The sequence below is a fragment of the Geodermatophilus amargosae genome, assembly GCF_041028265.1.
Taxonomy (GTDB): Bacteria; Actinomycetota; Actinomycetes; order Mycobacteriales; family Geodermatophilaceae; genus Geodermatophilus; species Geodermatophilus amargosae_A.
The window spans coordinates 1-57,273 of the sequence record NZ_JABGCW010000020.1 but is presented as its reverse complement, the minus strand read 5'-3'; the positions used below and the strand labels follow the sequence as shown (position 1 = coordinate 57,273).

52 protein-coding genes (1 of these 52 only partly in view) are annotated in these 57,273 nt (G+C 76.3%); 28 read left to right on the top strand and 24 right to left on the bottom strand.

Annotation, left to right across the window (positions count from 1 at the left end; translation table 11 throughout):
• Nucleotides 1-1,164, bottom strand: partial view of a DUF6777 domain-containing protein gene (locus HLV61_RS21140; protein ID WP_369259046.1) — the beginning only. Its footprint begins 1,518 nt before the window's first position; only the first 1,164 of its 2,682 coding nucleotides appear in the window; it begins with the start codon at nt 1,162-1,164; its stop codon lies off the left edge, out of view.
• A gap of 36 nt (nt 1,165-1,200) precedes the next feature.
• Here HLV61_RS21140 and HLV61_RS21135 point away from each other — a divergent pair, with 36 nt between their 5' ends.
• The gene (locus HLV61_RS21135; protein ID WP_369259044.1) at nt 1,201-2,007 is read left to right on the top strand and encodes an SDR family oxidoreductase; all 807 of its coding nucleotides are present in this window, start codon (nt 1,201-1,203) and stop codon (nt 2,005-2,007) included.
• On the opposite strand, the gene HLV61_RS21130 is transcribed toward HLV61_RS21135, so the two are convergent.
• From HLV61_RS21130 to HLV61_RS21120, 3 genes are all read right to left on the bottom strand, one after another.
• On the bottom strand, nt 2,004-3,398 hold the full coding sequence (locus tag HLV61_RS21130) for an NAD(P)/FAD-dependent oxidoreductase (protein ID WP_369259042.1): 1,395 nt from the start codon (nt 3,396-3,398) through the stop codon (nt 2,004-2,006). The two genes, HLV61_RS21135 and HLV61_RS21130, sit on opposite strands and share 4 nt — an antisense overlap.
• 149 nt (nt 3,399-3,547) lie before the next feature.
• On the bottom strand, nt 3,548-4,495 hold the full coding sequence (locus HLV61_RS21125; RefSeq protein WP_369259040.1) for a GGDEF domain-containing protein: 948 nt from the start codon (nt 4,493-4,495) through the stop codon (nt 3,548-3,550).
• A gap of 83 nt (nt 4,496-4,578) precedes the next feature.
• Nucleotides 4,579-5,520, bottom strand: coding sequence for a S1C family serine protease (locus tag HLV61_RS21120; protein ID WP_369259038.1), 942 nt, complete (start codon nt 5,518-5,520; stop codon nt 4,579-4,581).
• A gap of 220 nt (nt 5,521-5,740) precedes the next feature.
• Here HLV61_RS21120 and HLV61_RS21115 point away from each other — a divergent pair, with 220 nt between their 5' ends.
• Together HLV61_RS21115 and HLV61_RS21110 are read left to right on the top strand one after the other, a co-directional pair.
• On the top strand, nt 5,741-6,877 hold the full coding sequence (locus HLV61_RS21115) for a carboxylate-amine ligase (protein ID WP_369259036.1): 1,137 nt from the start codon (nt 5,741-5,743) through the stop codon (nt 6,875-6,877).
• The gene (locus HLV61_RS21110; RefSeq protein WP_369259034.1) at nt 6,874-7,581 is read left to right on the top strand and encodes an alpha/beta hydrolase; all 708 of its coding nucleotides are present in this window, start codon (nt 6,874-6,876) and stop codon (nt 7,579-7,581) included. Before HLV61_RS21115 ends, HLV61_RS21110 begins: the two co-directional genes overlap by 4 nt.
• A 21-nt stretch (nt 7,582-7,602) precedes the next feature.
• On the opposite strand, the gene HLV61_RS21105 is transcribed toward HLV61_RS21110, so the two are convergent.
• Nucleotides 7,603-9,048, bottom strand: coding sequence for an NAD(P)/FAD-dependent oxidoreductase (locus HLV61_RS21105; RefSeq protein ID WP_369259032.1), 1,446 nt, complete (start codon nt 9,046-9,048; stop codon nt 7,603-7,605).
• A gap of 129 nt (nt 9,049-9,177) precedes the next feature.
• Here HLV61_RS21105 and HLV61_RS21100 point away from each other — a divergent pair, with 129 nt between their 5' ends.
• The 7 genes from HLV61_RS21100 to HLV61_RS21070 all read left to right on the top strand — a co-directional run bounded on the left by HLV61_RS21100 (nt 9,178) and on the right by HLV61_RS21070 (nt 17,498).
• Entirely contained in the window at nt 9,178-9,867 is a 690-nt protein-coding gene (locus tag HLV61_RS21100; protein ID WP_369259030.1) for an alpha/beta fold hydrolase, read from the top strand.
• Between the two features lie 4 nt (nt 9,868-9,871).
• A complete protein-coding gene (locus HLV61_RS21095) occupies nt 9,872-11,038 on the top strand; it encodes an ROK family protein (RefSeq protein WP_369259028.1) in 1,167 nt (388 codons plus the stop codon).
• A gap of 251 nt (nt 11,039-11,289) precedes the next feature.
• Nucleotides 11,290-12,876 (top strand): sugar ABC transporter ATP-binding protein, encoded by a 1,587-nt coding sequence (locus HLV61_RS21090; RefSeq protein WP_369259026.1) that lies wholly within the window; start codon nt 11,290-11,292, stop codon nt 12,874-12,876.
• Entirely contained in the window at nt 12,873-14,048 is a 1,176-nt protein-coding gene (locus tag HLV61_RS21085; RefSeq protein ID WP_369259024.1) for an ABC transporter permease, read from the top strand. The genes HLV61_RS21090 and HLV61_RS21085 overlap by 4 nt, the downstream gene beginning before the upstream one ends.
• Nucleotides 14,049-14,157: 109 nt before the next feature.
• Nucleotides 14,158-15,213: a substrate-binding domain-containing protein gene (locus HLV61_RS21080; protein ID WP_369259022.1), complete on the top strand. Its 1,056-nt coding sequence runs from the start codon at nt 14,158-14,160 to the stop codon at nt 15,211-15,213.
• A 62-nt stretch (nt 15,214-15,275) separates the two neighbouring features.
• On the top strand, nt 15,276-16,457 hold the full coding sequence (locus HLV61_RS21075; protein ID WP_369259020.1) for a Gfo/Idh/MocA family protein: 1,182 nt from the start codon (nt 15,276-15,278) through the stop codon (nt 16,455-16,457).
• Nucleotides 16,458-16,490: 33 nt separating this feature from the next.
• The gene (locus tag HLV61_RS21070) at nt 16,491-17,498 is read left to right on the top strand and encodes a sugar phosphate isomerase/epimerase family protein (RefSeq protein WP_369259018.1); all 1,008 of its coding nucleotides are present in this window, start codon (nt 16,491-16,493) and stop codon (nt 17,496-17,498) included.
• A gap of 52 nt (nt 17,499-17,550) precedes the next feature.
• On the opposite strand, the gene HLV61_RS21065 is transcribed toward HLV61_RS21070, so the two are convergent.
• From HLV61_RS21065 to HLV61_RS21050, 4 genes are all read right to left on the bottom strand, one after another.
• A complete protein-coding gene (locus tag HLV61_RS21065; protein ID WP_369259016.1) occupies nt 17,551-17,970 on the bottom strand; it encodes a hypothetical protein in 420 nt (139 codons plus the stop codon).
• Nucleotides 17,967-18,500, bottom strand: coding sequence for a cupredoxin domain-containing protein (locus tag HLV61_RS21060; RefSeq protein WP_369259014.1), 534 nt, complete (start codon nt 18,498-18,500; stop codon nt 17,967-17,969). Before HLV61_RS21060 ends, HLV61_RS21065 begins: the two co-directional genes overlap by 4 nt.
• Nucleotides 18,501-18,607: 107 nt before the next feature.
• Nucleotides 18,608-19,540: an alpha/beta hydrolase family protein gene (locus HLV61_RS21055; RefSeq protein ID WP_369259012.1), complete on the bottom strand. Its 933-nt coding sequence runs from the start codon at nt 19,538-19,540 to the stop codon at nt 18,608-18,610.
• Nucleotides 19,537-19,881 (bottom strand): hypothetical protein, encoded by a 345-nt coding sequence (locus tag HLV61_RS21050; protein WP_369259010.1) that lies wholly within the window; start codon nt 19,879-19,881, stop codon nt 19,537-19,539. Before HLV61_RS21050 ends, HLV61_RS21055 begins: the two co-directional genes overlap by 4 nt.
• Before the next feature lie 55 nt (nt 19,882-19,936).
• Between HLV61_RS21050 and HLV61_RS21045 the strand changes: the two genes are divergently transcribed.
• Nucleotides 19,937-20,473 carry a helix-turn-helix domain-containing protein gene (locus tag HLV61_RS21045; RefSeq protein ID WP_369259008.1) on the top strand — a complete coding sequence of 179 codons (537 nt, stop codon included), beginning with the start codon at nt 19,937-19,939 and terminating at the stop codon, nt 20,471-20,473.
• A gap of 92 nt (nt 20,474-20,565) precedes the next feature.
• On the opposite strand, the gene HLV61_RS21040 is transcribed toward HLV61_RS21045, so the two are convergent.
• The 3 genes from HLV61_RS21040 to HLV61_RS21030 all read right to left on the bottom strand — a co-directional run bounded on the left by HLV61_RS21040 (nt 20,566) and on the right by HLV61_RS21030 (nt 24,011).
• Complete coding sequence (locus HLV61_RS21040) at nt 20,566-21,087, bottom strand: hypothetical protein (RefSeq protein ID WP_369259006.1); 522 nt, start codon at nt 21,085-21,087, stop codon at nt 20,566-20,568.
• A gap of 74 nt (nt 21,088-21,161) precedes the next feature.
• Entirely contained in the window at nt 21,162-22,760 is a 1,599-nt protein-coding gene (locus tag HLV61_RS21035; RefSeq protein ID WP_369259004.1) for a DEAD/DEAH box helicase, read from the bottom strand.
• Between the two features lie 273 nt (nt 22,761-23,033).
• Nucleotides 23,034-24,011, bottom strand: coding sequence for a GlxA family transcriptional regulator (locus tag HLV61_RS21030; protein ID WP_369259002.1), 978 nt, complete (start codon nt 24,009-24,011; stop codon nt 23,034-23,036).
• Between the two features lie 73 nt (nt 24,012-24,084).
• Here HLV61_RS21030 and HLV61_RS21025 point away from each other — a divergent pair, with 73 nt between their 5' ends.
• Nucleotides 24,085-25,398 (top strand): MFS transporter, encoded by a 1,314-nt coding sequence (locus HLV61_RS21025; RefSeq protein WP_369259000.1) that lies wholly within the window; start codon nt 24,085-24,087, stop codon nt 25,396-25,398.
• 80 nt (nt 25,399-25,478) lie between these two features.
• Here the strand turns inward: HLV61_RS21025 and HLV61_RS21020 are convergent, their stop codons facing one another.
• Nucleotides 25,479-25,826, bottom strand: coding sequence for a nuclear transport factor 2 family protein (locus HLV61_RS21020; protein ID WP_369258998.1), 348 nt, complete (start codon nt 25,824-25,826; stop codon nt 25,479-25,481).
• 155 nt (nt 25,827-25,981) lie between these two features.
• Between HLV61_RS21020 and HLV61_RS21015 the strand changes: the two genes are divergently transcribed.
• Nucleotides 25,982-26,848, top strand: coding sequence for an endonuclease domain-containing protein (locus HLV61_RS21015; protein WP_369258996.1), 867 nt, complete (start codon nt 25,982-25,984; stop codon nt 26,846-26,848).
• A 77-nt stretch (nt 26,849-26,925) separates the two neighbouring features.
• On the opposite strand, the gene HLV61_RS21010 is transcribed toward HLV61_RS21015, so the two are convergent.
• Nucleotides 26,926-28,557, bottom strand: coding sequence for a GMC family oxidoreductase (locus HLV61_RS21010; RefSeq protein ID WP_369258994.1), 1,632 nt, complete (start codon nt 28,555-28,557; stop codon nt 26,926-26,928).
• The gene (locus HLV61_RS21005; RefSeq protein ID WP_369258992.1) at nt 28,554-30,092 is read right to left on the bottom strand and encodes an aldehyde dehydrogenase family protein; all 1,539 of its coding nucleotides are present in this window, start codon (nt 30,090-30,092) and stop codon (nt 28,554-28,556) included. Before HLV61_RS21005 ends, HLV61_RS21010 begins: the two co-directional genes overlap by 4 nt.
• 140 nt (nt 30,093-30,232) lie before the next feature.
• On the opposite strand from HLV61_RS21005, the gene HLV61_RS21000 reads away from it, so the two are divergent.
• Nucleotides 30,233-33,268, top strand: a complete 3,036-nt coding sequence (locus tag HLV61_RS21000; RefSeq protein ID WP_369258990.1) for a sacsin N-terminal ATP-binding-like domain-containing protein — start codon at nt 30,233-30,235, stop codon at nt 33,266-33,268.
• Nucleotides 33,269-33,336: 68 nt separating this feature from the next.
• Here the strand turns inward: HLV61_RS21000 and HLV61_RS20995 are convergent, their stop codons facing one another.
• Together HLV61_RS20995 and HLV61_RS20990 are read right to left on the bottom strand one after the other, a co-directional pair.
• Entirely contained in the window at nt 33,337-33,705 is a 369-nt protein-coding gene (locus HLV61_RS20995; protein WP_369258988.1) for a hypothetical protein, read from the bottom strand.
• Nucleotides 33,706-33,905: 200 nt separating this feature from the next.
• Nucleotides 33,906-34,217 (bottom strand): hypothetical protein, encoded by a 312-nt coding sequence (locus tag HLV61_RS20990; protein WP_369258986.1) that lies wholly within the window; start codon nt 34,215-34,217, stop codon nt 33,906-33,908.
• A gap of 329 nt (nt 34,218-34,546) precedes the next feature.
• On the opposite strand from HLV61_RS20990, the gene HLV61_RS20985 reads away from it, so the two are divergent.
• From HLV61_RS20985 to fabG, 3 genes are all read left to right on the top strand, one after another.
• Nucleotides 34,547-34,924 carry an STAS domain-containing protein gene (locus tag HLV61_RS20985; RefSeq protein ID WP_369258984.1) on the top strand — a complete coding sequence of 126 codons (378 nt, stop codon included), beginning with the start codon at nt 34,547-34,549 and terminating at the stop codon, nt 34,922-34,924.
• Nucleotides 34,925-35,055: 131 nt separating this feature from the next.
• Nucleotides 35,056-36,267, top strand: coding sequence for an acetyl-CoA C-acetyltransferase (locus HLV61_RS20980; protein WP_369258982.1), 1,212 nt, complete (start codon nt 35,056-35,058; stop codon nt 36,265-36,267).
• A gap of 74 nt (nt 36,268-36,341) precedes the next feature.
• Entirely contained in the window at nt 36,342-37,103 is a 762-nt protein-coding gene (fabG, locus tag HLV61_RS20975) for a 3-oxoacyl-ACP reductase FabG (RefSeq protein WP_369258980.1), read from the top strand.
• Nucleotides 37,104-37,143: 40 nt separating this feature from the next.
• Here fabG and HLV61_RS20970 read toward each other — a convergent pair whose 3' ends face one another.
• The gene (locus tag HLV61_RS20970) at nt 37,144-38,001 is read right to left on the bottom strand and encodes a DUF1206 domain-containing protein (protein WP_369258978.1); all 858 of its coding nucleotides are present in this window, start codon (nt 37,999-38,001) and stop codon (nt 37,144-37,146) included.
• Nucleotides 38,002-38,003: 2 nt separating this feature from the next.
• Nucleotides 38,004-38,843: a DUF1206 domain-containing protein gene (locus HLV61_RS20965; protein WP_369258976.1), complete on the bottom strand. Its 840-nt coding sequence runs from the start codon at nt 38,841-38,843 to the stop codon at nt 38,004-38,006.
• 131 nt (nt 38,844-38,974) lie between these two features.
• Here HLV61_RS20965 and HLV61_RS20960 point away from each other — a divergent pair, with 131 nt between their 5' ends.
• From HLV61_RS20960 to HLV61_RS20950, 3 genes are all read left to right on the top strand, one after another.
• On the top strand, nt 38,975-39,601 hold the full coding sequence (locus HLV61_RS20960; protein ID WP_369258974.1) for a hypothetical protein: 627 nt from the start codon (nt 38,975-38,977) through the stop codon (nt 39,599-39,601).
• 73 nt (nt 39,602-39,674) lie between these two features.
• The gene (locus HLV61_RS20955) at nt 39,675-41,336 is read left to right on the top strand and encodes an SIR2 family protein (protein WP_369258972.1); all 1,662 of its coding nucleotides are present in this window, start codon (nt 39,675-39,677) and stop codon (nt 41,334-41,336) included.
• A 38-nt stretch (nt 41,337-41,374) separates the two neighbouring features.
• The gene (locus HLV61_RS20950) at nt 41,375-42,595 is read left to right on the top strand and encodes a cytochrome P450 (protein WP_369258970.1); all 1,221 of its coding nucleotides are present in this window, start codon (nt 41,375-41,377) and stop codon (nt 42,593-42,595) included.
• Nucleotides 42,596-42,727: 132 nt separating this feature from the next.
• Here HLV61_RS20950 and HLV61_RS20945 read toward each other — a convergent pair whose 3' ends face one another.
• The 3 genes from HLV61_RS20945 to HLV61_RS20935 form a co-directional block, all read right to left on the bottom strand.
• A complete protein-coding gene (locus HLV61_RS20945; RefSeq protein WP_369258968.1) occupies nt 42,728-45,040 on the bottom strand; it encodes a HelD family protein in 2,313 nt (770 codons plus the stop codon).
• 97 nt (nt 45,041-45,137) lie between these two features.
• Entirely contained in the window at nt 45,138-45,863 is a 726-nt protein-coding gene (locus HLV61_RS20940; protein WP_369258966.1) for an alpha/beta fold hydrolase, read from the bottom strand.
• A 41-nt stretch (nt 45,864-45,904) separates the two neighbouring features.
• Entirely contained in the window at nt 45,905-46,582 is a 678-nt protein-coding gene (locus HLV61_RS20935; RefSeq protein ID WP_369258964.1) for a hypothetical protein, read from the bottom strand.
• Between the two features lie 263 nt (nt 46,583-46,845).
• Between HLV61_RS20935 and HLV61_RS20930 the strand changes: the two genes are divergently transcribed.
• Nucleotides 46,846-46,977 carry a hypothetical protein gene (locus HLV61_RS20930; protein WP_369258962.1) on the top strand — a complete coding sequence of 44 codons (132 nt, stop codon included), beginning with the start codon at nt 46,846-46,848 and terminating at the stop codon, nt 46,975-46,977.
• 40 nt (nt 46,978-47,017) lie between these two features.
• Here HLV61_RS20930 and HLV61_RS20925 read toward each other — a convergent pair whose 3' ends face one another.
• Nucleotides 47,018-47,734: a hemerythrin domain-containing protein gene (locus HLV61_RS20925; protein ID WP_369258960.1), complete on the bottom strand. Its 717-nt coding sequence runs from the start codon at nt 47,732-47,734 to the stop codon at nt 47,018-47,020.
• A gap of 157 nt (nt 47,735-47,891) precedes the next feature.
• Between HLV61_RS20925 and HLV61_RS20920 the strand changes: the two genes are divergently transcribed.
• The 4 genes from HLV61_RS20920 to HLV61_RS20905 all read left to right on the top strand — a co-directional run bounded on the left by HLV61_RS20920 (nt 47,892) and on the right by HLV61_RS20905 (nt 53,843).
• On the top strand, nt 47,892-48,689 hold the full coding sequence (locus HLV61_RS20920; protein WP_369258958.1) for an alpha/beta fold hydrolase: 798 nt from the start codon (nt 47,892-47,894) through the stop codon (nt 48,687-48,689).
• Nucleotides 48,690-48,696: 7 nt separating this feature from the next.
• Nucleotides 48,697-51,465: a SpoIIE family protein phosphatase gene (locus HLV61_RS20915; protein WP_369258956.1), complete on the top strand. Its 2,769-nt coding sequence runs from the start codon at nt 48,697-48,699 to the stop codon at nt 51,463-51,465.
• Nucleotides 51,466-51,603: 138 nt separating this feature from the next.
• Nucleotides 51,604-52,773, top strand: a complete 1,170-nt coding sequence (locus tag HLV61_RS20910) for an acyl-CoA dehydrogenase family protein (protein ID WP_369258954.1) — start codon at nt 51,604-51,606, stop codon at nt 52,771-52,773.
• Complete coding sequence (locus tag HLV61_RS20905; RefSeq protein ID WP_369258952.1) at nt 52,770-53,843, top strand: acyl-CoA dehydrogenase family protein; 1,074 nt, start codon at nt 52,770-52,772, stop codon at nt 53,841-53,843. Before HLV61_RS20910 ends, HLV61_RS20905 begins: the two co-directional genes overlap by 4 nt.
• 39 nt (nt 53,844-53,882) lie before the next feature.
• On the opposite strand, the gene HLV61_RS20900 is transcribed toward HLV61_RS20905, so the two are convergent.
• Entirely contained in the window at nt 53,883-54,503 is a 621-nt protein-coding gene (locus tag HLV61_RS20900) for a hypothetical protein (RefSeq protein ID WP_369258950.1), read from the bottom strand.
• Between the two features lie 139 nt (nt 54,504-54,642).
• Between HLV61_RS20900 and HLV61_RS20895 the strand changes: the two genes are divergently transcribed.
• The 3 genes from HLV61_RS20895 to HLV61_RS20885 all read left to right on the top strand — a co-directional run.
• Nucleotides 54,643-55,377, top strand: a complete 735-nt coding sequence (locus HLV61_RS20895) for a type 1 glutamine amidotransferase (protein WP_369258948.1) — start codon at nt 54,643-54,645, stop codon at nt 55,375-55,377.
• A gap of 131 nt (nt 55,378-55,508) precedes the next feature.
• Nucleotides 55,509-56,243: an alanyl-tRNA editing protein gene (locus HLV61_RS20890; protein WP_369258946.1), complete on the top strand. Its 735-nt coding sequence runs from the start codon at nt 55,509-55,511 to the stop codon at nt 56,241-56,243.
• 96 nt (nt 56,244-56,339) lie between these two features.
• The coding region (locus tag HLV61_RS20885; protein ID WP_369258944.1) for a hypothetical protein at nt 56,340-57,273 on the top strand (934 nt) is incomplete at its 3' end.

The following is a 57,273-nucleotide window of genomic DNA, read 5'->3' as shown; positions in this document are numbered from 1 at the left end:
TCCCCGGCGGCGCCCCGACCGCGACCCCGGCGCCGGAGGGCGGTGCCGTCCGGCGTGGGACGCCGCGTGGGACGCCGGGTGGGAGGCCGCGTGGGAGGCCGGGTGGGATGCCCCATGAGCCGCCCCGACTGCCGGCACGACCGCCCGGGACCGTCCGGCCCCGTCGGCCGGCGGTGCCGGGAGCGCCGATCGGAGCGGCACGGTGTCCGGTGCGGGGACGAGCGCCGCGCGGGCGGCCCGCGCCAGCTCCCCGGCGCTCCCGTAGCGGTGGTCGGGGTCCTCGGCCGTGCCCCGTGCCACCACCGCGCCCAGCCCCGGCGGCACGGAGCCGCCCGCAGCGACCGGCCCGGGAGCGCCCAGGGGCGGTCGCCCGGTGAGCACCTCGTGCAGGAGGCAGGCCAGCGCGTGGACGTCGACCCGGGAGTCGGCGGGCCGGCCGGAGAGGTGCTCGGGGGCGAGGTCCTCGGGGGCGAGGTCCTCGGGGGCGAGGTCCTCGGGGGCGAGGTCCTCGGGGGCGGCGTGCCCGGCCCCGTCGCCGGCTCCCGCGAGACCGAAGCCGGTCAGGTGGCAGTCCGGGCGGGTGGTGTGCCCGGACAGCAGCACGTCGGACGGCGTGAGGTCGCCGTGCACGAGACCGGCGGCGTGCACCGCGTCGAGCGCGGCCGCGACCTGGGTCACGACGTCGACGGCCCGGTCCGCCGGCAGCGGCCCCTCGGCGGCGAGCACAGCGGACAGGGCCCGCCCGTCGACCAGCTGGGTGTCCACGTAGAGCCGGCCGTCGATCTCGCCGGACCCGTGGACGGCGACGACGTGCGGCTCGTCGACCAGCGCGGCCCGCTCACAGTCACCGAGGAAGCGGGTCCGGAACACCGCGTCGCCGGTGAGCGCGGGCAGCAGGATGCGCAGCGCGACGGTCCGGTGGCGGGAGGTGTCCCAGGCGCGGTGGACCTCACCCGTGCGTCCGCGGCCCAGCAGCTCGTCGAGCTCGTAGGGGCCGAAGGTCTGGAGGGCCAGGAGCGCCTCCCGGTGGAGCAGGAGCCGGCACGTCGTCGTGTCGGTGCTCCCGAGTGTCGCGCCGATGCGACGGGAGGGGACGGCGACGTGACGACGCGCGGGACCGCACGCCGGTCGGTCGCGACCGGATCGCGCACGGTGAGCACCCACCCGGCGCGGACCGGTGCCGGACCCCAGCATGGGGGCATGACGGAGTCGGCCGGCCGCGTCGCGGTCGTCACGGGGTCGGAGTCGGGCATCGGGCGCGCGGTGGCCGTGGCGCTCGCCGCTCAGGGGTGCGACGTCGGGATCACCTGGTACCGCGACGAGGCGCACGCCCAGGGCACCGCGGACGAGGTGCGGGCGGCGGGGCGGCGCGCGGAGGTGCGGCACGTCGACCTCACGCAGCTGCCGCGGGCCGCCGACGTCGTCGACGACCTGGCCGAGGCGCTCGGTGGGATCGACGTCCTGGTCAACGACGCCGGCACCGGGCACTCGACGCTGCTCCTCGACACCGATTACCAGACCTGGCGCGAGGTGATGGCCACCGACCTCGACGCGGCGTTCCTGTGCCTGCAGCGCGCCGCCCGCCGGATGGTCGCGGCCGGGCGCGGCGGGCGGATCGTCAACGTCACCAGCGTCCACGAGCACCAGCCGCGGGTCGGCGCGGCCGCCTACTGCGCGGCCAAGGGCGGGCTCGGCCTGCTCACCCGGGTGGCGGCGATCGAGCTGGCCGAGCACGGCATCACCGTCAACGCCGTCGCGCCGGGGGAGATCGCCACGCCGATGACCGGCCAGGAGGACGAGGACCCGACCGCGCCCGGCCACGAGCGGCCCGGCGTCCCGGTCGGGCGGCCCGGCAGCGCGCACGAGGTGGCCGCCGTCGTCGCCTTCCTGGCCTCCCCGGAGGCGTCCTACGTGACCGGCTCCTCCTACGCCGTCGACGGCGGCATGCTGCAGATGGGCCCGATGGCCGGCTCGCACATGACCGGCGACGACTGGCGCCGGCCCTAGCCGAGCAGCTCCAGCAGGCGGGCGCGGTCGGGACCGGGGAGCGGGGACGGCGGGCGCGGGTCGGCCGCGGCCATCCGCTCCCGCACCGCGGGCCGGGCGAGCAGCTCGGCCAGCGGCGCCATGCACTGCCGGTACTCGAGCATCGCCCGGAAGAGGTCGGCGTCCTGCATCGCGGCGCCGAGGAAGGCCCCGAGGGGCGGCGGCGGGGGTGGTTCGGGCCGGCCCTCCCGGGCGGCGGCCATCGCGGCCAGGCGTGCCTCGTCCTCGACCCGCTGCTCCGAGACGAAGGGCCCGGCGGTGCGCTCGGTCTCCTCGTCCCAGGCCACCGCCAGCTCGGCCGGCCGGTCGAGGTGGTCGGCGACCACGCGGCGCAGCAGCGCGGCGTGCAGGAACCCCACCGACAGCCCGCGGCCGGCCGAGGGGTTGGAGCAGGCCCAGGCGTCGCCGACGGTCAGCAGACCGGTGACCACCGGACGGCCGTCGACGACGAGGCGCCGGGAGCTGTCCAGCCCGCCGGCCATCGCCATCACCCCGTCCGCCGGCCGCCCGTCGAGCCAGTGCGCCTGCAGCGGGCAGGCCCCGACGACGCGGTCGAAGACCTCGGGGGAGCGCAGCGCCTTGAGCGGCGCGTCGCCGCTCTGCCCGAAGACGGTCACCGACCAGCTGTCGTGGTCGCCGTCGAGCGTGATCAGGGAGATGCTGCCCAGCGGGGCGAGCGGCGGGCCCGACGGAGCCGGTCGCCGGGGCCCGGTGAGGTGGCGCGTGTAGTAGACGAACCCCGAGTCCTGCGCGCGGACGGCCGGTGGGCGGGCGCCGAGGGCGGCCAGCCAGCGCGCCGAGGGGGTGCGCCGGCCGGTGGCGTCGACGACGAGGTCGGTCCGGACCTCCTCGCCCGCCGTCGTCCGGACGCCGGCCGCGTGGGGGACCCCCGCCAGCGCCGGCGGGCCGGGGAGCAGCCCCTGCACCCGGACGCCGCGGCGCACGGTGACCCCCGGCGTGTCCTCGGCCGCGGTGGCCACGGCCGCCTCGACCACCGGCCGCCGTCCGGTGACGCCGCGCAGCCGCCCGTCGCCCGGCCGCGGTGCGCGGTCGGTCAGCGAGGGCGGCATGGAGGTCAGCCGGTCCACCTCCACGCACCCGGCGTCCACGAGCCGCGCCGTCAGCCCGGGCAGTTCCTCGTCGGCGACGGTGCGGAAGCGGGGGAAGAAGGTGTGCGGCTGCCGGAACTGGGCGACGCCGGTCCGGCGCCAGCCGTCCCAGGCTTGCTCCGGGGTGGCCGGGACGCCGTCGGGATCGGCCTCGAGGACGGTCACCTCGTGCCCGTCGCGCGCCAGCATCATCGCCGCGCCGAGCCCCACCACGCCGCCGCCGCACACCACCACCGAGGCCACGTCCGTCTCCCCGCGCCCGAGCCCGGCCCCCGTGCTCCGCCGGAGCCTCCTCGCGACCGGTGCGGACCGGGCCGGTCGGGGCGCGCGCGTCCGCGGGCGGTGGCGCGTCGGCACGCAGCGGCGGGCGGGCGTGACCGTGCGGCCGCGGGTCAGTCGACCGACGTCCGGCGTCCGGAGCGGCGGGCCGACTTCTCCCGGTAGAGGGCGACGTCGGCACGGACGAGCGCCGCGGCGAGGTCCTCGCCGGGGCGGACGGTGGCCGTCCCCGCCGACCACGGGGCGCTCGAGGCGGCGCGCAGGCGCTGCAGCAGTTCGGCGCAGCGCGCGCTGTCGGTGTCGGGCAGGCAGAGGACGAACTCGTCGCCGCCGAGCCGGCCCAACAGGTCCGAGCGGCGCAGCTCGGCCCCCCACTGGGCGGCGAGCGAGCGCAGCAGTGCGTCGCCGGCGGAGTGGCCGGCGGTGTCGTTGACCGCCTTGAAGCCGTCGAGGTCGAGCACCGCCACGGTCAGCGGCTCCCCGGTGCGCTCGGCGTGCGCGAGCAGGCGCGCCGACTCGGCCTCCCAGGCACGCCGGTTGGCCACGCCGGTCAGCGGGTCGGTGCCGGCCGCGAGGCGCAGCGCCCCGGACTGCCGGATCTGCGCCTCGGTCAGGACGGCCGTGGTGCCGACCGCGGCCAGCCACGAGGAGACGAAACCGCCGGGCTCGGCCGCGACTGCTCCCAGGGTGACGACGGCGACCGCGCCGGCGACCTGCAGCCGGGCCGGAACCGGCGGCATCACGTGGCCCGCGAGCACCCCGAGCGCCACCAGCACCGGGCCGAGACCGACGACGCCGACCGCGGTCACCGAGCGCCACGCCAGCACGGCGGTGAGCAGGGACAGCAGCGCGAGCGCGGCGTGGACCACGCCCATCGGCGCCCGGTCGCGCAGGTGCCACAGGGCCGCGGACCCGATCCCGCCGACCGCCGCGAGCGCGCTGAGCAGCACGACCGGCGTGCGGGACGCCATCGGCCAGAGCGCGCCGGCCGCGCACATGACGGCGGCACAGCCGTACAGCAGCGCGAGCAGGCTCAGCCCGCTCCTGCGGTCCCCGTGCACCGGTCCCCCCTCCGTCGCGGACTCATCGTCTCCCGAGACGGGGGTCTGGAGCGCGGCGGCGGGCGTCCCCCTCGGAGGAGGGGTCAGCCGGTGAGCTCGGTGGGCACCGCGATCACGTCGACCATCGCCCCGAGCCGGTACACCGTCACGGGCAGCGGGCGGCCGATCGCCTCCGTGAACAGCAGCCGCTGCAGGCTCTGCGCGTCGGCCACGGGCGCCCGGCCGGCCTCGAGCACCAGGTCGCCGGCGCGCAGCCCGGCCCGGTCGGCAGGCGACCCCGCGACGACGTCGACCACGCGCAGCCCCCGGCGCCGGCCGGTGCGCTCGGCCAGCGGCGCCGGCAGCGGTGCGGGGCTGCTGACCAGGCCGAGGTAGGCGCGGCGCACCCGCCCGTCGGCCACCAGCGCGTCGACGATGCGGCGGGTGGTGGCGTTGACCGGCACGGCCAGCCCCAGGCCCCACCCGGCGACCGCGGTGTTGATGCCGACCACCCGGCTGGCGGAGTCGGCGAGCGCGCCGCCGGAGTTGCCGGGGTTGAGCGCGGCGTCGGTCTGGATGACGTCCTCGACCACCCGGGCGGTGCGCCCGTCGCGGGTGGGCAACGAGCGGCCCAGACCGCTGACCACGCCGGCGGTCACCGACCCGGCCAGGCCGAGCGGGTTGCCCACGGCGACGACGAGCTGGCCCACGCGCAGCTGCGCGGCGTCGCCGAGCACCGCGGGCTCGGGTGCCTCGCCGGTGGCGCGGACGACGGCGAGGTCGGACAGCGGATCGGTGCCGACCACCTCGACGGGTGCCTCGCTGCCGTCGGCGAACACCGCGCGGCCGGCCCGTGCCCGCCCGACGACGTGCGCGTTGGTCAGCATCAGCCCGTCGCCGGGGACGACGACCGCGGAGCCGGCACCGGAGCGGCCGTCGGGGCCGGTCACCTGCAGTGCGGCGACGTGCGGGGTGAGGTCGGCGGCCACCGCGGTGACCACCCGGCTGTAGGCGTCCAGGGCGGCGTCGGTGTCCGGTCGGGTCACGGCGCACCTCCTCGAGTGGTCACCGCGGCGATCCGCGAGTGATTACACCGTTGCACCGCCCAGTGGACGCCTCCGCGGCCGTCGCTGCCACCCCCTCCGTTACGCCCTCGGCGATCGCGCCGGCGAGGTCTCCCGCCGGGTGCTGGTCAGCAGGTGCGGGGGAGGACCGGCGCCCGTAGCGTCGGCCTGCCCGGCGACGGGACGGGCACCGAGGAGGGGTGTGCTCATCGACGGCCTGCAGACGGAGGGCGCCGTGGTCGGGCGCACCCTCGGCGTCGAGGAGGAGTTCCACCTCGTCGACCCGGACACCATGGAGATGACCCCGGGCCCGCGCGCCTCCTCCGCCGCGCTCGCCGGCGACGCGGGCGAGCGGGTGCACCCGGAGATCGCCACCACCCAGCTGGAGATCGCCACCGGGATCTGCACGTCGCTCGAGCAGGTGCGCGCCGAGCTGGTGGCCGCCCGCGGCGAGGCGGCCGCCGCGGCCGAGCGGGACGGGCTCCTGCTGCTGCCGGCCTCCACGCACCCGTGGAACTCGTGGCACACCATGCCGGTCACCCCGGGCGAGCGCTACGAGGCGATGGTCGACCGCTGGGCGGGCCTCGCGCGGCAGCAGGACATCTGCGGCTGCCACGTGCACGTCGGCGTGCCCGACCTCGACACGGCCGTCGCCGTCCTCGACCGCACCCGGCCCTACATCCCGGTGTTGCTGGCGATGACCTGCAGCTCGCCGTTCCACGACGGCGTCGACACCGGGTACGAGTCCTGGCGCACCCTCTGGTGGACCCGCTTCCCCCACGCCGGCGCACCCGAGCCGCTCGGCGACGCCGACGGCTACCGCCGGGTCCTCGCCGGGCTGGTCGCCTCCGGCGTGGTGGCCGACGGCTCACACCTCTACTGGGACGTCCGCCCCTCGGCCCGGCTGCCCACCATCGAGTTCCGGCTGGCCGACGTCTGCACCACCCTCGACGACACCGTCCTGCACGCCGCGCTCGTCCGCTCCCTGGTGCGGGTGCTGGCCGCCCGCGCGCAGCGCGGCGACCCGGTGCCGGAGCTGCGGCCGGAGCTGCTGCGCGCGGCGCGCTGGCGGGCGGCCCGCTCCGGGCTCGGCGGTCCGCTGTTCGACCCGCTGCGCGGCGAGCTGGTCGACCCCCGGGAGGCGGTGGGCGCCCTGCTGGCCGAGCTGGAGGAGGACCTCACCGGGGCGGGGGAGTGGGACGAGGTGACCGCCCGGGTGCAGGACCTGCTCGGCAGGGGCACGTCGGCGGCGCGGCAGCGGAGCACCTGGCTGCGCACGGGCGACCGCCGCGCCGTCGCCGAGTGGGTCGTGCGCGAGGGGGCGGGCGGACGGCCGTGAGCGACGGCCGGGACACCCCGGGGCCGGGCCGCGTGCGCTCCGCGGGCGCCGGCCGCCTGGGTGCCCGGCCGGGTCCGCGGCCCGCCGGCCCGCCGCTGCCGCCGGGGACGACGACGCTGGACCTGGGCGGACCCGAGGCGCTGGTCGCGGTGCCCGGCGACGCGCCCGGCCCGCGGCCGCTGCTGGTCTTCTGCCACGGCGCGGGCGGCACGGCGCACCAGTCGCTGGCCGCGGTGGGCGACGTCGCCCTGGCCCGCGGGGTCGCCGTGCTCGCGACCTCGTCGGCCGGCGCCACCTGGGACCTGCTGACCGGTGGGCTGGGCCGCGACGTCGCCGTCCTCGACGCCGCGCTCGAGCGGGTGGCCGCCGGCATGGCGGTCTCGCGCGTCGCCCTGGGCGGCTTCTCCGACGGCGCCTCGTACGCGCTGTCGCTCGGGCTCGCCAACGGCGACCTGTTCGAGGCGCTGCTGGCCTTCTCGCCCGGCTTCACCGCCCCGCCCGGGCGGACCGGCCGGCCGCGCGTCTGGATCGCCCACGGCGCCGCCGACTGCGTGCTGCCGGTGGACCGCTGCGGCCGCCGGGTCACCCGGGACCTGGCCGCGGCCGGCTACGACGTCGTCTACGACGAGTTCGACGGCGGCCACGTGGTGACCCCCGGTCTGGTCACCGCTGCCCTCGCCACGTGGCTCGGCCCGCCCGGCTGAGGCCGGACGGGCCGAGGTGGTTCAGGCGGTGCGGCGGCCGACGAAGTCGTGCTGCTGCTCGGGGTTGACCTCGTCCGGGTGGTCGGCGTGGTCCTTGGGCCCGCCGGTCTTCGACGCCTCGAAGCCGGGGCCGAGCTTCTCCAGGGCGAGGCGGCCGTAGACCTGCTGCTGGGTGGCCACCCGCTGGGAGCGGCCGCGGCCGAGGAAGCTGACCATCCAGTGCAGCACCGTGGTGACCCGGCTCTTGAAGCCGATGATGTAGAAGAGGTGCACCACCAGCCAGATCACCCAGGCGATGAAGCCCTCGAACTTCATCCCCTTGATGTCGGCCACCGCGGAGAACCGCGAGATGGTGGCCATGTTGCCCTTGTCGCGGTAGCGGAAGGCGCCCTTGGCGGCCTTGCCGGCCAGCCGCCGCTCGATCTGGTCGGCGGCGTAGCGCCCGCCCTGGATGGCCACCTGGGCGACGCCGGGGTACTTGTCGGGGTGGTTGGCCATGTCGCCGACGACGTGGATCTCGGGGTGCCCGGGCAGCGTGAGGTCCGGCTGCACCGAGATGCGCCCGGCCCGGTCGACCTCGGCGCCGGTCGCCTCGCCCAGCAGCCGGCCCAGCGGGGACGCCTGCACACCGGCGGCCCAGACCTTGGTGGCCGCGGGGATGCGGCGCTCCTGGCCGTCGGAGTCCTTGACCGTCAGGCCGTCGGGGTCCAGGTCGGTGACCAGGGCGCCGAGCTGGACCTCCACGCCCATCTCGTTGAGGTGGCGACGGGCCTTCTCGCCCAGCTTCGGGCCGAACGGCGGCAGCACCTGCGACGCACCGTCGAGCAGGATGATCCGGGCCCGCTCCGGGTCGATGCTGCGGAAGTCGCGGCGCAGCGTGCGGTGCGCCAGCTCGGCGATCTGCCCGGCCATCTCCACACCGGTGGGACCGGCGCCGACGACGACGAAGGTCATCAGCCGGTCGACCTCGGCGGGGTCGGTGGCCAGCTCGGCGAGCTCGAAGGCGCCGAAGATGCGCCCGCGCAGCTCCAGGGCGTCGTCGATGCTCTTCATGCCGGGGGCGAACTCGGCGAAGCGGTCGTTGCCGAAGTAGGACTGCCCGGCACCGGCGGCGACGATCAGCTCGTCGTAGGGGTGCAGCGTGGTGCGGCCCAGCACCGTCGAGGTGACGACGCGCGCCTCCACGTCGACGTCGACGACCTCACCGAGCACCACCCGGGCGTTCTTCTGGTGCCGCAGCACCTCGCGGGTGGCCGGGGCGATCTCGCCCTCGGACAGGATGCCGGTGGCCACCTGGTAGAGCAGGGGCTGGAACAGGTGGTGGCCCGTCTTGCCGACGACGGTGATGTCCACGTCGGCGCGGCGCAGCGCCTTGGCGGCGAACAGGCCACCGAAGCCGGAGCCGACGATCACCACCCGCGGCCGGCCGGTCGGGGAGCTGGCGGTGGGCGCAGGTGATGTCGTCATGATGACTGATCCTCTCCCGTCGGGGGCTCCACTGTCGCCCGGCGAGCCGGTCGGGGACGTGAGACCCGTCACGGCCGCCGTCCGCCGGTGGGCTCGCGGTGTCCGTTCCTGCCAGGTACAACCGGACCGGTGCCCGTCGTCATCCCCCGGCTCGTGCTGGTCCCGGGCCTGGGACTGGACGCGCGCTCGTCCAGGCGGCTGCGCCGGCGGGTGGCCGCCGACGTCGTGCTCCTACCCGGGATGGGGCGGTCTGCACCTGTGCCGTCCCTCGACGAGCTCGCCGCCCGTCTGCGCGCCCGGCTCGGGCCCGGCCCCGTCGTGCTGGCCGGCCACTCGCAGGGCTGCCAGGTGGTGGCCGCGGCCGCCGTCGACCCGCGGGTGGCGGGCGTCGTCCTGCTCGGCCCGTCGACCGACCCGCGGCTGCGGGCGCCGGTCCGGCTGGCCGGGTGGTGGCTGCGGACGGCGGTGCACGAGCCCTGGTGGCAGCTGCCCCTGATCCTGGTCCAGTGGCTGACCACCGGCCCGCGGGCGATGCGGGCGCTGTGGCGGGTCGCCGCCCCCGACCGCATCGACGCCAGGCTGCGCGCCGTCGGTGTGCCGGTGACCGTCGTCCGCGGCACCCGGGACCGGCTCTGCCGGGCCGACTGGGCCGCCGCGGTGGCGGCCGCGGCGCCGGTCGGCGCGGTGGTCGAGGTGCCCGGCGCGGCGCACATGACGGTGCAGACGCACCCGGACGCCGTCGCGGCGGTGCTGCGGGCCGCCGTCGACGCCGTGGCGGTCGCGGAGGAGGAAGGACGCGCCTCCGGCGTGTCACCATGACCGCATGGCCTCCACCTCCGCCTCGGCCGGCGCGCTGCTGCACCACGTGCGCACCGGTCGCGCGCGGAGCCGGGCCGAGCTGGTGGCGCTGACCGGGGCCTCGCGCAACACCGTCAGCGCTCGCGTGGACGAGCTCATCTCCGCGGGCCTGCTGCAGGAGGGCGGCCGCGGCGGCAGCACCGGCGGGCGGCCGCCGACCCTGCTGCGGTTCAACAGCGGTGCCGGCTGCGTGCTCGCCGTCGACCTCGGCGTCACCAGTGCCGACGTCGCGGTCACCGACCTGTCGGCGCAGATCCTCGCCACCGTCGGGCACCCGATCGACATCGCCGACGGCCCCGACGTGGTGCTCGCCGAGGTCGACCGGCTGGCGCAGAAGGCGCTGGCCGAGGCCGGGCTGACCCCGGCCGACGTCTGCGCGGTGGGGGTGGGCGTGCCCGGGCCGGTGGAGTTCTCGACCGGCCGGCCGTCGCACCCGCCGATCATGCCGGGCTGGCACGACCACCCCATCCCGAGCGCCTTCGGCCGCTACGGCTGCCCGGTCTTCGTCGACAACGACGTCAACGTCATGGCCCTCGGCGAGATGGGCGTCGGCGGGTCGGCGCAGGACGTGCTGGTGGTCAAGGTCGGCACCGGCATCGGCTGCGGGGTGATCGTCGACGGCGAGGTGTACCGGGGCGCGCAGGGCAGCGCCGGGGACATCGGTCACATCCACGTGCCGACGCCGGACGGCCGCACCGTGCTGTGCCGCTGCGGCAACGAGAACTGCCTCGAGGCGCTGGCCGGCGGCGGCGCACTGCTGCGCGACGCCCTCGAGGCGGGGCTCCCGGTGTCGAGCACCCGGCAGGTCATCGAGCTGGCCGCGCAGGGCGACGGCCCGGCATTGGAGCTGGTCCGGCGGGCGGGCCGCATGATCGGCACGGTGCTGGCCGCGCTGGTCAACTTCTTCAACCCGCACCGCATCGTGATGACCGGGGGCGTCGCCCAGGCCGGCGCGCCGCTGCTGGCCGGCATCCGCGAGGCGGTCTACGGCCGCTCGATGCCGCTGGCCGCCCGGGCGCTGGAGATCAGCGTCAGCGACGCCCCGGACCTCTCCGGCCGGATGGGCGCGGCGCTCATGGCCATCGAGGGCTACCTCGACGAGGACTCCGTCCACCAGGCCCTCGCCCGCTGACCCCCCGCGCGAGCGCCGGTCACGCCGAGGAGGCCCCGGAGGGGGTCCTCCGAGGCGCCGGGCCGCGGTGCGGTCCGCAGGCCTGCGGCAGAGAGGGCCATTCCCGCCGCCGACGGTGGTGGACGTACACCCGCTCAGGTATCGGTTCGGTGACGCCGCTCACGCCTGCTTGACCCGCCTGTGACTCCGTTCATATGGTCGCGCCTGCACAGACTAATGGTCAACGTTGAGCAGAAGTCCGAGGTGAGGCCATGCGACCGGCAGATCCGCCGCTGCTGGAGATGCACGGCATCGTCAAGACGTTCCCGGGTGTCCGGGCGCTCGGCGGTGTCGACCTCGACGTACGCCCGGGGGAGGTGCACTGCCTCCTCGGCCAGAACGGCGCCGGCAAGTCGACCCTGATCAAGGTCCTCGCCGGCGCGCACCAGCCCGACGAGGGCACCATCACCTGGCGCGGCGAGCAGGTCCGGCTCTCCGACCCGCAGGCAGCGCTGTCGCTGGGCATCGCGACGATCTACCAGGAGCTCGACCTCGTCTCCGGCCTGACCGTGGCCGACAACGTCTTCCTCGGCCGGGAGCAGTCCCGCTTCGGGCTCACCTTCCCCGGCGAGATCAACCGGCGGGCCGCCGCGCTGCTGACCCGGCTCGGCCACCCCGAGATCCGGCCGGGTGCGGAGCTGGGCTCCCTGTCGGCGGCCTCGCAGCAGATGGTCAGCATCGCGCGGGCGCTGTCCCAGGACGCACGGCTGATCATCATGGACGAGCCGTCCGCCGTCCTCGACAACGAGGAGGTCCAGCGCCTCTTCACCGTCATCCGCGACCTCACCGCCGAGGGCGTCGCGATCGTCTACATCTCCCACCGGCTCGAGGAGATCCGCGAGATCGGCGACCGCATCACCGTCCTCAAGGACGGCCGGACGGTCGCCACCGGGCTCCCGGCGCGCGAGACGCCGACCCGCGAGGTCATCACGCTGATGACCGGCCGGGACATCGAGTACGTCTTCCCCGAGCGCCGCCAGCCGGTGTCCGGCGACCCGCAGCCGCTGCTCGAGGTCGAGGACCTCGGGCTGTACGGCACCTTCTCCGGGGTGTCCTTCACGGTCCGGCCCGGGGAGATCGTCGGCCTGGCCGGGCTCGTGGGCTCGGGGCGCTCGGAGATCCTGGAGACCGTCTACGGCGCGCGCCGGGCCACCTCGGGCCGGGTCCGCGTCGCCGGCCGCAAGCTGCGGGCGGGCGACGTCGGCGCCGCGGTCGCGGCCGGGGTGGGCCTCGCGCCGGAGGAGCGCAAGAGCCAGGCGCTGCTGCTCGGCGAGTCCGTGGCGCGCAACATCACGATCTCCAGCCTGGCCCGCTTCTCCCGGGGCGGGCTGCTGTCCGGTGCCGCCGAGCGGGCCGCCGCGCGCGAGCAGGTCCGCTCCCTCGACGTGCGTCCCACCGACGAGACCCGCGAGGTGCGCACCCTCTCCGGCGGCAACCAGCAGAAGGTCGTCCTGGCCCGCTGGCTGTTGCGCGACTGCAAGGTGCTGCTGCTCGACGAGCCCACCCGCGGCGTCGACGTCGGCGCCCGCTCGGAGATCTACGCGCTGGTGCGCGACCTCGCCGACCGCGGTGTCGCCGTCGTCGTCGTCTCCAGCGAGATCCCCGAGGTGCTGGGGCTGGCCGACCGCGTCCTCGTGATCGCGGAGGGGCGGGTGCTGGCCGAGCAGCCGGCCGACGCGCTCGACGAGCACCGGGTGCTCGACCTCGTGATGCAGGGGACGACCACGCACGGCCAGGGCCCGGTACTGCACGACACGACACACCTCGAGAAGGCGCAGCACGAAGGGACCGTGGCATGAGCAGCACGAGTGGCGGGAGCACCACCCTGACGGCGGGGACGGACAAGTCCGACGCCGGTCGCCAGGGGGGCGCCGGCGGCAGCTTCATGGCCGGGCCGGTGGGCCGCAACCTGGGCCTCGTCGTCGCGCTCGTGATCCTCTGCGTCGTCGGCGTCATCACCGCCGGTGACCGGTTCGCCGACGTCGACAACGTCCTGACCATCCTGCGGCTGGCCTCGGTCATCGGCGTGGTCAGCGTCGGCATGACCTTCGTGATCATCGGCGGCGGCATCGACCTGTCGGTCGGCGCGCTGGCCGCGCTGGCGTCGGTGTGGGCCACCACCCTGGCCACCCAGCAGCTGGCCGAGGACATCCACTGGATCGTCATGGTGTTCACCGCGCTGGCGGTGGGCGCGGTGGCCGGCCTGGTCAACGGCGTGGTCATCGCCTACGGCAAGCTCGCCGCCTTCATCGCGACGCTGGCCATGCTCGCCGCCGCCCGCGGCCTGGCCGAGATCATCGCCAACCGTCGCACCCAGATCGTCCAGGACAGCGACTTCCTCGCCTTCTTCGCCGGCGACGTCCTCGGCATCCCGACGCTCGTGCTGATCTTCGCGCTGGTCGCCGTCGCCGGGTGGGTGCTGCTCAACCGCACCACCTTCGGCCGGCGCACCTTCGCCGTCGGCGGCAACGCCGAGGCCGCCCGACTGGCCGGCATCCGGGTGCAGCGGCACACGGTCAAGCTCTACGTGCTCTCCGGCATCACCTGCGGCATCGCGGCCGTGATGATCATGGCGCGGACGACGACCGGCAGCTCCACCCACGGCACGCTCTGGGAGCTCGACGCCATCGCCGCGGTGGTCATCGGCGGCACGCTGCTCATCGGCGGGCGCGGGACGATCGTCGGCACCGTCCTCGGCGTCGTCATCTTCACGACGCTGGGCAACGTCTTCACGCTCAACAACCTGTCGAGCTCGGCCCAGGCCGTCGCCCGCGGCGTGATCATCATCCTCGCCGTCATGCTCCAGCAGCGCCTGGCCACCGGCGGCTTCAGCTTCCGCCGGCCCTCGGCCGGGGGCTCGTCCGGCGGCCCGTCGCTGAGCGGCTCACCCTCCGGCGCGGTGTCCGGCGGGACCACCGCCGAGGGCGGCCCGGGCGGCGCCCGCCCGACGGCGACCGGCAAGACCCTCTGACCCTCCCGGCGCGCGATCCCGCACGCCGGAGCGCACCACCCACCGGACCTCCCGTCCGGTGGTGTCCCACCCCGGCTCCCGCACAGGGGGCGAGACCCGAGGAGAGCACATGTCTGCAACGAGGCAGCGCCCGTTCCGCCGTCTGCCGTACGCCACGGTCGCCCTGCTCAGCGCAGGCGTGCTCGTGGCCGGCTGCACCAGCAACACCCCGGAGGACTCCGGCGGTGGTGGCGGCGCCAACGAGGCCGCCAGCGCCAACGACGAGCCCGGCGAGACCGTCACCATCGGCTTCTCCGCGCCCGCCGCCGACCACGGCTGGATGGCCGGGATCACCGAGGCCGCCCGCGCGGAGGCCGAGAAGTACGAGGACGTCGAGCTCGTGGTCGCGGAGGGCACGAACGACGTCAGCACCCAGATCAGCCAGGTGGAGACGTTCATCAACGACGGCGTCGACGCCATCGTGCTGCTGCCCTTCGACGGTGCGGCGATGACCCCGGTCGCGCTGCAGGCGATGGAGGCCGGGATCCCGGTCATCAACGTCGACCGCGAGTTCGACAGCCCGTTCGCCGCCCGCGCCACCATCCTGGGCGACAACTACGGCATGGGCGTCTCGGCCGGCACCTACGTCTGCGAGCAGCTGGGTGACAACCCGAACGCCGTCGTCGCCGAGATCGCCGGCATCGACTCGCTGCCGCTGACCCAGGACCGCAGCCAGGGCTTCGCCGACGCGCTGGCCGACTGCGGGCTCAACGTCGACAACCGCGTGGCCGCGGACTTCACCGTCGAGGGCGGCGAGGAGGCGGCGGCGAACCTGCTGCAGGCCGCCCCGCAGATCGACGCCATCTGGAACCACGACGACGACCAGGGCGTCGGCGTCCTGGCCGCCATCCAGAACGCCGGCCGCGACGAGTTCTTCATGGTCGGCGGCGCCGGTTCGGCCAACGCCATGCGGGCGATCCAGGAGGGCAACTCGGTCCTGCAGGCGACGGTCATCTACCCGTCGACCCAGGGTGCCGACGGCATCGCGCTGGCCCGCCTGGTCGCGCAGGACAGGAACCTGTCCGACGTCGCCTCCCAGGAGGTCCCGCGGCAGATCGTGCTGAACGCGCCGGTCGTGACCGCGGACAACGTCGACCAGTACATCGACAGCGCCTTCGAGTCCTGACCCCCAGGGGCGGGGCCGCCGGTCCGCCGGCGGCCCCGCCCCACTCCCCGAGGAGATCCCAGATGACCTCGCCCGACCGGCCGACCCTCGGGGTGGGCCTGATCGGCTACGCCTTCATGGGCGCGGCGCACTCGCAGGCCTGGCGCACCGCCCCCCACTTCTTCGACCTCCCGCTGCGCCCCGACCTGCGGGTGCTGGCCGGCCGCGACGCCACCCGCGTGGCCGAGGCCGCCGGGAAGCTCGGCTGGGCCGGGACCGAGACCGACTGGCGTCGCGTCGTCGAGCGCGACGACGTGGCCCTCGTCGACGTCTGCACGCCCGGGGACACCCACGCCGAGATCGCGATCGCCGCGCTCGAGGCCGGCAAGCACGTGCTCTGCGAGAAGCCGCTGGCCAACTCCGTCGCCGAGGCGGAGGCGATGGCCGAGGCCGCCGCCCGGGCCGCCGCCCGCGGGGTGCGGTCGATGGTCGGCTTCACCTACCGCCGTGTGCCGGCGATCGGCCTGGCCCGCACCCTCGTCGCCGAGGGGCGGCTGGGCCGGATCCGCCACGTGCGGGCGGCCTACCTGCAGGACTGGATCGCCGACCCGTCGGCACCGATGTCCTGGCGGCTGGAGAAGGACAAGGCCGGCTCCGGCGCGCTCGGTGACATCGGTGCCCACGTCGTCGACCTGACGCAGTACATCACCGGCGAGACGGTGACGGGTGTGAGCGCGCTGCTGGAGACCTTCGTCAAGGAGCGTCCGCTGCCGGCCGCCGCCGGGTCGCTGTCCGGCGTCGCCGGGGAGGGCATGGGGCAGGTGACCGTCGACGACGCCGCGGTGTTCCTGGGCCGCTTCTCCGGCGGGGCGGTGGCCACCTTCGAGGCCACCCGCTTCGCCCTGGGCCGCAAGAACGGCATCCGGATCGAGATCAACGGGTCCGAGGGCAGCCTGGCGTTCGACTTCGAGGACATGAACGTCCTGGAGTTCTTCGACGGCGCCGATCCCGCCGAGCGCGCCGGCTTCCGGCGGATCATCGTCACCGAGCCCGAGCACCCCTACGTCGCCGCGTGGTGGCCGGCCGGTCACGGTCTGGGCTACGAGCACGGGTTCACCCACCAGGTCGTCGACCTGGTCACCGCGATCGCCAAGGACGAGGACCCGACGCCCTCGTTCGCCGACGGACTGCAGGTCCAGCGCGTCCTCGACGCCGTCGAGCGCAGCGCCGCGGCGGACTCGACCTGGACGCCCGTCTCCGCCTGAGACCCACCCCCGCCGACCCGCAGGAGGAACCGCATGCCCCGTCCCGTCACCCTGTTCACCGGCCAGTGGGCCGACCTGCCCTTCGAGGAGGTGTGCCGGCTGGCCTCCGGGTGGGGGTACGACGGCCTGGAGATCGCCTGCTGGGGCGACCACCTCGACGTCGTGCGTGCCGCGGAGGACGACTCCTACGTCGCCGACCGCAAGGCGATGCTGGAGAAGCACGGCCTGTCTGTCTTCGCGATCTCCAACCACCTCAACGGCCAGGCCGTGTGCGACGACCCGATCGACGAGCGGCACCGCGGCATGGTCAACCCGCGCGTGTGGGGCGACGGCGACCCCGAGGGCGTGCGGCAGCGCGCGGCCGAGGAGATGAAGGCCACCGCCCGTGCCGCGGCGAAGCTGGGCGTCACGACCGTCGTCGGGTTCACCGGGTCGAAGATCTGGAAGACCGTGGCGATGTTCCCGCCGGTGCCCGAGTCGATGATCGAGGACGGCTACCGCGACTTCGCCGACCGGTGGAACCCGATCCTCGACGTCTTCGACGAGGTCGGCGTCCGGTTCGCCCACGAGGTGCACCCGTCGGAGATCGCCTACGACTACTGGACGACGGTCCGCGCCATGGAGGCGATCGGGCACCGCGAGGCGTTCGGGCTCAACTGGGACCCGTCGCACTTCGTGTGGCAGGACCTCGACCCGGTGTCGTTCATCTGGGACTTCAAGGACCGGATCTACCACGTGGACTGCAAGGACGCGAAGAAGCAGGTGGGCAACGGCCGCAACGGCCGGATGGGCTCGCACCTGCCCTGGGCCGACCCGCGGCGCGGCTGGGACTTCGTCTCCACCGGCCACGGCGACGTCCCGTGGGAGGCCTGCTTCCGGATGCTCAACACGATCGGCTACGACGGGCCGATCTCGGTGGAGTGGGAGGACGCCGGGATGGACCGCCTGGTCGGCGCCCCCGAGGCGCTGGCCTTCGTCCGCCGGCTGGCCTTCGACCCGCCGGCCGCGGCCTTCGACGCCGCCTTCTCCAGCGGCAACTGAGGAGCCGGGCGCTGGACCGGTGGGCTCCCGCCCGCCTTCTCCAGCGCCCGGGTCAGCGGCCGGTCCGCCGCGTGGTGAGGACGACGAGTGCGACGAGGACGACGACGGCGGCGGCCTCCACCCAGAACGACTCCCACCACAGGGTCGCCGCGGTGGTCTCGACGAAGCCGAACAGCCCCACCGTCGTCGACACGACCAGCGCGGCCAGCGACCCGGCGGCGAACAGGGCACCCAGCGTGGCCGCCCACGGCACCAGGCGCGGGGGCACGCCCAGGAGCAGCAGCGCGCCACCGACCCCGAGCACGGACTGCACCAGGAACGCCGGGCCGATCACGTCGATGCCGCTGTAGCCCTGCTGCCACAGGTAGCCGTGGATGACGGCGATGGCCACCAGCAGCACCGCGCCGGCCAGCCGCAGCAACGCGATCGCGACGCCGGTCCGCGAGGAGCGCGTCGCGGTGCGCCCGCTCACGCGCCGACCACCACGGTCGTCGCCATGCCCATGGCGCGGTGGTTGGCGATGGAGCAGTAGAAGACGTACTCGCCCTCCTCGAGGGTGACCGTGAGCGTGGCCGACGCGCCCGGGGCGATGGTCTCGGTCGCGGCGACGTCCGCGCCGTCCCGCTCGACCACCAGGTCGTGGGTGGCGTTCCCCTCGTTGACCACCTCGAGGGTGTAGCTGCCGGGGGAGAAGGAGTCCTCGGAGAGCTCGATGTACATCTCGCCCTCGGTCGCGGTGACCGTCCGGGTCTCGGCCGGTGCGGGAGCCGCCGCCGAGGCGGTGCTCTCCGGTGCGGCGCTGCTCGGCACCGGGCTGCTCGGTGCGGCGCTCCCGGACGTGGTGCTCCCGGGCGACGGGCTCTCCGAGTGCTCGCCCTCGGCGTGGGCGCTGGCCGAGGCGGCCGGGGCGGTGGCGCCCTCGCCGTCGTCGGAGCAGGCACCCAGCAGGGGAAGGGACAGGACGAGGGCCAGCGCCGCAGCGCGGCGGGTGGGGTGGTGCACGCGAGCCTCCTCCGGGCCGACGGTGGTCCCGCCCCGGCAGCGGCCCACCGTTGGCCCGCGATACTGCAGGTCCGCAGCCGTTCCCCGGAACCCCTTCCCGTCCCGGATCAGGACACGGACGGAACGGCTCCCACCCGCCGGCACCACGTCACCACGGTGGCCAGCACCTCGGCGTCCACGGGCCGGCGGAGCTCGCCGCGGTAGGAGCGCAGCGACGCCGGCCCCGGCTGGCGGCGCAGCGTGTGCGTGAGGTCGGGGACGCACAGCGTCTCGACCGGGCCGGGGACCGTCGCGGCGATCCCGGCCAGGTCCTCCGGGTCGACCTGCAGGTCCTTCGCCCCGGTGACCGCCAGGACGGGCACCGACAGGCGGGCGAGGTCCGTCCGCGGGTCGTGGGCCAGGAACTCGCGGTGCCAGCGTGCGTTGACGCGGGCACCGCCGATGCGCGCGACGTCGGCGGTCGTGGCCCGGATGCGCTCGTGGTTGGCGGCCACCTTCGACTCCAGGTCGATCCGCAGCAGCCGCAGCAGCCCGCGGACCGGCGCCGGCAGGGTGGGTGCGATCCGCCGCGCCTGCCGGCACAGCAGATCGTCGCCCGGTGTCGCCGACCCGGCCAGCAGCACCACCCCGGCCACGGGGACGCCGCGACCCGCCGCGATCGCGGCGAGCAGTGCGCCCTCGCTGTGGCCGGCCAGCAGGATCCGGTCGCCGTCCACCTCCGGCCGGGCGGCGAGGGCGTCCCGCGCCCGGACCAGGTCGTCGGCGTTGTCGTACAGGCCGGCCCGCCGCCAGTCACCGGGGGTGCCGCCGACGCCGCGCTTGTCGTAGCGCAGAGAGGCCAGTCCGCCCTCGGCCAGGGCGTGCGCCAGCTCCCGCGTGACGCCGAAGCGCATCCTCCGGTGGTCGGAGTCGCGGTCCAGCGGCCCGGAGCCCGGCGCCAGCAGCACCGCGGGGACGGGGCCGGAGGAGTCCGGGAGGGTCAGCGTGCCGGCCAGCGGGGGATCACCGGGGACGGTCACCGGCACCTCGCGCGCGCTCACCGCCGGGCGCCCGAGACCGCCGCCGCGACGGCCGGCGCGTCGTCGACGGTGACCAGGGCGGCGTCGAAGCGCTGCCCGGTGAGCTCGAGGCGGACGGCGGGGCCGCGGCGCACACTGACGAGGGTCTTCGTGCCGCGCCGGCGCCACGTGCCGATCCGGCGGGTGGGCAGGCCGAGGCCCGGCGCCCGGAGCCCGCGGACCGCGGCCAGGCCCTCGGGGACGACCTCGGCCGAGCGCACCGCGGACAGCGGGACCTCGAGGTCGCGCAGCAGGCCGAACACCTCCTCGGCCGGGGTGAGGGAGATGCGGAGGGTGCGGGGTGTCGTCTCGATCGTGGCCATGGCATCATCGTTCTCATCAGCGATACCGTTGTCAAGAGTGAGAGAGGTCGATGGCGTGGCGTCTGCGGACCTGCTCCTGCACCCGGTGCGCCTGCGCGTGGTGCAGGCGCTGCTGGGGGACCGGACCCTGACCACCGGGGACCTGCACGCCGAGCTGCCCGACGTCCCCGTGGCCACGCTGTACCGCCACGTCGGGGTGCTCGCCGAGGCCGGGTTGCTGGAGGTGGTGGGGGAGCGCCGGGTGCGCGGGAGCACCGAGCGCACCTACCGGCTCGTGACCGCGGCGGCCTCCGTCGGGCCGGAGGAGGCGGCGGGGATGACGCCCGAGCAGCACCGGCGCGCGTTCGGCACCTTCGTCGCCGCGCTGCTGGCCGACTTCGACCGCTGGGTCGACGCCGGTGCCGCCGTCCCGGGCGGACTGGACGCCGCCCGGGACGGGGTGGGCTACCGGATGACCGGCCTGTGGCTGGACGACGACGAGTTCGCCGCCCTGGTCGCGGACCTGCGGAAGGTGCTGGGCGACCGCCTGCGCAACGAGCCCGACGGCGAGCGCCGCCGTCGCCTCGTGGGGACGGTCCTCCTGCCCGGCTGATCAGGCAGTCGTACGGCGTCCGGTCCGGTCTGGCCCCGTCCCGGGTCCCGCCCTGAGCTCGCGGAGGGTGGGACCCGGAACGGGGTCCTTGCTCAGGCGGCGCGAGCGGTCCTGCGCTCGGCCTTCCGCTCGGCCCGCGACACCCGCTTGTTGGCCTTGGCCAGGGTCTTGGCGGCCTTCTGCACCCGCTTGGAGCCACGGTCGACGGTGCCGCGGGTGAGCAGTCCGACGCCGATGCCGAGCAGCCACACGTCCTTGGCGACCGACAGGCCCTGCTCGGTGGGGGCCAGGCTGCCCTCCTTGCGCATGCCGGGCGTGCGCAGGTAGAGGCCGAGCAGTCCGCCGGCGAAGCCGGTCAGCACGGCGCCGGCCAGCGCGGTGGGCACGAACGGCGTCAGCAGCGCGGCGCCGACGGCGATCTCCGCCGTCGACAGCGCCTGCACGAACTGCTTCGGCTCGACGTCCTTCAGGAACGGGTAGGTGCCGCTGGCGAAGCCGTGCAGGCCCGCCGCGGTCTGGTCGTCAGCGGCACGCTTGCCCAGCCCGCTGTTGAGGATGAACGCGCCGGCCGAGATCCGGGGACCGATCTCGGACAGGGTGATGGGCAGGGCCATCGGGCACCTCGCAGGGTCGTCGGGGACGGTCGGGAGGACTCTTCCCGACCGTCCCCTCCACGACACTCCCCGGGTCAGCGGCCTCCGCGCCGGCCGCGTCCGCTGAACGACGACGCCGAGTGCGTCCCGGCCCGCGCGGCGAGCTCGGCCCGGGTGCGGGCCGGGCCCGCGGGACGGCCGGCACCGCCGGTGCGCGCGGTGCTGCGGCCGCCGGACGACGCGGACGCCGTCGTGGCGGTCGCCGAGCCGCCGGAGCCGCCGCGACGGCGCCGTCCGCCGCCCTCGCCCTGCGGCTGGGGGGCCGGCGCCGGAGCCGGCTCGACGTACGGCGCGGCCGGGCCGGTCAGCACGGTGATCTGCTCCGCGCCGGGGCGGACGGAGCTCACCACCGGCGTGATCCCGGCCTGGCGGGTCAGCGTGCGGACCTCGCCGTTCTGGTCCGGGGTGGACAGCGTGACCACCGTGCCGCCGGCACCGGCGCGCGCGGTGCGGCCGGAGCGGTGCAGGTAGGCCTTGTGCTCCGTCGGCGGGTCGACGTGCACGACCAGCGCGACGTCGTCGACGTGGATGCCGCGGGCGGCGATGTCGGTCGCGCACAGCACGCGGGTGCTGCCGTTGCTGAACGCCTCGAGGTTGCGCTCGCGGGCGTTCTGGCTGAGGTTGCCGTGCAGGTCGACGGCCGGGACGCCCGCGGCGCTGAGCTGCTTGGCGAGCTTCTTGGCCTGGTGCTTGGTACGGGTGAACAGCACGCTGCGGCCCAGGCCCGAGGCGAGCTGGCGCACGACCTCGGGCTTGTCGGCGGCCGACACCTGGAACACGTGGTGGGTCATCGTCGACACCGGCGCGACGGCCGGGTCGACCGAGTGCGTGACCGGCGCGGAGAGGTAGCGCTTGACCAGCACGTCGACGCCGTTGTCCAGCGTGGCCGAGAACAGCATCCGCTGGCCGACCTTGGGCGTGCGGTCCAGCAGGCGCTTGACGCCGGGCAGGAAGCCCAGGTCGGCCATGTGGTCGGCCTCGTCGAGGACGGTGACCTCGATCGCGGACAGGTCCGCGTGGCCCTGGCCGATCAGGTCCTCGAGCCGGCCGGGGCAGGCGATGAGCACGTCGACGCCGGCGGCCAGCGCCTGCACCTGCGGGTTCTGCCCCACGCCGCCGAAGACGACCGTCGTGCGCATGCCGAGCGCGCGGGCCAGCGGCTCGACGACGGCGGCGACCTGGTTGGCCAGCTCGCGGGTCGGCACGAGCACCAGCGAGCGCGGCTTGCGGGCCTGGCGCCGAGTGGTGGAGGCGGCCAGCCGGGAGACCAGCGGGAGGGCGAAGGCGATGGTCTTGCCCGAGCCGGTGCGGCCGCGGCCGAGCACGTCGCGGCCGGCGAGCGAGTCGGGCAGCGTCGCGACCTGGATGGGGAACGGGGCGGTGATGCCGCTGGCGGTGAGCACCTCGACCAGCGGCGCGGGGACGCCGAGCTCGGCGAAGGTGGTGTCGGTCGGCAGCACGGTGGGGACGTCGCCGGCGGGGATCTCGACCGCGGGGACGGCCTCGGGGGTGGGGGTGCTCGCGGTCGTCGTCGCGGGGGCCGCGGCGGTGCCCGTCCCGCGGCCTCGGCCACGGCCGCCGCGGCGGCGCGGCCGGGAGGTGCCGGCGGGGGAGGGGGTGTTCGGGGAGGTCATCGGTTCCTCGGGCGTTTCGGGTCGCCGTCGTCGGTCACCGTGCGCAGGCGCTGCCCTCAGGTGGGCGGGGCGCGCCGGCGGCGACGTCGGACAGCCGGGCGCGCCTCCGTGGCGCTGCACCAGCCCGACGTCGAGTCCTGCAGCTCCGGATGAGCGAGGGCAACGCCGGTATGCCCCACTCAACCAGACGCGGCCGCCGATCCTGCCGCCGGCGGGAGGAGTCGCGCGTCACACCACCCCTCCGAGGGGGGCCTTCGTAGCGCTGTCTGCTGCTCAGGCGCCGCGGTAGGTGCGCCGGTAGACGCCGGGCGCCACCCCGATCGAGGCGCGCAGGTGCTGGCGCAGCGACGCCGGGGTGCCGAAGCCGGCGTCGGCGGCGACCCGGTCGATCGAGGCGTCGGTGGACTCCAGCAGCCGGCGGGCCAGCGCGATCCGCTGCGAGGCCAGCCAGCGCAGCGGCGACTGGCCGGTCTCCTCCCGGAAGCGGCGGGTGAACGTGCGCACGCTCATCCGCGCGTGCGCGGCGAGGCCGGCCAGCGGGAGCGGCTCGGCCAGGTGCTCGAGCGCCCAGGCGCGGGTGGCCGCCGTCCCGGTGTCCCCGACGTCGGGCAGCGGGCGTTCGACGAACTGCGACTGCCCGCCCTCCCGCCACGGCGCGACGACGTTGCGCCGCGCCACCCGGTTGGCCACCTCGCTGCCGTGGTCGCGCCGCACCAGGTGCAGCAGCAGGTCGATGCCCGCGGCGTTGCCGGCGCTGGTGAGCACGTCGCCGTCGTCGACGAAGAGCACGTCGGGGTCCAGTCGCACCGCGGGGAAGTGCCGCGTGAAGGCGGCGGCGTGCATCCAGTGCGTCGTCGCGGGCCGGCCGTCGAGCAGGCCGGCGGCGGCGAGGACGAAGGCGCCGGTGCAGATCGACAGCATCCGGGCGTGCCCGGCGGCGTCGCGCAGCGCGGTGGACAGCTCCTCGGTGACCCGGCCGTCGGCCATCGCCGCGCCGCCCTGCACCCCGGGGACGACGACGGTCGAGGCGCCCTGCAGCAGCGTGGCGTCGTGCTCGGGCGTGATCGAGTAGCCGGCCGAGGTGCGCACCGGGCCGCCGTCGAGGGTGGCGACGCGCACGCGGTAGAGCGGGCGCTCGCCGGCGTCGACCGCGCCGCCGAGCAGCCGGTGCGGCAGGCCGAGCTCGAAGGCGATGGTGCCGGGGAGGGCGAGGACGGCGACCTCGTGGCGCGGCGTCGGACCTGGTGCCATGGCCGGATCCTTGCACGTGTTGGCCGTCGGGCCACTGGTCCGGGGTCCGGGCGGTCCGTCATGCTCTCCGGTCGTGACGACGCGGACCGCCCGGATCCACCCCGCCTGGTGGGTGGCCGCCGTGACCTTCCTGGCGCTCGTCGGCGCCGCCGCCTTCCGCGCGGTGCCCGGCGTGCTCATCGACCCGCTGCGCGCGGAGTTCGGCTGGTCGGTGTCGACGATCTCGGCGGCCGTCGCGGTCAACATGGCGCTCTACGGGCTGACCGCGCCGTTCGCCGCCGCGCTGATGGAGCGGTTCGGCATCCGGCGGGTGGTGGTCGGCGCGCTGCTGCTCACCGCGGTCGGCAGCGGCCTGACCGTGTTCATGACGGCGAGCTGGCAGCTGGTGCTGCTGTGGGGCTTCGCGGTCGGGCTCGGCACCGGGTCGATGGCGCTGTCGCTGGTGGCCACGGTGACAGGCCGCTGGTTCGTCGCGCGGCGCGGGCTGGTCAGCGGCATCCTCACCGCCGGCGGCGCGACCGGTCAGCTGGTGTTCCTGCCCGTCGTCGCCGCGGTCGCGCAGACCAGCGGCGGATGGCGGGCGGCCTCGCTGGGGACCACCGCCGCCGCGCTCGCCGTCGTCCCGCTGGTGGCCTGGCTGCTGCGCGACCGCCCGCGCGACGTGGGCGCCGTCCCGTACGGCGGGACCGCCGCCGACGACGTCGACCCGGTGCGCACCGGTGCGGCCCGCACCGCCCTGCGCGGGCTGGCGGAGGCGTCGCGGTCGCGCCCGTTCTGGCTGCTGGCCGCGGGGTTCCTCATCTGCGGCGCGTCGACGAACGGGCTGGTGCAGCCGCACTTCATCCCGGCCGCGCACGACCACGGCATGCCGGTGACGACGGCGGCGTCGCTGCTCGCCGTCGTGGGGATCTTCGACATCGCCGGCACGGTGTTCTCGGGTTGGCTGACCGACCGCGTGGACCCGCGGGTGCTGCTGCTGGCCTACTACGCGCTGCGCGGGTTCTCGCTGTTCCTGCTGCCGCCGCTGTTCGGGCCGGACCTGCACGTCAGCATGGTCGCGTTCATCGTCTTCTACGGTCTGGACTGGGTGGCCACGGTGCCGCCGACCCTGGCGCTGTGCCGCGAGCACTTCGGGGCGAGGGCGCCGGTCGTGTTCGGGTGGGTGTTCGCCTCGCACCAGATCGGCTCGGCGCTGGCGGCCTTCGGCGGCGGCGTCATCCGCGACGTCACCGGCTCCTACGACCTGGCCTGGTTCGGCGCCGGCGCGCTGTGCCTGGTGGCCGCGGCGCTGTCGATGTCGATCCGCCGTCGTCCCGTGCCGCCGGAGACGCCACCCGCCGTCCCCACCGACCCGACCACCGCCTCCGCCGCCACCACCCACGGCTGAGGGGCCCTTGTAGCGCTATTGGCTCACGGGGCCGGCCCGAGGGGCCTTCGTAGCGCTGATGGCTCCACCTGCCCCGCGGGTCAACCCAGGTGCTCGAGGGTGAGGCGGACGGTCTGCAGCCGGATCTCGCCGTCGCGGATGACGAACGTGTCGACGCCGTCGAGCACGCGGGCCTTCTCCGCCACCGCGGTCCACTCGATGAACAGCACGTCGCCCTCGAAGACCCGCGTGGGGATGTCCCACACGGCGTCGGGGAGCTCGCCGAGCAGCGACGCGAACAACTCCCGGACGCCGTCGCGGCCGCGCACCACCTGGTCCGGGGTAATCAGCACGGCGTCCTCGGCGTAGTCGGCGGCGATGGCGTCGGCCTCACCGGCGCCGATCGCGGCCACGTGGTGCTCGAAGACCTCCTGGGGCGTGCGCGCCATGGCTCCTCCTCGTCGCGGGGAGGTCCGAGGATGCCCCGGCCGGCCCGGCGCGGACACCCCCTCCCGCACGCCTCGGGGAGCCTGTGTGGCGCCATCGGCTCCCGCGCCTGTGGACAACGGCCGTCGAGGTCCGCCCGGTCGACGACGCTGCCCCGGTGTCCGTCCACCGCCGTCTCCTCCCGGGGGTCTTCGTCGGCAGCACCGCGATCGCCGAGGGCTTCCTGACGCGTACCCAGTTGCGTCGGCGGAGCTACCGCCGGCTCGCCCAGGGCGTCTACGCAGACCCGGGCCTGCCGTTCGACCACCTGCTGCGCTGCCGCGGCGTCGCGCTGCTCCTGCCACTGGGAGCCGCGATCGGCGGGCACTCCGCAGCGGCCTGGTACGGCGCCCCGTTCGCCGCGACGAACGACCAGGTGACCGTCGTCTGCCCGGAGGAGGTCCGCTGGCGCGGCCCGCGGGAGGCCGCCGTCCACCACACCGTCCTGCAGCCGTCGGACGTCGACCTGCTCGACGACGTCCCGGTGACCACGGCGCTGCGGACGGCGTGGGACGTCTCGACCCTGGAACCACTGACGACCGCGGTGGCGGCACTCGACGCGATGGTCGCCGCGAAGCACCTGACGACGGGCGATCTCGCCGCCATGGCCGACCGTGGTGCCGGGCGGTGGGGCGTGACCCGGGTGCGCCGGGCGGTGCCGCTCGTGGACCCGCGGGCCGAGTCACCGCAGGAGTCACGGCTGCGGGTGCTCCTCGCGCTGGCCGGGCTCGCGCCGGTGCCGCAGTTCGAGGTCGTCGACGACGGCGGGTTCGTCGCCCGCGTCGACCTGGCGTTCCCCGACGTCCGTCTGGCGATCGAGTACGAGGGCGGGCACCACTTCGTCGAGGACCAGATCGCCCGGGACGACGAGCGCCTCGAACGGCTGCGCGCCGCCGGCTGGCGGGTCGTCCGGGTGAGCGCCGCCGACCTGCGGGACCTCGACGCGCTCCTCCGCCGGATCCGCGCGGCGCTCGCGGCCGGCTGAGGAGCCATCAGCGCTACAAAGGCCCACCCCGGGGCCGCCCCCCGGGGAGCCACCAGCGCTACGGAGGCCTCCCGGGGTCAGGCGGTGGCGACCAGGGCGGGGTCCACGGCGCGGCCGGCCAGCAGGTCGGCGGCGCGCTCGGCGATCATGATCGTCGGCGCGTTCGTGTTGCCGCGGACCAGGGTCGGCATCACCGAGGCGTCCACCACCCGCAGGCCCTCGACGCCGTGCACCCGCAGCTGCGGGTCGACGACGGAGTCGCCGTCGGTGCCCATCCGGCACGACGACACCGGGTGGTACAGCGACTCGAGCGTGTCCCGCACCGACTGCCGCACTTCCTCCCGCGTGCGCACGGAACCGCCCGGCGACCACTCCTCGGCCAGCACCTCCGCCAGCGGCCCCACCGCGGCGATCTCGCGCGCCTTCTCCACGCCGGTCACCAGGGCGTCGAGGTCGCGCTCGTCGGTGAGGTAGCCGGCGTCGATGGCCGGCGCCCACGTCGGGTCGGCCGAGCGCAGCCGCACCGAGCCGCGCGAGTGCACGTGCACCAGGACGGCGGCCGCGGTGAACGCGTCGACGTCGGGGTCGACCTCCGCCTGGCGCCAGAACTTGACCGGCAGGAAGTGGTACTGCAGGTCGGGCTGGTCGAGGTCCGGGCGCGAGCGGGTGAACAGCCCCGCCTCGGCCAGGTTCGACGACAGCGGCCCGCGCCGGGCGCCGAACCACCGCGCGTACCCCGACGGCGACTCCGCCCGGAACAGCGACTTCCCGGACCGCACGTTCCAGATGACCGGTACGAGCGGGTGGTCCTGCAGCCCACCACCGACCCCGGGCAGGTCGTGGACCACGTCGACGCCGACCTCGCGGAGGTGGGCGGCGGGCCCGATGCCCGACAGCATGAGCAGTTGCGGGGAGTTGACCGCGCCGCCGCTGAGCACGACCTCGCCGGCCGCGTGCGCGGTGTGCGTCTGCCCGCCGCGCCGGTACTCCACGCCGGTGGCCCGCCCGCCCGACAGCAGCACCCGGGTGGTGAGCGCGCCGGTCAGCACGGTGAGGTTCGGCCGCTGCAGTGCCGGGCGCAGGTAGGCGTCGGCGGCGGACCAGCGGCGGCCGCGCTTCTGCGTCACCTGGTACTGGCCCACGCCCTCCTGGCCGGCGCCGTTGAAGTCGTCGTTGCGCGGGTGGCCGGCCTCCAGCGCCGACGCGACCACCGCGCGGGTCCACGGGTGCGGCGAGCGGAGGTCCTCCACCCGCAGCGGCCCGCCGACGCCGTGGAAGCGGTCGGCGCCGCGCGCGTTGTCCTCCATCCGGCGGAACAGCGGCAGCACCGACCCGTAGGACCACGACGGGTCACCGGTGAGCTGCGCCCACTCGTCGTAGTCGGCGGCCGCACCGCGGACGTAGATCATCGCGTTGATCGACGACGACCCGCCGAGCAGCTTGCCGCGCGGCCAGAACAGTCCGCGCCCGCCCAGGCCCGGCTGCGGCTCGGTCGTGTAGTTCCAGTCCCGCCGCGTCCGCCAGACCTTGTACATCGCCGCGGGGATCTGCACCTCGAGGACGTCGTCGGAGCCGCCGGCCTCCAGGAGCAGGACCCGCACCGACGGGTCCTCGGTCAGCCGGGCGGCCAGCGCGCAGCCGGCCGAGCCGGCCCCGACGACGACGACGTCGTACTCCGCCCCGGGTGCCGGGTCCTGCACGCCGTTCACCGGTGTCGCCCGTGCACCATGCCCATCACCCGCGCCAGCGCGTCGGCCGCGGCCGGCGGGCGGGTGAACGACATGAGGTTCACCGGCAGGGCCACCCGCTGGCGGGTGATCGCCTTGGCGCGGGTGAACTCCTTGAGCCCGTCCTCGCCGTGGATCCGGCCGAAGCCGCTCTCGCCCACGCCACCGAAGGGCAGCGCCGGGATCGAGGCGAACGTCAGCACGGAGTTCACGCTGGTCATGCCGCTGCGCATCCGGCGGGCGAGGTCCATCGCGCGCGCCGTCGAGCGGGAGAACACCGCGCCGGCCAGCCCGTAGGACGACGCGTTGGTCCGCTCCAGCGCCTCCTCGGCGTCGGCGACCCGAGTGATGGTGAGCGTCGGCCCGAAGGTCTCCTCGCGCACCGCGGACGAGGACTCGGGGACGTCGAGCAGCACGGTGGGGGAGACGAAGCCGCCGTCGACGGTGCCGCCCAGCACCGCCCGCCCGCCGGAGGACGTCGCGTCGTCGAGGTGCCGCCGCACGACGTCGGTCTGCGCGGCCATCGTCATCGGGCCGTAGGCGGCCTCGTCGTCGGAACCGGGACGCAGCCCGCGCACCCGCTCGGTGACCTCGGCGACGAACCGGTCGTACACCGGCGCGGTGGCGTACACGCGCTCGATGCCGATGCAGGTCTGCCCGGCGTTGCTCATCGAGCCCCAGACGGCGGCATCGGCCGCGGCGGCCACGTCGGCGTCGTCGTCGACGATCATCGCGTCCTTGCCGCCGAGCTCCATGAGCACCGGGGTGAGCGTCTCGGCGCAGGTGGCCATCACCGTGCGGCCGGTGGTGGCCGAGCCGGTGAAGGCGAGCTTCCCGACGCGGGCCCGGCACAGCGCGGCGCCGGTCTCGCCGTGGCCGGTGACGACCTGGAAGGCGTCGGCCACGTCGGGGACGGCGGCCCGCCAGGCGGCGGCCAGCCACGCGCCGACGGCCGGCGTGTACTCCGAGGGCTTGAAGACGACGGCGTTGCCCGCGGCCAGCGCGTAGGCGATCGAGCCCATCGGCGTGAACACCGGGTAGTTCCACGGGCCGATCACGCCGACGACGCCGAGCGGCTGGTACTCCAGGTACGCGGCGTGGTTGGCCGCCAGCATCCCGGCGCGCACGCGGCGCGGGCCGAGGGTCTTCCGGGCGTGCGCCCCGGCCCAGGCGAGGTGGTCGATGGCCAGGGTGATCTCGAGGATCGCGTCGGCGTGCGGCTTGCCGTTCTCCCGGTGCACCAGGTCGGCGAGCTCGTGCATCCGGCGGGCCAGGTAGCCGCGGTAGGCCGCCAGCCGCTGCCGGCGGCCGTCGTACCCGAGCTCGGCCCAGCGCCGCGCGGCCGGGCGGGCCCGCTCGACGGTTCCCTGCACCGCGGCGGCGTCGTGCACGGGGAAGACGCCGACGACGGCACCGGTGGCCGGGTCCGTCGACTCGAAGGTCTCGGTGGTGGCGTGCCGGTCGACCGTGCCGGCGGCGGCTGCGGTGACCGTGTCCATCTGCTCGGCGAGCGACATGTGGCGCAGGTTACCTGCCAAGTTACCGACGCGTAGGCAGAGGACCCCGTCCCCCTCCCGCCTCGCGGGCTCGGCGCGAGCCTCCCGACGGGGCCGACGAGGGCGCGTCCGGGGCACCCGCGCGCTGCCATGCTGACGCCGTGGGCGACCCCTTCGACACCGCGGGCCTGCGCCGCCGGGTGCTGGCCGCCTGGGCCGACTCCCCGGCGCGCTTCCGCGAGGACGCCAACGCCGAGGAGGACCTGGTCCGCGGCGGCTACCGCGACCGGCTGCTGGTCGAGCTGGCGCAGAACGCCGCCGACGCCGCGGTGCGCGCCGGCGTCCCCGGGCGGCTGCGGCTGGAGCTGGTCGACGTCGGCGGCGGTGCCGAGGTGCTGCACGCCGCCAACACCGGGGCGCCGCTCGATGCCGCCGGGGTCACCGGGCTGGCCACGCTGCGCGCCTCGGCGAAGCGGGACGCGGTGCGGTCGGTCGGCCGCTCCGTGGTCTCGAGCGGGCCGCAGCACCAGACGATCGGCCGGTTCGGGGTCGGCTTCGCCGCGGTCCTCGCCGTCAGTGACGAACCCGCCGTCCACTCCACTGCCGGCGGCGTGCGGTTCAGCGCGGCGCACACCCGCGCCGAGGTGGCCGACCTCCCGGCGCTCGCCGCCGAGCTGGCCCACCGCGACGGCGCCGTGCCGGTGCTGCGGCTGCCGTGGCCGGCCGACGGGCCGCCGCCCGCCGGCTACGCCACCGAGGTCGTCCTGCCGCTGCGCGCCGGCTCGCGGGCCGCCGTCCGCGCCGCGCTGGAGCAGCTGGAGGCCGAGCTGCTGCTGGCGCTGCCGGGGCTGGCCGAGGTCGAGGTCGTCGTCGACGGGACCGCGCGCCTGCTCAGCTGCGCGGCCGAGCCGCCGCTGGCCCGCGTCCGCGACGGCGAGCGCACCACCACCTGGCGCCTGGCCACCCGCAGCGGTGAGCTGCCGGCCGCGCTGCTCGCCGACCGGCCGGTCGAGGAGCGGGCCCGCCGCGGCTACACGGTGACCTGGGCCGTCCCCCTCGACGACGACGGCCGGCCGGTGCCGCCGGCCGGGCGCCGGGTGCTGCACGCGCCCACCCCGAGCGACGAGCCGCTGTCGCTGCCGGCGCGCCTCATCGCCCCGTTCCCGCTCGGCCCCGACCGCCGGCACGTGGCCCCCGGCCCGGTCGCCGACGCGCTGGTCGCCGTCGCCGCGGACACCTACGCCGACCTGGTTCCCGCCCTCGCCGGCGACCCCGCGGTGCTGGCGCTGGTCCCGCGCATCGGCCTGGCCGCCGCCGAGCTCGACGCGGCGCTCGGCTCGGCGGTCCTCGACCGGCTGCGCGCCGCGGCCTGGCTGCCGGCCGCCGACCCCGACGACGACGCCCGGCAACCGCCCGCCCGCGCCGCGGTCCTCGACGACGACCGCGAGGAGCGGGTCGCCGTCCTCGCCGGTGTCCTGCCCGGGCTGCTGCCGGCCGGCTGGTCACGGCGCGACGGCGCCCCGGCACTGGCGGCCCTGGGCGTGCGGCGGCTCGGCCCGGCCGCGGTGGCCGAGGCCGTCGCGGGGATCAGCCGCCCGCCGGAGTGGTGGGCGCGGCTGTACGCCGCGCTCGACGGCGCCGACCGCGAGGAGCTCGGCGCGCTGCCGGTGCCGCTGGCCGACGGGCGCACCGCCGCCGGCCCGGCCGGCGTCCTGCTGCCCGCCGACGACCTCCCGGTGACCCGCCTCGGTCCGCTGCACCTGCGCGTCGCCGACCCCGCCGCCGTGGCGCCACCGGCCGCGCGGCGGCTGCTCGAGCGGCTGGGTGCGCGCCCGGCGACCGCCGCCGTCGTGCTCACCGACCCCGCCGTGCGGGCCGCGGTGGAGGAGTCGGTGGACGCGGTCGAGGAGGGGTGGGACGACGGCGACCCGGCCGCCCTGGCCGAGGCGGTACTGGCCCTGGTCACCGCCGCCGGCACGGTGCCCGGCGAGCTGCCGTGGCTCGCCGAGCTCGCGCTGCCCGACGCCGACGGCGCCTGGGCGCCCGCGGGGGAGCTGCTGCTGCCGGGGGCGCCGCTGGCCGCGGTGCTCGGCGACGGCGCGCTCGGGACGCTCGACCCGGACTTCGCCGCGCAGCACGACCCGGCGGCCCTGCGCGCGGCCGGGGTGCTGGCCGAGTTCGCGCTGGTGCGCGCCGAGGACCCCGACGACCTCGACGTCGACGCCGCCGACGAGTGGGCCGACGCCGTCGTCGACCGGCTGCCGCCCGGCGCGCCGCCGCCGCCGTGGCCGCCGCTGACCGCCGTCCGGGACCTGGAACTGGTCGCCGACTGGAGCCGCGCGCTGCCGCTGCTGGCCGCGCTGCCCGAGCAGGCGTGGGCCGACGTCGTCCTCCACGGCGTGCCGGTGCCCGGCTACCTGCGCTGGTGGCTCGGCACGCACCCGGTGCTCGACGGCCGGCGGCCCGACCGGCTGTGCGCGCCGGGCAGCCGGGAACTGCGGGGGCTGTACGACCCCGCGACCGGTCCGGCGGCGGTGCTCGAGCGGCTGCGCCTGCCGGCCACCGTCGACGACGTCCTCGCCGACGCCGACACCGCGATGGACCTGCTCGAGCGGCTGGGCGATCCCGCCCGCGCGGTGCCCGCGCCGGTGCTGCGCACGGTGTACGCCCACCTCGCGGCGGCGCTCGACGGCGTCGACGTCGACCCGCCGGCGCGGGTGCGGGTGGCGCCGGACCGGGTCGCCGACCCTGCGCGCGAGGCCGTCGTCGTGCTCGACGCCCCCTGGCTGCAGCCGCTGACCGACGCGCTGCTCGTGCCGGCCGGTGGCGCGCCGGGGCCGGTGGCCGACCTGCTCGACCTGCCGCTGGCCGGCGAGCGGGTGCGGGCGGAGGTCACCAGCACGCCGGTGCGCCGGCTGCCGTGGGCCGCGGTGCCCGGCGCCGACCTCGCCGCGGCGCGCCTCGGGGTGCCGGAGCTGACCGGGGAGGTCGCCGTCCACGAGCCGCTGCTCGCCGGCGGCCGGGCGGTGCCGTGGTGGCCCGGCGAGGCGGTCGACTGCGTGGACGGGAGCCCGGCCGCGCTCGGCCGGGCGCTGGCCTGGCGGGCCGGTGCCTGGCCGCTGCGCCAGGCACTGGCCGAGGCGTTCGCCGAACCCGCCCGCTCGGCCGACCTCGCCGCGGAGGACGCGGTCCGGTGACCTGGCGAGTGGCCCCTCTGCAGGGTCCCGCCGCGAGCCTGCGAGCGGTGGGGGGCAGAGGGGTCCTCCTAGTGCCAGCGGGGAGCGGCCAGGGCACCGGGCGCGTGCCCGTGCGCCGAGGTGCGGCCGCCGCCCCGGCGGGCGGCGGTGCCGCCCGCCGTCGGTGCGGCGGCGGTCGCCTGCCAGCAGCGGAACAGCGAGCTCCACTGCTCCGCCGTCAGCGAGCCGGCGCGGGCGGTCGGCGCCAGCCCGGCGGTGCGCAGCCACCGGATCCCGGCGACGCCGGGGAGCTGGGCACGCAGGACCGGGCCGAGCGCCGCCCCCGGTGCGGCCAGCACGGAGGAGGCCAGCCGCTCGAAGGCGGCGGCGTCCGGAGCGGGGAGGGCGTCGCGCGCGGCGGCGGCCGCGGCGGTCAGGGAGCGGACGGGACGTGACACGGGGGCCTCCGGGGGGAGGTCGGACCGGCCGCGGGCAGCCGGCAGCCAGGGGAGGGCGCGCCCGGGTGGGCGGACGGGAGCGGGGAGCGGCAGCTCGACCCGCGGGCGTCCCGGTCGGGGACGCGGACGTCGCAGCGAGGCGGTCGGCTCAGGAGCGCATGCGGCGACGGTAGGGCGACCGGCGTCCCCCGTCGAGCGGTTTAGCGCCGGCGCTGCGGGTCGTCGGCGGCCTGGGGAGCGCGGCGCGCCTGGTGGGCCTCCCAGCGCTCGCGGTCGCGGGCGCGGGCGTCGGCGCTGCGCTCCCAGCGCTCCTTGCGCCGACGCGCGCGGAGCACCTCGCGCTCCTCGAAGGTGGAGTGCTCGTCCCAGTCCCGGGCCATCGCGAGGACCAGCAGCAGGACGGCGCCGAAGATGACCAGCCCCGCGCTGACGAGGACGTCGGGGATGGCGAGGAACGCCACGACCGAGACCGCCGCCCAGACGAGGACCGCCAGCACCAGTCGCCTGTTCACACCGACCAGTATCCCCGCCCGCGCGGCCGGGGAGGAGGGACCGCCGGGGGAGGCGTGCGCCACGTCGGGGAGCCGTCGGCGGACCGCCCGCGCCCGGGCCGGTCGTCGGTGGACGACCAGGTCACACCCCCGGTGGGGGCGGGGCGACACGCCGGGAACGGCGGGTGGACACCCGGGGGAGGACCTTGCGTCCCGTCCGCCCCGGGGCCTACCGTCCGGATCGCGGTTCAACATCAAGCCGTGCATCGCACATGCCGGACTCCGCGCCGTGGTGTGGCCTCACAGCCGCTGTCCTCCGCACGGGTTCGCCCTCGACCGAGGAGCGCACCGTGACCACTCTCTCCCAGGGCCCACCCGCCACCCCAGGTCCCCTCGACGACCTGCTCACCGTCGACACGGTCCTCCTCGACGACGTCGTCCGCCTCGTGCTCTCCGGTGAGGTCGACTGCGCCACCGCACCGCTGCTGCGCCGCGCGCTCGACACCGCCTTCGCCTCCGGGCCGCGCCTGGTGACCGTGGACCTCGTGGCCGTGACCTTCCTCGACTCCGCCGGCCTGTCCGCGCTGGCCGTCGCACACCGCACCGCCGCCGCCCAGGACACCCGCCTCCGGGTCCTCGTCGGCACCCGCGCCGTCAGCCGGGCGCTGCAGGTCACCGGGCTCTGGGACCTCCTCGGCGTCGAGCAGGTCGAGCGCGGCGCCGCCTGACGGCGGACCCCCCGAGACGGGCCCCTGCGAAGGGGGCCGGTCCTCCACCTGACTGCGCGTGGCACGTCCCCGGGGAGCACACTCGGCGTCGGGGCGGGGCCGTGCCCGCCGTCGGAGCCGAGGAGGACGCCGTGCGTGACGCGGTCATCTGTGAGCCGCTGCGGACCCCGGTCGGGGGTTTCGGGGGATCCCTGCGCGACGTCCCCGTGCAGGACCTGGCCTCGACCGTCGTCAAGGCGCTCCTGGAGCGCACCGGCCTGCCGCCGGAGTCGGTCGACGACGTCGTCCTCGGGCACTGCTACCCGACGATGGAGGCGCCGGCGATCGGCCGCGTCGCCGCGCTGGACGCCGGCCTGCCGGTGACCGCCGCGGGCATCCAGGTCGACCGCCGCTGCGGCTCGGGCCTGCAGGCGGTGCTCTACGCGGCGATGCAGGTGCAGACCGGCTCGGCGGAGGTCGTGCTGGCCGGCGGTGCGGAGTCGATGAGCAACGCGCCGTTCTACTCGAACGCCATGCGCTGGGGCGTCAAGGCCGGCCCCGGCGTCCTGCTGCAGGACGGCCTGGCGCGCGGCCGCGTCACCGCCGGCGGGATCAACCACCCGGTGCCCGGCGGCATGCTCGAGACGGCCGAGAACCTGCGCCGCGAGTACGGCATCGGGCGCGAGGAGCAGGACGAGTACTCCGTGCGCAGCCACCACCGCGCCGCCGCCGCCACCGAGGCGGGCCGGTTCGCCGACGAGATCGTCCCGGTGACGATCACGGGCCGGAAGGGCGACACCGTCGTCGACCGCGACGAGCACATCCGTCCCGACTCGAACGTCGAGACGCTGGCGAAGCTGCGCCCGATCATGGGCAAGGACGACCCCGACGCCACCGTCACCGCCGGCAACGCCAGCGGCCAGAACGACGGCGCCGCGATCTGCGTGGTCACCTCGCCGGAGAGGGCGGCCGAGCTCGGGCTGCGCCCGCTGGCCCGGATCGTCTCGTGGGCCGTCGCCGGCGTCCCGCCGAAGACCATGGGCATCGGCCCGGTCCCGGCGACGGCGAAGGCGCTCGACCTCGCCGGTCTCAAGCTGTCCGACGTCGACCTCATCGAGCTCAACGAGGCCTTCGCCAGCCAGGTCCTCGCGGTGACCCGCGAGTGGGGCTTCACCGAGGCCGACTTCGACCGCATGAACGTCAACGGCTCGGGCATCTCGCTGGGCCACCCGGTCGGCGCCACCGGCGGCCGCATCCTCGCCACGCTGACCCGCGAGATGGACCGCCGCGGCGCCCGCTACGGCCTGGAGACGATGTGCATCGGCGGCGGGCAGGGCCTGGCCGCCGTCCTCGAGCGCGTGTAACACCCCGCCCGGCGTGTCCGGGGGCTGCCCGGCATGATCGGCCGGCAGCCCCCGACCCCGAGGAGAGCCTCCCCATGAGCGAGTCCACCGCCCGCGTCGCGATCGTCACGGGCGCCGCCCGCGGCATCGGTGCGGCCACCGCGCTCCGCCTGGCCGCCGACGGCTTCGCCGTCGCGGTCATCGACCTCGACGAGTCCTCGACCGCCGGCACGGTGCAGGCGATCGAGGCCGCGGGCGGTCGCGCGCTCGGGGTCGGTGCCGACGTCGGCGACCCCGAGCAGGTGCAGGCCGCCGTCGACCGGGTGGCCGCGGAGCTCGGCCCGCCGGTCGTGCTGGTCAACAACGCGGGCGTCACCCGCGACAACATGCTGTTCAAGATGACCGACGCCGACTGGGACCTGGTCATGCACGTCCACCTGCGCGGCTCGTTCCTCATGACCCGCGCCTGCCAGAAGTACATGGTGGACGCGACGTGGGGCCGCGTGGTCAACCTGTCGAGCACGTCGGCGCTGGGCAACCGGGGCCAGGCCAACTACGCGACGGCCAAGGCCGGGCTGCAGGGCTTCACCAAGACCCTCGCGATCGAGCTGGGCAAGTTCGGCGTCACCGCCAACGCGATCGCGCCGGGCTTCATCCAGACGGAGATGACCAAGGCCACCGCCGAGCGGATCGGCCGCGACTGGGAGGAGTACGTGGCCGAGCGCGCCGCGGCGATCCCGGTGGCGCGTGCCGGCGTCCCCGAGGACATCGCGCACACCGTGTCGTTCTTCGTCAGCGAGGGCGCGGGCTTCGTCTCGGGTCAGGTCGTCTACGTCGCCGGCGGCCCCCGCAACTAGCGCCCCGTGGGGGCGGCAGAGACGGCCGTTCCTGCCGCCCTCAGGACGACGGGTCCCGGTCGGGGTAGCGGGCGCGCGCCAGGGCGTAGACGCCGAACGCCGCGAACCCTCCCGCGACGACGGTGAGCAGCACCGGGCCCGCCCCCGTGCGGCCGATCGCGGTCATCGCGCCGTCGAGGCCGGTGGCGGTGGAGACGTCGGCCGTCGTCGCGGCCCGCCACAGCAGCACCCCGACGACGCCGAACGCCACGCCCTTGGCCACGTAGCCGATCCGGCCGACGACCTCGATCAGCGGCTCCCACCGGTCGGGCGCGGCGGGCAGGTCGACGTCGCGCATGAAGCCGCCGGTGACGCCGCGCCACAGCGAGTAGGCGCCCACCGCGACGATCCCGGTCGCGGCCGCCGCCACCGCGACCGCGCCGCCGGGCACCTCGAGCGTCTCCCCGGTCAGCTCGCGCAGCCGCTCGTCGGCCTCGTACTCGGCGCCGACGGCGAACAGCAGCGCGGTGGCCCCGAGGACGGCGTAGACGGCGGCCTTGGCCAGGCACTTGGCGCAGACGACCGCGGTGCGGATGCGGTGCTCGGAGTCGAGCAGGCCGTGCCACCACAGCAGCACCTCCCCGCCCTGCCACAGCGCCAGCGACAGCAGGCCCAGCCCGATGGCCCAGAGCAGCACCGATCCGCCCGGCGTGCCGGCGACGGTCTGCAGCGCGCCGGTCTGGTCGGCGTCGGTGCCGTGGGCGCCGCGCGACACCCGCCAGGTGAGCCAGGCGATGAGCAGGTGCACCACGCCGTAGGCGACCAGCCCGATCCGCGCGGCGGCGGCCAGCACCGGGTGGTCGGTGACCTCCCGGGCGGCCGCGACCGCCCGGTGCACCGGGCCGAGCAGGCGGGGCACGCTCAGGTGCGCTCGGGGTAGCGCGCCCGGACGAAGCAGAAGGCGCCGAACGCGGCGATGCCCAGGGCCACGATCGTCAGGAGCGCCTTGCCGAACGGGGCGTCGAGGACGGTCCGCAGCGCGCCGTCGAGACCCGAGGCCTTCGCGGGGTCGAAGGTGATCGCCGACCAGACGAGCAGCGCGCCGACCACACCCAGTGCCACCCCCTTGGCCGGGTAGCCGACCTGGCCGAGGCGGGTCACGGTGCGCTCCGCGGTCGGCGGGGCGGAGGCGAGGTCGATCTCCTTCAGGAAGCTCTTCTTGACGCCCTTGAGCACGTGGTGGACGCCCACGCCGATGACGACCAGGCCCGCGAGGCCGACCAGCCATCGGCCGCCGGGCCACCCGAAGACGCCGGCCGCTGTCTGCTGCTGCTGTGCCGAGCTCGACTGCCCGCCGCCGGTGGCGAACCGGAACGCGGTGTACGCCAGCGCCGCGTAGACGAGCGTCTTGGCCACGGCCTTGACCGTCTTCGTCACCGCCCGCTTGCGGGTCTCGCCCGTCGCCGACCAGCCCGACCGCCAGCGCAGCACCTCGGCGATCTGCCACAACGCCAGGGCGACCAGCCCGATGCCCAGCACCCACAGCAGCGGCTTGCCGACCGGCGAGGCGGCCAGCGTGCCCATCGCGCCGGACTGGTCGGCCGACTGCCCGCCACCGGTCCACGCCAGCTGCAGCGCCAGCCACGCGATGAGCAGGTGCACCACGCCGTAGGCGATCAGCCCCACGCGGGCCAGGGTCTCGAGAGCGTCGCTGTTCCCCGCCCTGCCGGCCGCGCCCATCGCCGTTCCCGGACCGCTCATGGAAGGCCTCCTCTCGGCTCCCCCTGCTGCGACGGACCAGCGTGGCACAGCACGGGGCCCCGTGCCCGGCCGGCGATCGGCCCACCGGACCGGTCCGCCGGGCGCGCTGCCGGATGCGGGACACTGACGGCGTGGCCAACGCGACGACGGCAGCACCCGCGCCCCTCCGCACCGAGCGGCAGACCGCCCGCCGGACGTGGCCGCTGCGCGCCGCCCTCGGCGTCGTGCTGGTCGTGCTCGCGGTGGTCGCCGTGCTGACCGGCGACCTCGGCGCGCGGCTGCTGCTCGGCGGGCTCGGCCTGCTCGCCGCCGCCCGCGGGGCCGGGCTGCTGCGCGCGGGATCGGTGCCGGCCGGCGCGGCCGCCGTCGTCGGCGGGCCGGCCGCCGTCGCCGTGGCGGTGGTGTCGGCCGCCGCCACCGGCTGGGTCCTGCTGGCCGGGGTGCCGCTGACCCTGCTGGCCGGCGCGGCCGTCGCGCTCGCCCGCGGGGGTGCCGCCCGCCGCGCCGGTGCGGCCCTGCTGGTGTGGACGGTGCTGGTCGGTGCGCTGCTCGCCGGCACCCTCGTCTTCCAGGGCACCGACCGCGCCGCCGCCGTCGCCGCGGTGGTCGCCGCGCTGGCCACCGGTCTCACCGCGGTGCCGCTGCTGGTCGCCGCCGCCGGCCTGCGCGCGGTGGCCAACACCCCTGAGCCGCCCCGCGCCGCCGGTTGCGCGGGCTGCGCCTGCTCGGGCGGCGGCTGCGGGATCCCGCGCGCCTAGCGGCCTCCCCGCCGGGCCGCCCGCGCGAGGCCGCCGCCGTTCCGCGGACGGGGCGGTGGGTAGGGGAGCGGGCGTGAGTGCACACGTCTTCGTCGTCGGCGCCGACCTCACCCGCCTGTCCTGCGACGACGTGCTCGTGCCCACCGGCCGCACCCTGCGGATCGCGCGCAGCTGGGGGGCGCTGCTGCCCGACGACCTGGTGACCACCGAGGACGTCGAGGGCGTGTGCGTCGACCTGGCCTGGAACGGCGACGAGCGGGTGCTCGAGGTCCCCGGGACCGACGCGCGGCGGGCCTGGCTGCTCGACACCGTCGACGACTGCGGCCGCGGGCTGGACTGGCTGCTCGACGGCGCCCGCGAGGCGCTGGCCGCCGTCGCCCGCCGGGAGGTGCGCGAGCCGGTGCACGGCCGGGCGCGGCGACTGGTCGGGCTGCCGGCGCTGGGCACCGGCTGGGGCGGGGCGGCGGGGCGGCGCGGGGACCTGCTGCAGCAGCTGCTCCCGGTGCTGCGCGAGGCCGCCGCCGAGCACGGCTTCGACGTCGCGCTGGTGCTGCGCGGGCCCAGCGACCTGGCCGCCGCCCAGCGCATCCGCCGCGAGGACACCGCCGGCTGGGACCTGCCCGATCCGCTGCGGGCGCTGGCCGAGCAGCTGGGGGAGCGGGCCCGGCGCGGGCAGCTCGCGCTGTTCATCGGCGCGGGGGTCAGCGCGGCGGCCGGGCTGCCCACCTGGGAGCAGCTGCTCGACGAGCTGGCCGGGCACTCGGGCCTGGACGGCGACCTGCGCGAGGGGCTGTCCCGGCTGCCGCCGCAGGACTCCGCGGCGCTGCTGGCCCGCGAGCTCGGCCGGGAGCGGCTCGAGGACTTCGTGCAGGAGCGCTTCGGCCCCGGTCCGTACGCGCTCGCGCACGCGCTCATCGCCGACCTCCCGGTGCAGGAGTTCGTGACCACCAACTACGACCCGCTGGTGGAGCTCGCCGCCGCCGACATCGGCCGCGACCTGTCGGTGCTGCCCTACGACGAGCCCCAGCCGGGGCGGCCGTGGCTGCTCAAGCTGCACGGCGACGCCGCCCACCCGGAGAGCGTCGTCCTCACGCGCGAGGAGTACCTGCAGCTGGGCGACTCGCGGGCCGCGCTGGCCGGCGTCCTGCACTCGCTGCTGCTGACCCGGCACGTGCTGTTCGTGGGCACCTCGATGCTCGACGACGACCTGATCCGCATCGCCCACCAGGTGCGCAGCGCCGTGCAGGGGTCCGACCGGGGACAGCGGACCCCGTCGGGCACCGTGCTCGCGCTGCAGGAGGACGCCGCGCGCAGCCGGCTGTGGGAGCAGGACGTCGAGACGGTCGCGATGGCGCGGGGCGACACCCCGCCGGCGGAGGCCGCGCGCCGGCTGGAGGTGCTGCTCGACCTCATCGGCTGCCTGTCCACCCCGCCGACGGGCTACCTGCTCGACCCGGCGTACCGCGGGATGCTGTCGGCCGGGGAGCTGGCGCTGGCCGACGCGCTGCAGGCGGTGTCCGAGGTCATGCCCGAGGGCGCGGCGACGCCGTCGGCGGCCGGGGAGGTCGCCGCCCTGCTGCGCCGGCTGGGCGCCGGACGCTCGGCGGGTCGGCGTGACGGCGGCCCGGACGCCGGCCCGGACGCCGCCCCGGACGACGGCGCCTCCGGCGAGGAGCCCGCCGACGCCGCCAGCGAGCCGCGCGACGACCGCCTGCAGGCCCAGCGCCCGGGCTGAGCGGTTGGCCCGTCCCCACCCGGGGAAGGGCGGGACCCATGCGTCTCGAGAACTCCCTCGCCCTGCTGACCAAGGGCTACGCCTGGCTGCCCGACCTGCGCCGGGCGCACGGGGAGCGGGCGGTCGGCACGCGGCTGGGCGGGCTGCCCGCGGTGGGCATCGAGGGGCCCGAGGCGGCGCGCTTCCTCTACGACGAGGACCACGTGCACCGCGCGCACGCCATCCCGGAGCCGGTGCAGGGCACGCTGTTCGGCAAGGGGGCCGTGCACACCCTCGACGGCGAGGCGCACCGGGTGCGCAAGGCGATGTTCGTGGCGATGCTCATGGACGGCGCCGGCATCGAGGCGCTGGTCGACCGGGCCACCGCCGCCTGGGACGACGCCGCGCGCGAGTGGGCCACCCAGCCGGAGTTCGTCGTCTTCGACGAGTCGGCGCGGGTGATCGCCGGCGCCGTCACCCGGTGGGCCGGCGTGCCGATCGACGACGCCGACGTGCCGGCGCTGACCGACGACCTCCTCGCGATGGTCGACGGGTTCGCCACCGGCGGGCCGCGGCACTGGCGCGCCCGGCGGGCCCGCGGCCGGCGCGAGGACTGGCTGGCGACGATCGTCCGCGAGGTGCGCTCCGGCCGGCAGACGACGCCGCCGGGCTCGGTGCTCGGGACGGTGGTCCGCCACCGGGACGCCGACGGCGAGCACCTCGACCCACGGGTGGCCGCCGTCGAGCTGCTCAACGTCATCCGCCCGACCACCGCCTGCGCCTGGTTCATGGCCTTCTCCGGGCACGCGCTGACCCGCTGGCCGGAGTACCGCAAGCGGCTGGCCGAGGCCGATCCGGCGTTCGCCGAGGCGTGGGCGCACGAGGTCCGGCGCTTCTACCCGTTCGCGCCGTTCATCGGCGGGCGGGCGCCGCAGCGGCTGGAGTTCGGCGGGCAGGAGATCCCGAGGAACGCGATGGTGCTGCTCGACCTGTACGGGCAGAACCACGACCCGGACCTGTGGGAGGACCCCTACGCCTTCCGGCCCGAGCGCTTCCTCGGCCGCGAGATCGGCGCGTTCGACCTCGTGCCGCAGGGCGGCGGCGACCCGCGCACCAACCACCGCTGCCCGGGCGAGCAGCTCACCGTGGCGCTGCTCGCCGCGCTGGCGCCGCGGCTGGCGGCGCTGGACGCCGACCCCGTACCGGACCAGGACCTCACCATCTCCCTGCGCCGGATCCCGGCCCGCCCCGCCAGCGGCGTGGTGCTGCGGCCGCGCTGACCTCCTCCACCGCGAGTCGTGCTCTGCCCACAGTCGTGGGCAGAGCACGAAAGCGGGAGCCGGGCAGGTTCCTCCTGCGCGCTCGTGCTCTGCCCACAGTCGTGGGCAGAGCACGAGCGGTGGGCAGACGGTTCAGGCCGTCGCGGGGACCAGCCGGTCGAGCACCGCGGGCAGCGGGCCGGGGGAGAGCACGGTGAGCCGCTGGGTGGCGCGGGTGAGCGCGACGTAGAGGTCGTTGAGCCCCCGTACGCCCTCGTCGAGCACGCCCTGCGGATCGGCGACCACCACCGAGTCGAACTCCAGGCCCTTGGCCTCACCGGGGACGAGCACCACCGGCCCCAGCGAGGAGTCCGCGCCCGGTCCCGACTGCACGTCCGGCCGCAGGGCCCCGAGCGCGGCGACGACGCCGACTAGCCGGCTCGGCGGCACGAGCACCGCCGTCGTCCCCTCCCGTCCGGCGAGGTCCGCGGCCACCTCGGCCACCCGCGCGGCGAGCCCGGCCTCCCCGGTCACCTCGGCGACCGGCGGCGTGCCGCCGGTGCGCACCGAGCGCGGGGGCGTGAGCCCGGTGCCGGTGGCGGCGAGCACGTCGGCGGCCACCTCCATGACCTCGGCCGGCGTCCGGTAGTTGACCGTCAGCTCCTCCAGCCGCCAGGCGTCGCCCACGTGCGGGCGCAGGACGGCGTCCCAGCGCTCGGCGCCGGCGAGGCTGCCGGTCTGCGCGACGTCGCCGACGACGGTCATCGACCGGGTCGGGCACCGGCGCACCAGCAGCCGCCAGGCCATCGGGGACAGCTCCTGCGCCTCGTCGACGACGACGTGCCCGAAGGTCCAGGTGCGGTCGGCGGCGGCCCGCTCGGCGGTGGTGCGCAGGTCCAGCTCGCGCTGCCGGTCGGCGAGGTCCTCGGCCGACAGCAGGTCGCCGGCGCTGAGCACCTCGGCCTCCAGGTGCTCGTCCTCGAGGTCCACCGACCGGGAGCCGTGCAGCACGTCGAGGGTCTCCTGCGCTCGGCGCAGCGCGCGCCGGCGGTCCCGGTCGGCGCGGGCGCGCTGCGCGCTGTCGTCGAAGCCGAGCAGCTCCTCGGCCTCCTCCAGCAGCGGCACGTCGGCCGGCGTCCACGCACTCCCGCGCGGGCGGTGCAGCAGCGCGCGGTCGGCGTCGGACCAGCCCGGCGTCGCGGCGGCGACGGCCGCCGGGTCGGCGAACAGGTCGGTGAGCAGCCGCTCCGGGGTGAGCACCGGCCACAGCCCGGCCAGCAGCGAGCGCACGCCGGGGTCCTCGCTCACCTCACGGCGCAGCGCGGCGACGTCCTCCCGGTCGAGCAGCTCGGCGTCGGCCTGCACGTCGCGGCCCAGCCGGTCGGCGTAGCGCCTGGTCAGCGTGTCCACGACCCGCCGCACGAAGAACGGCCGGGCCAGGTTGTGCAGCGGGTCGGCCCGGCGCGCGGCGGCCTGGGCGCGCGTGACGTCCACCGGCCGCAGCCGCAACCGGAAGCCGTCGACCTCGACCTCGCGCGGGCCGTCGGGCACCACCTGCCGGCCGGCGATCGCGGCGCGCAGCACGTCGACCATCTCCAGCCGGCCCTTGACCGCCGCGGTCTCCGGCGGCTCCTCGCCGCGCGCGTCCAGGCCGGGCCGCAGCTGGCCGAGCCCGGACAGCAGCACGCCGGTCTCGCCGAGGGAGGGCAGGACGTCGGCGATGTAGCGCAGGAAGGTCGGCGTCGGCCCGACGACGAGCAGCCCGCGGCGGGCCAGCCGCTCCCGGTGCGTGTAGAGCAGGTAGGCCGCGCGGTGCAGCGCGACGGCGGTCTTGCCGGTGCCCGGGCCGCCCTGGACGACGAGCACGCCGGCGGCGTCGCTGCGGATGATCCGGTCCTGCTCCGCCTGGATGGTCCGCACGATGTCGGTCATGCGCCCGGTGCGGGAGGCGTCGAGCGCCGACAGCAGCGCGGCCTCGCCGGTGAGCCCGGACCCGGCCAGGCCCGTGGTCAGCACCTCGTCGTCGAGGCGGACGACGGTGCGCCCGCGGGTGCGGATGTGCCGGCGCCGGACGATGCCCAGCGGGTGCACCGGCGTGGCCACGTAGAACGGGCGCGCGGCCGGCGCCCGCCAGTCGACCAGCGCGGGGTCCTGGGCGGAGTCGTCGCCGGGCAGGCCGATGCGGCCGACGTAGAGCGCCCCGCCGTCGTCGGCGCGGTCGATGCGGCCCACGCACAGCCCGGCCTCGGCGGCGTCGAAGGCGACCATCCGCTCGCCGTGGAAGCGGACGGTGGCGTCGCGCTCCTGCAGCGCCTGCGGGTCGACGGCGGGCCAGGAGATCGCCTGACGCCAGCGGCGCTCGGCCAGTTCGCGGGCGGCGTCGAGGCGGGTGTAGAGGTCGGTGACGTACTCCTGCTCGCGGGCCAGTTCGGTATCGGGGACGACGTCGGACGGGGTGGCCGGCACTGCACTTCCCTCTGCTAGGACGGGTTCCGGGCTCCGCCGCGCGGGTCGTCCCGGTGCGGAGAGCGGTCGTCCATCCTGCGCCGATCCGGGCCGCTCGTCACGTGACCTGGCGTGTCGGTTCCGGCACGAGCAGCGCCTCGAGGGCGTCGGCCAGCTCGGCGGGCCGGCCGAGCGCGCACAGGTGACCGCCGGGGACCTCGTCCACGTCGAGCCCCAGCCGCTCCCGCGCCACCCGCCGCTGCAGCGCGAGGGGGAAGAAGCGGTCGTCGCGCCCGGCGAGCACGCGGGTGGGCACGTCCGGCCAGGCGGACAGCGGCCACGGCTCGCCGAACGGCGTCCCGGACTGGTCCTCGGCGTGCTGCGCACCGGCCGCCCACACCTCCGGCGGGACGTCGTGCGAGAAGTCGGTCTCCACGTCGTCGTCCCCGGGCCGGCCCTGCGCGCGGGCCAGCCCGGCCCGGGCGGCGGCCTGGCCGACGGCTGCCCACCAGTCGCCGCCGGTCTCCCCGGGCCGGGGCACCATCGCGTTGAGCAGCACCAGCAGTTGCACCGGCCGCCGGGCGGCGACCAGCGGCACGGTCAGCCCGCCCATCGACTGCCCGACCACCACGGCGTCCCCGTCCGCGCCGTCCCCTCCTGCGACGAGGTCGTCGAGCGCGGCCGTCGCCACGGTGGCGTACGCGTCGAGCCCCGCGGCGTCGTCGTCGGCCGGCAGGTCGACGGCGACCGCGCGGTGTCCCCGCCGCTCGAGCTCGGGGACCAGCCGGTGCCAGTACCAGGCACGGCCGCCGGCGCCGGGGACGAGGAGGAAGGGGGTGCCCACGTCCTCCCGACCGGCGCCGGCCGCGGAACTCATCTGTCGCCTCAGAGGAGGTCGGCCAGCTCCGCGAGGGCCTCGGCCACCGCGTCGTCGTCGGCGGTGTTGCCCGTGATCTGCAGCGTGCCGGCGTCGGGGGCCTCGATCCCCGTGTCGTCGGACCCGGAGCCGCTGGTCAGGCCGTAGCCGTACTCGACCGAGACCTCCCAGTAGGACCAGCCGTCGGCCTCGGCGAAGGCGTAGGTCACCGACGCGTAGGCGTAGGAGGTGGGCGCGATGGCCTCCGACCAGTCGGCGTACCCGTCGTCGTCGACGTCGTAGGCGGCCGCGTCCACGTAGCCGTCGAGGTCGGAGTCGGCGCCCCACACGTCGGGCAGCGCGTTGCCGGTGGTGTCGACGCCGACCTCCTCGACGTAGCCGTCCTCGTCGCTGTCGAACGCGAACGTGTCGGCGTACCCGTCGAGGTCGGTGTCGACGGCGACCTGCTCGACGAGGCCGTTCTCGTCCCGGTCGACGGCCCAGGTGTCCTCGTAGCGGTCGCCGCTGTCGTCGAAGGCGTACAGGTCGATCCAGCCGTTGGCGTCGGTGTCGTAGGCGTTGTGGTCGTAGCCGGAGGCCGACGCGGGGCCGGCGGTGGCGAGCACGGCGGCGACCGCGGTCGCGGGGACGGCGGTGCGCAGCAGGGCGCGGGAGAGGCGGGTGCGGGGGGAGGTGGTGCGGGTCACGGCGGGGCTCCTCGGTCGGGAGCCGGGGGTCCGGCTCGCTGCGAGGACGCTCCCGCGCACCACCTGTGCGGGACTGGACGACGACTGGGGCACCCGCTTGCACCGGCGTCCCAGTGCCCTCCCAGTGCCCGGTGGCGCGAGAACGGCCGTGTCGAGGAGACCGGGTGAGGGAGAGACCGGAGCGTCCCGCAACCCGCAGGACACCTCCCCGTCATCCCGGCTGCCTACCGTCGGGGGCTCCCGGACGACAGGGGAGTACACCCATGGGCACCACCACGACCGAGCGCACCATCGAGCGCACCACCGAGCGGGCGACCTGGACCTGCCCGAACTGCCACGGCGCCACCACCACGGCCAAGAAGCGCTGCCGCGACTGCGGCACGTCGCGCTGGTGAGACCGGGGACGGGCCCGTCGTCGTGCCCGCTCCCGTTCCCCTAGTGCTCGGGTGGAGCCCCCCGCAGCCGGACCACCGCCGCACGGTGGCGCGCCCGGCCGGCCAGCCGCCACACCAGCCGGGTCCCCCGGTCCAGCCCCGCCAGCAGCCGTGCCCGCTCCGCGGGGGAGGCGTCCTCGAGGGCCAGCCCCAGCACCGTCATCTGCTCGCGTGCGCCGAGCGCCGGCCGCACGGCCCGCACGATCGCCGCCCAGTCGCGGGCCGGCAGGTGCGCCTCCAGCAGCGGCAGCAGGTCCCGCTCCTCGGCCTGCGTCTGCGCGTCCACGGCGGCCGCGAGGTCCAGGCAGGTGAGGGCGAAGGCGTCCCGGGCGGCCGGGGTGCCGGCCACCGCCCACTGCCGGGCGGCGGTGGACAGGTCGCGCAGCCGGTTGTCGACGGCGGCGCAGCGCGTGGTCCAGTCGGCGACGCGGTCGCGCGAGGGGCCGGCGAGGTCGCCGGGCAGCGCGCGCAGCAGCGCCGGCCACAGCAGGTCGCGCTCCATGGCGTGGTGGCCCAGCAGCACCCGGCCCAGCAGGTCGGCGTGCCGGGTGAGGGCGGCCGCGCGCGCGGCGTCGCCGGCCGGGGCCCAGGTCGACAGCTCGGCGAGCAGCCGCAGCTCGCGGCGGACCAGCCGGTGCAGCACGCGCTGGGAGTCGCCGGCCCTCGTGGCGACGGGGCGGACCGGAGGTGGACGGAGGGGGGCCGGAGCGACGGTCACGGGACACCTCGATGCGGCGCGGGGCGGGTCGGATACCGGATCGATCTCGTCCGGTACGTGCAGGGTAGGAGCCCGCCGGACGGGGCGACAGGGGTCCGTGCGCGGCCGGGTCCTCCCGGTTGGGGACAGGGACGCGCTCGTCCGTTACGGTCGCTGCGTGAGCGTGATCACGCGGAACTGCGTGCGCGTGAGGGGGCCGGAGTCCGCCCGGCCCATGGTCTTCGCCCACGGCTTCGGCTGCGACCAGACCATGTGGCGGGCCGTGGCGCCGGACTTCGCCGTCGACCACCGGGTGGTCACCTTCGACCACGTCGGAGCGGGCGGCTCGGACCTCTCCGCCTACGACCCGGACCGCTACGGGTCGCTGCGCGGCTACGCCGACGACCTCGTCGAGGTCGTCCGGGAGATGGACCTGACCGACGTCGTCCTGGTGGGGCACTCGGTCAGCTCGATGATCGGCGTGCTGGCGGTGCTGGCGGCGCCGGAGCGCTTCGGCGCGCTGGTGATGGTGGGCCCCAGCCCCCGCTACGTCGACGACGGGGACTACACCGGCGGCTTCAGCCGCGCCGACGTCGCCGCGCTCCTGGACTCCCTCGACAGCAACCCGGCGCAGTGGTCCGCGGCGCTGGCGCCGGTGGTCGCCGGGCCCGGCAACCCCGAGGTTGCCGCGGAACTGGCCGAGAGCTTCTGCCGCACCGACCCCCGCGTCGCCCGCGACTTCGCCCGGGTCACCTTCCTCTCCGACAACCGCGCCGACCTCCCGGAGGTCCGCGTCCCGACGCTGGTGCTCCAGTGCAGCGACGACGCCATCGCGCCGGAGCCGGTCGGCCGCTACGTGCACTCCCGGGTCCCGGGCAGCGTCTTCACCCGGCTGGCCGCCACCGGGCACTGCCCGCACCTGTCCGCGCCGGAGGAGACGGCCGCGGCGATCCGCGCCTTCCTGCGCGACACCTGATCCGGCCGTGACAGACCCAGCGGCGCACCGGGACGGGACCGGGCAGCGGGAGGAGCTCACCCGGCTGCTGGAGGAGGACCCCGCCGACCTCTACGAGAACGCCCCGTGCGGATACCTGTCGCTGGTCCCCGACGGGCGGGTGGTCAAGGTCAACCGGACCTTCTGCGACTGGACCGGCCTGGCGCCCGGCGCGGTCCGCGGCCTGCGGCTGCCCGACCTGCTCAGCGCCGGCAGCCGGGTGTTCTACGAGACCCACCTGGCGCCGCTGCTGCGCCTGCAGGGAGCGGTGCGGGAGGCGGCGCTCGACGTCGTCCGTGCCGACGGCTCGGTGCTGCCCTGCCTGGTCAACGCCATCGAGGTCCGCGACGACGCCGGCCGGCCGCTGCTGGTGCGCGCCACGGTGTTCGAGGCGACCTCGCGCCGGCGCTACGAGCGGGCGCTGCTGGCCGCGCAGCGGGCCGCGACCGAGTCCGAGGCGCGGGCCCGGACGCTGCAGCAGGTGGTCTCCGAGCTGGCCGCGGCCGGCTCGCCCGAGCAGGTCGCCGAGGTCGTCGTCCGCCGCGCACGGGCCGCGGTCGAGGCGAGCGGCGCCGGGCTGTGGCTGGCCGTCCCCGGGCCCGACCACGTCCCCGGGCAGCGGCCGGTGCCGGTGGTCCTGGCCGCCAGCGACGGGCTGCCCACCGCGCTGCTCACCGAGCTGGCGGCGGCCGCGCGGGGCGGGGCGGACCTGGTGCGCACCGGCGGGGTGCGCACGGTGCCGGTCGGGCCGGGGCTGCGCGCGGCCTGGCCGGCGCTGGCCGACGCGCTGCTGGGGGCCGGGCAGGACGCGGTGGTCGTCGTCCCGGTGTCGGCCGCCGACGACCGGCACCTCGGGGCGCTCGTCCTCGTCCTCGGCGTGGTCGGCGACAGCGAGCTGATCAGCCTGGCCGAGCCGGGCACCCGCGGATCCCTCCCGCAGGCCGACGCCGAGCTGCTGGCCACGCTCGGCCGCCAGGCCGGGCAGGCGCTGGAGCGCGTCCGGCTGAACCAGGAGACGGCCCGCCAGGCCACCCGCTCGGCGTTCCTGCTCGACGCCGCCCGGCTCATGGCCGCCGGGCACGGGGTCGCCGAGACGATCGGAGAGCTCGCCGAGCTGACGGTGAGCCGGCTGGCCGACATGTGCGTGATCGACCTGATGACCGAGGGCGGGCTGGTCGAGCCGGTCGTCGCGCACGCCGACCCGGCACGTCGCCCGCTGATCGAGGAGCTGCGCGACGTCCACCTGCCCCGCCGCGACGGCGCCCACCCGAGCGTGCGGGCGATGGTCGAGCACCGCACGGTCTGGCTGCGCGGCGTGGACGAGGCCGAGCTCGCCCGGTTCACCACCGGCCCGCGGCACCTGGAGGTCACCCGGGCCCTGGAGCTCACCGACCTCATCTGCGTGCCCCTGATCCTGGAGAACCGGCCGCTCGGGGTGATCTCGCTGGGCGCCGACGCACGGCACGGCCTGTTCACCGAGGCCGACGTCGAGACCGCCGAGCAGCTGGCCCTGCAGATGTCGCAGGGCATGGACGTCGCCCAGCGCTACGAGCTGGAGTGGCGGACCTCCCACACGCTGCAGGCCAGCCTGCTGCCGCCCGAGCCGCCGGAGGTGCCGGGGTACGCGCTGGCCGTCCGCTACCTGCCGGCCAGCCGGGGCGCCGACGTCGGCGGCGACTTCCACGACGTCGTCCCGCTTCCCGGCGGCGACGTGGCGCTCGCCGTCGGCGACGTCGTCGGCCACGACGTGACGGCCGCGGCCACGATGGGCCAGCTGCGCAGCGTCCACCGGGCGCTGCTGGTGGACCAGCCGGGGCCGGCGGCGCTGGTCGACCGGCTGCACGGCAGCTGGCCGCTGCTCGGGCTGCCGCGCATGGCCACCGCGCTGTTCGCCCGTCTGGACCCCACCACGGGGGACCTGCGGATCGCCTCGGCCGGCCACCTGCCGCCGCTGCTGGTCGCCGACGGTCGGGCCGAGCTGCTCGACGTCCGGCCCGGCCGGCTGCTCGGCGCACCGCCCGGTCCGGCGCCGGAGTGGTCGGGCCGGCTGGCGCCGGGCGCGACGCTGGTCTTCTACACCGACGGCCTCGTCGAGAGCCGCAGCGCCGACCTCGACGAGGGACTGGACCGCCTGCGCGCGGTGGCCGCCGCCGAGTCGGCCGACGGCGAGGGGATCGTCGATCCCGGCGCGCTCTGCGACCGGCTGCTCGACGCCCTGGCGGGCCCCCGCCGCGCCGACGACGTCGCCCTGCTGGTGCTGACCCGGACGGCCGCCGACCCCCTGGCGGGTCCCGCCGGCGAGGCGGACCATCGCAGCCACCGCCCCGTCGTCGGGGCCGGGTCGGAGGAGGCGGCCGTGGACCAGGCGCACAGTGACCTGACCGACGCCCTCGAGGGAGCCTGCGGGGACGTCAGCGTCTCCGGTGACGCGATGCGCTGGTCGCCCGGGCGGGCCGAGACGCCCGCCCCGCCCGTGGCCTTCCCGGCGCTCGACGTCGCCGCCGGGCTCGGCTCGGTGCTCGGCCTGGACCCCGCCGCGGTGCGCCGGCTGGTCACCGGCGCGGTGGACCGGCTGACGACGGTGGCCGGTGACGTCGCCGACGGGCTGCGCCTGCTCGCCCAGGACGCCTTCCCGAGCGACACCTCCTCCCGCGACGCCCTCTCCCGCGACGCTCTCTCCCGCGACGCCCTCTCCCGCGACGCTCGTTCCCGCGGCGCCACCCCCCGCGACGCCTTCCCCGGCGACGACGACCGCTGAGGGCCGGTGGGACCCGACGCCGTCCGGATGCGGGCCGCGGAGTGGGACATCCGACACCCCCGCGCGCGGGTGGGACACGGCGGTGACCTGTACAACCGACGGTGACAACTGCCACGCCGACGTGGGGACGTGTCCGTCATGAGCAGCAACCAGTTGACCCTGGCGCCCGCGCCGCCGTCCGAGGCAGCCGAGCGGGTCCGCCTCGAGGTCCGGGAGTTCCTCGCCGAGGAGCTCGCCGCCGGGACCTTCAGCACGCACGTGGACACCTGGCTGTCCGGCGTGGACCCGGAGTTCTCGCGGAAGCTCGGTGCCCGCGGCTGGCTGGGGATGACCTGGCCCAAGGAGTACGGCGGCCACGAGCGCACCGCGATGGAGCGCTACGCCGTCACCGAGGAGCTCCTGGCCGCCGGCGCCCCCGTGGCCGCGCACTGGATCGCCGACCGGCAGTCGGGCCCGAACCTGCTGCGCTACGGCACCGAGGAGCAGCGCAAGGAGATCCTGCCGCGCATCGCCGCGGGGGAGTGCTACTTCGTGATCGGGATGAGCGAGCCCGACAGCGGCTCCGACCTCGCCTCGATCCGCACCCGCGGCACCCGCAACGCCGACGGCGACTTCGTGGTCAACGGCGCCAAGGTGTGGACGTCGAACGCGCACCACTCCCACTACGGGATCGTGCTCGTGCGCACCGGCCCGCCCGGTGAGGGCCCGCGCGGCAAGCACCAGGGCCTGACCCAGCTGCTGGTCGACCTGTCGCTGCCGGGCATCCGCATCAACCCGATCCGCATCCTCGACGGCGGCCACCACTTCAACGAGGTCGTGTTCGAGGACGTCGTCGTCCCCGGCGACATGCTGCTGGGCACCGAGGGCGCCGGCTGGCACCAGGTGACCGCGGAGCTGGCCTTCGAGCGCTCCGGCCCCGAACGGTTCCTCTCCACCTGGCCGCTGCTGGCCGAGTTCGGCCGCCGCGCCGCCGCCACCGGCGACGCCGCGCAGCTGGCGGTGCTCGGGCGGCTGTCCTCGCGGGCGCTGGCGCTGCGTCAGCTGTCGCTGCGGATCGCCGCGGCGCTCGACCGCGGGGAGCTGCCCGACATCCCGGCCGCGCTGGTCAAGGACATGGGGACGACGTTCGAGCAGGACGTCGTCGACGAGGTGCGCCGGGTGGTCGACGTCCCGGCGTCGCTGGACAGCCCCGACCCGCTGGGCCGGGCGCTGGCCGAGGCACAGCTGCACGCGCCGGGCTACACGCTGCGCGGCGGCACCAACGAGATCCTCAAGGGGATCGTGGCGCGAGGGCTGGGCCTGCGATGAGCGACCAGGACCTGGTGGTCGAGACCGTCCGGGACATCCTCGCCGGGCACGAGCCGTTCGTCCTCTCCGCCGAGCGGCCGTGGGACGAGGGCCTGTGGTCGGCGCTGGCCGAGGCCGGGCTGACCGGCGTCGGTCTGCCCGAGGAGGCCGGCGGCTCCGGTGGTGAGCTGGCCGACGCCGTCGCGATCGTGCGGACGCTGGCCTCCGGCGCGGCCGCGGTGCCGGTGGCCGAGCAGCTGCTCGTGGCCGGCCCCGCGCTGGTGGCCGCCGACCTCGACCTGCCCTCGCCGGAGGAGCCGCTGACCGTCGCGGTCGACGGCACCGTGTCCGCCGAGCCGTCCGACGACGGCGACGGCCCGGGCCGGTTCGTGCTCACCGGCACCGCCACCGACGTGCCGTGGGCCGGCGTGGCGAGGCACGTCGCGGTGCTCGCCGCGGCGCCGCCCGGGATCGAGGGCGCGGTGCTGGCCGTCGTCGACGCCTCGGGACTGGCCGCCTCGTCGGCGGTGAACCTGGCCGGTGAGCCGCGCGGCTCCCTGGTGCTCGACGGCGTCGGGGTGCCCGGCGCGCTGCTGACCCCGGCGAAGGCCGCGCACGTGCGCGCCCGCTACGCGCTGACCCGTGCGGTGCAGATCTCGGCCGCGCTCGAGCAGGTGCTGGCCTGGACGGTGCAGTACGCCGGCGAGCGGCAGCAGTTCGGCCGGCCGCTGGGCAAGTTCCAGGCCATCCAGATGGAGCTGGCGCAGATGGCCGGTGAGGTCACCAGCACCACCGCGCTGGTCGACGCCGCCGTCCAGGCGCTCGGCCGCGGCGAGGAGACCGTCGGGCTGGCCGCGGCCGCCGCCAAGGTGCGCGCGGGGGAGGCCGTCGAGCGGGTGGCCAAGCTCGCCCACCAGGTGCACGGCGCGATCGGCTTCACGCAGGAGTACCGGCTGCACCACCTCACCCGGCGCTGCTGGTCGTGGCGCGACGAGGCCGGCACCGAGCTGGCCTGGTCGCAGGTGCTCGGGCAGGCGCTGGTCGCCGCGGGCCCCGACGACGTCTGGCCCGCCTTCACCGCCGTCGTGTGAGTCCGTGCCGGCGCCTCGTGCGGGCGCCGGCACGGGCCGTCAGACGGTCTCGGGCGCCCGCAGGTGGGCGAGCACGAGGTCGAACTCGGCGGCGTCGGTGATCTCGATCTTCATGGACCGGGCGAAGTCGTCCCGGGTGGCCCGGGCGTGGACGCGGCCGCGGTCCATGTCCTCGCGGTCCTCGAAGGTGACCGCGGAGGCGGCGCGGCCGCCTTCCCGGTCGACCATGAGGCTCACGCTGCAGAAGCCGGGGTAGTCCTCCATCCGCGGCACCAGCACGCTGCGGTAGGCGTCGAGGACGCGGTCGATGCCGGCGGGGTCGGCGCGCCACCAGGTCACCCGGGTGCAGGCGCCCGACGGTGCCTCCGACCGGCGGTGCATCACCGCGATCTCCCACTCCTGCACCTCGGCGGGGCCGCCGAGGACCTCCGCGGCCCGCTCGCGCAGTCCGCGCACCTGGTCGGCGCTGGCCCGCATCGCCTCGACGTCGGTCCACGACGAGGTGACGACGGCCCGGCCGCTCTCGCGGTCGGTGAGCATCGACAGGCCGGCACACCCGCGCATCTGGGTGAGCGCGGGCATGACCTCGTCGCAGACGAACGCGATCCCGTCGTCGACCTTCTCCGGGGTGCCGGCGACGGTGGTCGAGCGTGCGTACATGGCCGCTCCTCTCAGGGGCGGCGCTGCCCGTGCGGCACCGCCGCGGCCGCCAGCCTGCTCGCGGGGCGCCTTCCTGGGAAGAGGGGTTGCTGAGTGCGGGACGTCCGGGACCGTCGGTGAGGCTGCGGATACTGGGCGCATGCAGACCGCGCTGGTCCTCGTCCACGATGCCGACCCCTCCCGCGGGCACCGCCTGGTCGGCACCCTCCGGCCGGCGCTGGAGGCGCAGGGGCTGACGGTCGTCGTCGGGACGACGGTCGGGTCCTCCCCGCTGCTGACCGACCTGCCCGACCCCGCCGCGCTGCGCACGCTGGTGGTCATGGGCTCGGGCGCGGCCGCCTACGACGACACGGTGCCGTGGCTGGCCGCGGAACTGGCCTACCTGCGGCGGGCGGTCGACGCCGGGACGCCGGTGCTCGGCGTCTGCTTCGGCGGCCAGGCGCTGTCGCGGGTGCTCGGCGGGGTGGTGTCGGAGGCGCCGGCCGGTGAGCACGGCTTCCTCGACGTCGAGACGGACGACCCCGCGCTGGTGCCGGCCGGCCCGTGGTTCGAGTACCACGGCGACCGGTTCACCGTGCCGCCCGGCGCGGTCGAGGTGGCCCGGACGTCCCGGGCCGTCCAGGCGTTCGTGTCGGGGGCGCACCTCGGGGTGCAGTTCCACCCGGAGATCGACCCCGGCGCCTTCTCCGCGTGGGAGGAGACCTGGGAGCTGACCGGCCCGCCGCCGCCGGAGGCCGCCGCGAAGGTGCCGGGACTGCGCCGGGAGATCGCCGACCGCGAGCCGGAGGCCGCCGCGGCGTGCGCCCGGCTGGTCGGGGCGTTCCTCGCCCGCGCCGGGGCGCTGCAGGCGGAGGACGACGAGACGGCGGCGTGAGGCGGCGCCCGAGTCGATCATCGCCTGAGTGCACGGTCCTCCGGCGTGTCCGGCCGTGTCGCGTGCACGCGTCCGATGACCACGACAGGACCGGGCTCCCGGAAGGCCGCCGCGCGGGGCAGCATGCGCTGGTGAGCGCTGACCGGCACGGGCACACCCACCGCCTCGACCTCGCCGACGCCACCGTGCGGGAGTGGGACGCGATCGTCGTCGCGGCCGATCCCGAGCAGGGCATCGTGCTCGACCGCTCGGCCTTCTACCCGGGCGGTGGAGGGCAGCCGCCGGACGAGGGCGTGCTGCTGTGGGGCGGCGTGCGCACCCGGATCGCGGGGACCAGGAAGGGCGACGAGCTCTACCTGGTCCCGGTCGATGGCGACCCCGTGCCACCGCCGGGGACCGCCGTCCGCGGCGCCCTGGACGACGAGCGGCGGACCGCGCTGATGCGCACCCACTCGGGGCTGCACGTGCTGACCGGCGTCGTCCTGCGCGACTTCGGCGCGAAGGTCACCGGCGGCAACATGGAGCCGCTGACCGCGCGGATGGACTTCGACCTGGCCGAGGTGCCGCCCGACTTCAAGGACCGGGTCGCCGAGGCGGTGAACGCCGAGATCGCCGCCGACCGGCGCATCGAGGTGCGCACGCTGCCGCGCGAGGAGGCGTACGCGATCCCCGACCTCATCCGGACGGCCACCGACCTGCTGCCGCCGGACATCGAGCAGGTGCGGATCGTCGACATCGTGGGCCTGGACCTGCAGGCCGACGGCGGCACGCACGTGGCCTCGACGGCGATGGTCGGCCGCGTCGAGGTGGTCAAGATGGAGAACAAGGGGCGCGGGTTCCGCCGCCTGCGGGTACGCCTGGTCTGAGCCGGAGTCGCCCCGGGACGCCGTCGTGATCGACGAGCGAACCGGCCGGATCCGTTCTAATCTGCCGGAGTGCGGAGAGGGCCTTCCACACGGGGGGTGAGCAGCGGGGTCGATGCTGCCTGGTCCCGGCGGATCCTCTTCCTCGCCTGCCTGGTGGCCGGCTTGTACGCCCTCCTCCTCGTGGTCTCCGGCACCGCACGTGCCGACGACGAGCCGCTGGCACCCGCCGACTCGCTGCTCGGCGACGCGGCCGGAGTCGTGGCCTCGACGGTCGACGAGGTCGCCGGAGCGCCGGTCGTGGACGACGTCGCGGAGACGCTCGAGCCGGTGACCGACGCGGTCGCCGACGTTCCCGCGGAGACGCCGGCACCGGTCGTCGAGACGGTGACCGAGCCGGTCGCGCCGGTGGTCGAGACGGTGACCGAGCCGGTCGCGCCGGTGGTCGAGACGGTGACCGAGCCGGTCGCGCCGGTCGTCGAGACGGTGACCGAGCCGGTCGCGCCGGTGGTCGAGACGGTGACCGAGCCGGTCGCGCCGGTGGTCGAGACGGTGACCGAGCACGTGCCCCCGGTCGTCGAAGCCGTCGTGCCCCCGGCGGCCGATCCGGTCGCCGGCCGCGGCGTCCCTCCGGCGGCAGCAGTTGAGCGCGTGCTGCCTCCGGTGGCGGCGCCGGTGGTCGAGCGCGTGCTGCCGCCTGTCGCGGCGCCGGTGGCGTCCGCCGTCGGGCGCGTCGTCCCCTCGGTCGTCGAGGAGGTCGTGCCTCCGGTCGTGGAGGCGGTCGTGCCTCCGGTGGGGCCGGCGGTCGGACCTGTCGCGCGTCCGGTGGTCGAGCACGTGTTGCCGCCGACCGCATCGCCGGTCGCCCAGGGCGCCGTGCCGCCGGTCCTGCGACCGGCGGTGCCGGTGGTCGACCACGTCGTGCCTCCGGTCGAGGCACCGGTGGGGCCTGTCACGCGTCCGGTGGTCGAGCACGTGTTGCCGCCGACCGCGTCGCCGGTCGCCCAGGAGGTCGTGCCTCCGGTCCTGCGTC

Coding starts and splice junctions, on each gene's coding strand:
- HLV61_RS20930 (WP_369258962.1), top strand. CDS start 46,846: ATGGGCACCACCACGACCGAGCGCACCATCGAGCGCACCACCGAGCGG.
- HLV61_RS21020 (WP_369258998.1), bottom strand. CDS start 25,826: ATGGCGCGCACGCCCCAGGAGGTCTTCGAGCACCACGTGGCCGCGATC.
- HLV61_RS21075 (WP_369259020.1), top strand. CDS start 15,276: ATGACCTCGCCCGACCGGCCGACCCTCGGGGTGGGCCTGATCGGCTAC.
- HLV61_RS21030 (WP_369259002.1), bottom strand. CDS start 24,011: ATGGCACCAGGTCCGACGCCGCGCCACGAGGTCGCCGTCCTCGCCCTC.
- HLV61_RS20950 (WP_369258970.1), top strand. CDS start 41,375: ATGCGTCTCGAGAACTCCCTCGCCCTGCTGACCAAGGGCTACGCCTGG.
- HLV61_RS20910 (WP_369258954.1), top strand. CDS start 51,604: ATGAGCAGCAACCAGTTGACCCTGGCGCCCGCGCCGCCGTCCGAGGCA.
- HLV61_RS21005 (WP_369258992.1), bottom strand. CDS start 30,092: ATGTCGCTCGCCGAGCAGATGGACACGGTCACCGCAGCCGCCGCCGGC.
- HLV61_RS21105 (WP_369259032.1), bottom strand. CDS start 9,048: ATGACGACATCACCTGCGCCCACCGCCAGCTCCCCGACCGGCCGGCCG.
- HLV61_RS21050 (WP_369259010.1), bottom strand. CDS start 19,881: ATGGCCACGATCGAGACGACACCCCGCACCCTCCGCATCTCCCTCACC.
- fabG (WP_369258980.1), top strand. CDS start 36,342: ATGAGCGAGTCCACCGCCCGCGTCGCGATCGTCACGGGCGCCGCCCGC.
- HLV61_RS20895 (WP_369258948.1), top strand. CDS start 54,643: ATGCAGACCGCGCTGGTCCTCGTCCACGATGCCGACCCCTCCCGCGGG.
- HLV61_RS21135 (WP_369259044.1), top strand. CDS start 1,201: ATGACGGAGTCGGCCGGCCGCGTCGCGGTCGTCACGGGGTCGGAGTCG.
- HLV61_RS20905 (WP_369258952.1), top strand. CDS start 52,770: ATGAGCGACCAGGACCTGGTGGTCGAGACCGTCCGGGACATCCTCGCC.
- HLV61_RS21080 (WP_369259022.1), top strand. CDS start 14,158: ATGTCTGCAACGAGGCAGCGCCCGTTCCGCCGTCTGCCGTACGCCACG.
- HLV61_RS21040 (WP_369259006.1), bottom strand. CDS start 21,087: ATGGCCCTGCCCATCACCCTGTCCGAGATCGGTCCCCGGATCTCGGCC.
- HLV61_RS20900 (WP_369258950.1), bottom strand. CDS start 54,503: ATGTACGCACGCTCGACCACCGTCGCCGGCACCCCGGAGAAGGTCGAC.
- HLV61_RS21095 (WP_369259028.1), top strand. CDS start 9,872: ATGGCCTCCACCTCCGCCTCGGCCGGCGCGCTGCTGCACCACGTGCGC.
- HLV61_RS21035 (WP_369259004.1), bottom strand. CDS start 22,760: ATGACCTCCCCGAACACCCCCTCCCCCGCCGGCACCTCCCGGCCGCGC.
- HLV61_RS21085 (WP_369259024.1), top strand. CDS start 12,873: ATGAGCAGCACGAGTGGCGGGAGCACCACCCTGACGGCGGGGACGGAC.
- HLV61_RS21090 (WP_369259026.1), top strand. CDS start 11,290: ATGCGACCGGCAGATCCGCCGCTGCTGGAGATGCACGGCATCGTCAAG.
- HLV61_RS21070 (WP_369259018.1), top strand. CDS start 16,491: ATGCCCCGTCCCGTCACCCTGTTCACCGGCCAGTGGGCCGACCTGCCC.
- HLV61_RS20965 (WP_369258976.1), bottom strand. CDS start 38,843: ATGAGCGGTCCGGGAACGGCGATGGGCGCGGCCGGCAGGGCGGGGAAC.